Origin of the sequence: Agreia sp., assembly GCF_964263775.1 — a bacterium.
GTDB lineage: Bacteria > Actinomycetota > Actinomycetes > Actinomycetales > Microbacteriaceae > Agreia.
In genome coordinates, this window is sequence record NZ_CAXVWM010000012.1 from 1 (window position 1) to 41,980 (window position 41,980).

General features: G+C 66.0%; 50 protein-coding genes. 31 read left to right on the forward strand and 19 right to left on the reverse strand.

All coding sequences use genetic code 11. The features are described 5' to 3' along the window. Nucleotides 1-208: 208 nt before the first annotated feature. The gene (locus ACE5CZ_RS01145; RefSeq protein WP_374945520.1) at nucleotides 209-808 is read left to right on the forward strand and encodes a class I SAM-dependent methyltransferase; all 600 of its coding nucleotides are present in this window, start codon (nucleotides 209-211) and stop codon (nucleotides 806-808) included. Between the two features lie 54 nt (nucleotides 809-862). Here ACE5CZ_RS01145 and ACE5CZ_RS01150 read toward each other — a convergent pair whose 3' ends face one another. Further along, a complete protein-coding gene (locus ACE5CZ_RS01150) occupies nucleotides 863-1,723 on the reverse strand; it encodes an NAD(P)H-binding protein (protein ID WP_374945521.1) in 861 nt (286 codons plus the stop codon). A gap of 88 nt (nucleotides 1,724-1,811) precedes the next feature. On the opposite strand from ACE5CZ_RS01150, the gene ACE5CZ_RS01155 reads away from it, so the two are divergent. Then, a complete protein-coding gene (locus tag ACE5CZ_RS01155) occupies nucleotides 1,812-2,531 on the forward strand; it encodes a TetR/AcrR family transcriptional regulator (protein WP_374945522.1) in 720 nt (239 codons plus the stop codon). A 20-nt stretch (nucleotides 2,532-2,551) separates the two neighbouring features. On the opposite strand, the gene ACE5CZ_RS01160 is transcribed toward ACE5CZ_RS01155, so the two are convergent. Continuing rightward, nucleotides 2,552-2,797: a DUF2000 family protein gene (locus ACE5CZ_RS01160; protein WP_374945523.1), complete on the reverse strand. Its 246-nt coding sequence runs from the start codon at nucleotides 2,795-2,797 to the stop codon at nucleotides 2,552-2,554. A 40-nt stretch (nucleotides 2,798-2,837) separates the two neighbouring features. Here ACE5CZ_RS01160 and ACE5CZ_RS01165 point away from each other — a divergent pair, with 40 nt between their 5' ends. Continuing rightward, complete coding sequence (locus ACE5CZ_RS01165) at nucleotides 2,838-3,098, forward strand: hypothetical protein (RefSeq protein ID WP_374945524.1); 261 nt, start codon at nucleotides 2,838-2,840, stop codon at nucleotides 3,096-3,098. Between the two features lie 97 nt (nucleotides 3,099-3,195). Here the strand turns inward: ACE5CZ_RS01165 and ACE5CZ_RS01170 are convergent, their stop codons facing one another. Next, complete coding sequence (locus ACE5CZ_RS01170) at nucleotides 3,196-4,248, reverse strand: zinc-binding alcohol dehydrogenase family protein (RefSeq protein WP_374945525.1); 1,053 nt, start codon at nucleotides 4,246-4,248, stop codon at nucleotides 3,196-3,198. A gap of 21 nt (nucleotides 4,249-4,269) precedes the next feature. Then, nucleotides 4,270-5,349 (reverse strand): saccharopine dehydrogenase NADP-binding domain-containing protein, encoded by a 1,080-nt coding sequence (locus ACE5CZ_RS01175; protein WP_374945526.1) that lies wholly within the window; start codon nucleotides 5,347-5,349, stop codon nucleotides 4,270-4,272. Between the two features lie 79 nt (nucleotides 5,350-5,428). Between ACE5CZ_RS01175 and ACE5CZ_RS01180 the strand changes: the two genes are divergently transcribed. The 8 genes from ACE5CZ_RS01180 (at nucleotide 5,429) to ACE5CZ_RS01215 (ending at nucleotide 12,126) form a co-directional block, all read left to right on the forward strand. Beyond that, the gene (locus ACE5CZ_RS01180; RefSeq protein WP_374945527.1) at nucleotides 5,429-5,992 is read left to right on the forward strand and encodes a TetR family transcriptional regulator; all 564 of its coding nucleotides are present in this window, start codon (nucleotides 5,429-5,431) and stop codon (nucleotides 5,990-5,992) included. Nucleotides 5,993-6,102: 110 nt separating this feature from the next. After that, complete coding sequence (locus ACE5CZ_RS01185) at nucleotides 6,103-7,563, forward strand: amidohydrolase family protein (RefSeq protein ID WP_374945528.1); 1,461 nt, start codon at nucleotides 6,103-6,105, stop codon at nucleotides 7,561-7,563. Beyond that, a complete protein-coding gene (locus tag ACE5CZ_RS01190) occupies nucleotides 7,560-8,396 on the forward strand; it encodes an SDR family oxidoreductase (protein WP_374945529.1) in 837 nt (278 codons plus the stop codon). Before ACE5CZ_RS01185 ends, ACE5CZ_RS01190 begins: the two co-directional genes overlap by 4 nt. Before the next feature lie 325 nt (nucleotides 8,397-8,721). Beyond that, nucleotides 8,722-9,168 carry a TetR-like C-terminal domain-containing protein gene (locus ACE5CZ_RS01195; protein WP_374945530.1) on the forward strand — a complete coding sequence of 149 codons (447 nt, stop codon included), beginning with the start codon at nucleotides 8,722-8,724 and terminating at the stop codon, nucleotides 9,166-9,168. Then, nucleotides 9,165-9,545, forward strand: a complete 381-nt coding sequence (locus tag ACE5CZ_RS01200) for a DUF4260 family protein (RefSeq protein WP_374945531.1) — start codon at nucleotides 9,165-9,167, stop codon at nucleotides 9,543-9,545. Before ACE5CZ_RS01195 ends, ACE5CZ_RS01200 begins: the two co-directional genes overlap by 4 nt. 58 nt (nucleotides 9,546-9,603) lie before the next feature. Next, the gene (locus ACE5CZ_RS01205) at nucleotides 9,604-10,464 is read left to right on the forward strand and encodes an alpha/beta fold hydrolase (RefSeq protein WP_374945532.1); all 861 of its coding nucleotides are present in this window, start codon (nucleotides 9,604-9,606) and stop codon (nucleotides 10,462-10,464) included. A gap of 93 nt (nucleotides 10,465-10,557) precedes the next feature. Further along, nucleotides 10,558-11,250, forward strand: coding sequence for an NAD(P)-dependent oxidoreductase (locus tag ACE5CZ_RS01210; protein ID WP_374945533.1), 693 nt, complete (start codon nucleotides 10,558-10,560; stop codon nucleotides 11,248-11,250). A gap of 39 nt (nucleotides 11,251-11,289) precedes the next feature. Next, the gene (locus tag ACE5CZ_RS01215; protein ID WP_374945534.1) at nucleotides 11,290-12,126 is read left to right on the forward strand and encodes an NAD(P)H-binding protein; all 837 of its coding nucleotides are present in this window, start codon (nucleotides 11,290-11,292) and stop codon (nucleotides 12,124-12,126) included. A 269-nt stretch (nucleotides 12,127-12,395) separates the two neighbouring features. Here the strand turns inward: ACE5CZ_RS01215 and ACE5CZ_RS01220 are convergent, their stop codons facing one another. After that, complete coding sequence (locus ACE5CZ_RS01220) at nucleotides 12,396-12,980, reverse strand: TetR/AcrR family transcriptional regulator (RefSeq protein ID WP_374945535.1); 585 nt, start codon at nucleotides 12,978-12,980, stop codon at nucleotides 12,396-12,398. A gap of 113 nt (nucleotides 12,981-13,093) precedes the next feature. On the opposite strand from ACE5CZ_RS01220, the gene ACE5CZ_RS01225 reads away from it, so the two are divergent. The 4 genes from ACE5CZ_RS01225 to ACE5CZ_RS01240 all read left to right on the forward strand — a co-directional run bounded on the left by ACE5CZ_RS01225 (nucleotide 13,094) and on the right by ACE5CZ_RS01240 (nucleotide 21,283). Then, a complete protein-coding gene (locus ACE5CZ_RS01225) occupies nucleotides 13,094-13,381 on the forward strand; it encodes a hypothetical protein (RefSeq protein ID WP_374945536.1) in 288 nt (95 codons plus the stop codon). A 160-nt stretch (nucleotides 13,382-13,541) separates the two neighbouring features. Further along, nucleotides 13,542-14,150: a SigE family RNA polymerase sigma factor gene (locus ACE5CZ_RS01230; RefSeq protein WP_374945568.1), complete on the forward strand. Its 609-nt coding sequence runs from the start codon at nucleotides 13,542-13,544 to the stop codon at nucleotides 14,148-14,150. Beyond that, nucleotides 14,147-14,788, forward strand: coding sequence for a hypothetical protein (locus ACE5CZ_RS01235; RefSeq protein WP_374945537.1), 642 nt, complete (start codon nucleotides 14,147-14,149; stop codon nucleotides 14,786-14,788). Before ACE5CZ_RS01230 ends, ACE5CZ_RS01235 begins: the two co-directional genes overlap by 4 nt. A gap of 171 nt (nucleotides 14,789-14,959) precedes the next feature. Then, nucleotides 14,960-21,283, forward strand: a complete 6,324-nt coding sequence (locus ACE5CZ_RS01240) for a family 78 glycoside hydrolase catalytic domain (RefSeq protein WP_374945538.1) — start codon at nucleotides 14,960-14,962, stop codon at nucleotides 21,281-21,283. A 150-nt stretch (nucleotides 21,284-21,433) separates the two neighbouring features. Here ACE5CZ_RS01240 and ACE5CZ_RS01245 read toward each other — a convergent pair whose 3' ends face one another. After that, nucleotides 21,434-22,273, reverse strand: coding sequence for an HpcH/HpaI aldolase/citrate lyase family protein (locus ACE5CZ_RS01245; RefSeq protein ID WP_374945539.1), 840 nt, complete (start codon nucleotides 22,271-22,273; stop codon nucleotides 21,434-21,436). A 148-nt stretch (nucleotides 22,274-22,421) separates the two neighbouring features. Further along, nucleotides 22,422-22,868, reverse strand: coding sequence for a MarR family winged helix-turn-helix transcriptional regulator (locus ACE5CZ_RS01250; protein ID WP_374945540.1), 447 nt, complete (start codon nucleotides 22,866-22,868; stop codon nucleotides 22,422-22,424). A 57-nt stretch (nucleotides 22,869-22,925) separates the two neighbouring features. Between ACE5CZ_RS01250 and ACE5CZ_RS01255 the strand changes: the two genes are divergently transcribed. The 5 genes from ACE5CZ_RS01255 to ACE5CZ_RS01275 all read left to right on the forward strand — a co-directional run bounded on the left by ACE5CZ_RS01255 (nucleotide 22,926) and on the right by ACE5CZ_RS01275 (nucleotide 26,375). Further along, complete coding sequence (locus tag ACE5CZ_RS01255) at nucleotides 22,926-23,291, forward strand: VOC family protein (protein WP_374945541.1); 366 nt, start codon at nucleotides 22,926-22,928, stop codon at nucleotides 23,289-23,291. Between the two features lie 3 nt (nucleotides 23,292-23,294). Then, nucleotides 23,295-24,134, forward strand: a complete 840-nt coding sequence (locus tag ACE5CZ_RS01260; RefSeq protein ID WP_374945542.1) for a DNA-3-methyladenine glycosylase family protein — start codon at nucleotides 23,295-23,297, stop codon at nucleotides 24,132-24,134. A 175-nt stretch (nucleotides 24,135-24,309) separates the two neighbouring features. After that, nucleotides 24,310-25,074, forward strand: coding sequence for a DUF2382 domain-containing protein (locus ACE5CZ_RS01265; protein WP_374945543.1), 765 nt, complete (start codon nucleotides 24,310-24,312; stop codon nucleotides 25,072-25,074). 27 nt (nucleotides 25,075-25,101) lie between these two features. Next, nucleotides 25,102-25,755, forward strand: coding sequence for a hypothetical protein (locus ACE5CZ_RS01270; protein WP_374945544.1), 654 nt, complete (start codon nucleotides 25,102-25,104; stop codon nucleotides 25,753-25,755). A gap of 5 nt (nucleotides 25,756-25,760) precedes the next feature. Next, nucleotides 25,761-26,375, forward strand: a complete 615-nt coding sequence (locus ACE5CZ_RS01275) for a PRC-barrel domain-containing protein (protein ID WP_374945545.1) — start codon at nucleotides 25,761-25,763, stop codon at nucleotides 26,373-26,375. A gap of 102 nt (nucleotides 26,376-26,477) precedes the next feature. Here the strand turns inward: ACE5CZ_RS01275 and ACE5CZ_RS01280 are convergent, their stop codons facing one another. Beyond that, nucleotides 26,478-27,419: an aldo/keto reductase family oxidoreductase gene (locus tag ACE5CZ_RS01280; RefSeq protein WP_374945546.1), complete on the reverse strand. Its 942-nt coding sequence runs from the start codon at nucleotides 27,417-27,419 to the stop codon at nucleotides 26,478-26,480. Between the two features lie 46 nt (nucleotides 27,420-27,465). Beyond that, the gene (locus ACE5CZ_RS01285) at nucleotides 27,466-27,657 is read right to left on the reverse strand and encodes a hypothetical protein (protein WP_374945547.1); all 192 of its coding nucleotides are present in this window, start codon (nucleotides 27,655-27,657) and stop codon (nucleotides 27,466-27,468) included. Nucleotides 27,658-27,838: 181 nt separating this feature from the next. Between ACE5CZ_RS01285 and ACE5CZ_RS01290 the strand changes: the two genes are divergently transcribed. Beyond that, on the forward strand, nucleotides 27,839-28,630 hold the full coding sequence (locus tag ACE5CZ_RS01290; protein ID WP_374945548.1) for an alpha/beta fold hydrolase: 792 nt from the start codon (nucleotides 27,839-27,841) through the stop codon (nucleotides 28,628-28,630). Between the two features lie 10 nt (nucleotides 28,631-28,640). Then, a complete protein-coding gene (locus ACE5CZ_RS01295) occupies nucleotides 28,641-29,306 on the forward strand; it encodes an esterase/lipase family protein (RefSeq protein ID WP_374945549.1) in 666 nt (221 codons plus the stop codon). 13 nt (nucleotides 29,307-29,319) lie between these two features. On the opposite strand, the gene ACE5CZ_RS01300 is transcribed toward ACE5CZ_RS01295, so the two are convergent. Further along, complete coding sequence (locus tag ACE5CZ_RS01300) at nucleotides 29,320-29,868, reverse strand: PadR family transcriptional regulator (RefSeq protein WP_374945550.1); 549 nt, start codon at nucleotides 29,866-29,868, stop codon at nucleotides 29,320-29,322. 93 nt (nucleotides 29,869-29,961) lie between these two features. Between ACE5CZ_RS01300 and ACE5CZ_RS01305 the strand changes: the two genes are divergently transcribed. From ACE5CZ_RS01305 to ACE5CZ_RS01315, 3 genes are all read left to right on the forward strand, one after another. Further along, nucleotides 29,962-30,411 (forward strand): YybH family protein, encoded by a 450-nt coding sequence (locus ACE5CZ_RS01305; protein WP_374945551.1) that lies wholly within the window; start codon nucleotides 29,962-29,964, stop codon nucleotides 30,409-30,411. 61 nt (nucleotides 30,412-30,472) lie between these two features. Then, the gene (locus ACE5CZ_RS01310) at nucleotides 30,473-30,844 is read left to right on the forward strand and encodes a hypothetical protein (RefSeq protein ID WP_374945552.1); all 372 of its coding nucleotides are present in this window, start codon (nucleotides 30,473-30,475) and stop codon (nucleotides 30,842-30,844) included. 80 nt (nucleotides 30,845-30,924) lie between these two features. Then, nucleotides 30,925-31,239, forward strand: coding sequence for a hypothetical protein (locus ACE5CZ_RS01315; RefSeq protein WP_374945553.1), 315 nt, complete (start codon nucleotides 30,925-30,927; stop codon nucleotides 31,237-31,239). A gap of 102 nt (nucleotides 31,240-31,341) precedes the next feature. On the opposite strand, the gene ACE5CZ_RS01320 is transcribed toward ACE5CZ_RS01315, so the two are convergent. Beyond that, the gene (locus tag ACE5CZ_RS01320) at nucleotides 31,342-33,006 is read right to left on the reverse strand and encodes a cation:proton antiporter (protein ID WP_374945554.1); all 1,665 of its coding nucleotides are present in this window, start codon (nucleotides 33,004-33,006) and stop codon (nucleotides 31,342-31,344) included. A gap of 87 nt (nucleotides 33,007-33,093) precedes the next feature. Between ACE5CZ_RS01320 and ACE5CZ_RS01325 the strand changes: the two genes are divergently transcribed. From ACE5CZ_RS01325 to ACE5CZ_RS01335, 3 genes are read left to right on the forward strand one after another with little or no spacing between them, the layout of a single operon-like run. Then, nucleotides 33,094-33,951: an MBL fold metallo-hydrolase gene (locus ACE5CZ_RS01325; RefSeq protein ID WP_374945555.1), complete on the forward strand. Its 858-nt coding sequence runs from the start codon at nucleotides 33,094-33,096 to the stop codon at nucleotides 33,949-33,951. Between the two features lie 10 nt (nucleotides 33,952-33,961). Continuing rightward, entirely contained in the window at nucleotides 33,962-34,471 is a 510-nt protein-coding gene (locus tag ACE5CZ_RS01330) for a MarR family winged helix-turn-helix transcriptional regulator (protein ID WP_374945569.1), read from the forward strand. Continuing rightward, nucleotides 34,468-34,665, forward strand: a complete 198-nt coding sequence (locus ACE5CZ_RS01335) for a hypothetical protein (protein ID WP_374945556.1) — start codon at nucleotides 34,468-34,470, stop codon at nucleotides 34,663-34,665. The genes ACE5CZ_RS01330 and ACE5CZ_RS01335 overlap by 4 nt, the downstream gene beginning before the upstream one ends. A gap of 48 nt (nucleotides 34,666-34,713) precedes the next feature. Here ACE5CZ_RS01335 and ACE5CZ_RS01340 read toward each other — a convergent pair whose 3' ends face one another. From ACE5CZ_RS01340 to ACE5CZ_RS01365, 6 genes are all read right to left on the reverse strand, one after another. Next, the gene (locus ACE5CZ_RS01340) at nucleotides 34,714-35,760 is read right to left on the reverse strand and encodes a YihY/virulence factor BrkB family protein (RefSeq protein ID WP_374945557.1); all 1,047 of its coding nucleotides are present in this window, start codon (nucleotides 35,758-35,760) and stop codon (nucleotides 34,714-34,716) included. A gap of 102 nt (nucleotides 35,761-35,862) precedes the next feature. Further along, nucleotides 35,863-36,456: a DUF3618 domain-containing protein gene (locus ACE5CZ_RS01345; protein WP_374945558.1), complete on the reverse strand. Its 594-nt coding sequence runs from the start codon at nucleotides 36,454-36,456 to the stop codon at nucleotides 35,863-35,865. Next, nucleotides 36,453-36,869, reverse strand: a complete 417-nt coding sequence (locus ACE5CZ_RS01350) for a phage holin family protein (RefSeq protein ID WP_374945559.1) — start codon at nucleotides 36,867-36,869, stop codon at nucleotides 36,453-36,455. The genes ACE5CZ_RS01345 and ACE5CZ_RS01350 overlap by 4 nt, the downstream gene beginning before the upstream one ends. Continuing rightward, nucleotides 36,866-37,630 (reverse strand): hypothetical protein, encoded by a 765-nt coding sequence (locus tag ACE5CZ_RS01355; protein WP_374945560.1) that lies wholly within the window; start codon nucleotides 37,628-37,630, stop codon nucleotides 36,866-36,868. Before ACE5CZ_RS01355 ends, ACE5CZ_RS01350 begins: the two co-directional genes overlap by 4 nt. A 147-nt stretch (nucleotides 37,631-37,777) precedes the next feature. After that, the gene (locus tag ACE5CZ_RS01360) at nucleotides 37,778-38,335 is read right to left on the reverse strand and encodes a hypothetical protein (protein ID WP_374945561.1); all 558 of its coding nucleotides are present in this window, start codon (nucleotides 38,333-38,335) and stop codon (nucleotides 37,778-37,780) included. 79 nt (nucleotides 38,336-38,414) lie between these two features. Beyond that, complete coding sequence (locus ACE5CZ_RS01365) at nucleotides 38,415-38,765, reverse strand: VOC family protein (RefSeq protein WP_374945562.1); 351 nt, start codon at nucleotides 38,763-38,765, stop codon at nucleotides 38,415-38,417. A 395-nt stretch (nucleotides 38,766-39,160) separates the two neighbouring features. Between ACE5CZ_RS01365 and ACE5CZ_RS01370 the strand changes: the two genes are divergently transcribed. Then, nucleotides 39,161-39,547, forward strand: coding sequence for a type II toxin-antitoxin system VapC family toxin (locus ACE5CZ_RS01370; RefSeq protein WP_374945563.1), 387 nt, complete (start codon nucleotides 39,161-39,163; stop codon nucleotides 39,545-39,547). A gap of 8 nt (nucleotides 39,548-39,555) precedes the next feature. On the opposite strand, the gene ACE5CZ_RS01375 is transcribed toward ACE5CZ_RS01370, so the two are convergent. Further along, nucleotides 39,556-39,942, reverse strand: a complete 387-nt coding sequence (locus tag ACE5CZ_RS01375) for a hypothetical protein (protein WP_374945564.1) — start codon at nucleotides 39,940-39,942, stop codon at nucleotides 39,556-39,558. A gap of 32 nt (nucleotides 39,943-39,974) precedes the next feature. Continuing rightward, the gene (locus ACE5CZ_RS01380) at nucleotides 39,975-40,196 is read right to left on the reverse strand and encodes a hypothetical protein (protein ID WP_374945565.1); all 222 of its coding nucleotides are present in this window, start codon (nucleotides 40,194-40,196) and stop codon (nucleotides 39,975-39,977) included. A 74-nt stretch (nucleotides 40,197-40,270) separates the two neighbouring features. Between ACE5CZ_RS01380 and ACE5CZ_RS01385 the strand changes: the two genes are divergently transcribed. Both ACE5CZ_RS01385 and ACE5CZ_RS01390 read left to right on the forward strand, forming a co-directional pair. After that, entirely contained in the window at nucleotides 40,271-41,173 is a 903-nt protein-coding gene (locus ACE5CZ_RS01385; RefSeq protein ID WP_374945566.1) for an alpha/beta hydrolase fold domain-containing protein, read from the forward strand. 119 nt (nucleotides 41,174-41,292) lie between these two features. Beyond that, complete coding sequence (locus tag ACE5CZ_RS01390) at nucleotides 41,293-41,781, forward strand: pyridoxamine 5'-phosphate oxidase family protein (RefSeq protein WP_374945567.1); 489 nt, start codon at nucleotides 41,293-41,295, stop codon at nucleotides 41,779-41,781. Nucleotides 41,782-41,980 lie beyond the last annotated feature (199 nt).

The following is a 41,980-nucleotide window of genomic DNA, read 5'->3' on the forward strand; positions in this document are numbered from 1 at the left end:
CGAGGTCGAGTACCTGGAGTCGCTCGAGACCGCCATGCCCCGAACGGCGTCGACGCCGTCGTTCCACCACTGAAGCGCGAGACGGAGTCCATCCATTCGTCAGTTAATGCTCGTCTGCGGGTGAATGGCAGCGTTTCGGCAACAATGGATGCGCGCGCCACGGGCCGCGACAATCACGCACCGCAGTGCAGAGACGCGAGGTGACGACTTGAACGACATCGCCGGGGCGTACTCCGCCCGCGCCGCCGAGTACATCGAGCTGCTCGGCACGGTCGAGCTCATGCACCCGTCCGACCGCGAACTCATCGGCACGTGGGGCGATCGGGTCGTGGGCGAGGCGATCGATGCGGGATGCGGCCCCGGGCACTGGACGAACTTTCTCGCCGGTCGGGGCCTCGACATCCGCGGCGTCGACCTCACGCTCGCGTTCGTCGAGCACGCCCGTCGCGCCTATCCGCGCCTGCGTTTCGCGACGGGCAGCCTCGAGGCGCTCGGCGCATCCGATGGCTCTCTCGGCGGGGTGCTCGCCTGGTACTCGCTCATTCACCACGCTCCGGATGCGATCGGCCCGGCCCTCGACGAGATCGCGCGCGTGCTGCGGCCGGCCGGGCTCCTGCTCGTCGGGTTCTTCACTGGCGCCGCCGTCGAACCGTTCGATCATGCGGTTGTGACCGCCTACCGCTGGCCCGTCGCCGAGCTGACCGAGCGGCTTCGGGCATCCGGATTCGAGACCGTCGAGACGCACACTCGAACCGGCACTGGCTATCGCCCGCACGCGGCCATCATCGCCCGCCGGGTCAAGGTCTGAGAATCCGCCCTGACCGGCTCGATCGACGGGCGGAATCTCACACCTCGGGTCGCGCTACTGCGCCGCCGCCGGGCGATCGAGCAGCTGCCGCACCGTCTGAGGCTCGCGGCCGAGCAGCGTCGCGAGCAGCGGATCGGTTGCCGCGAAAAAGCCGCCGTCGGCTGCCTGGTACATTCCCAGCACGAAGCGTGCGAAGAACTCCGGCTGACCGGCCGCCACCTGCGCAGCGATCCATGCGTCGTCGCCGACGACGTCGAGCCGCACGTCGCGACCCGTCGCATCCGATGCCATCGCCGCAACGTCGGCGAACGTGGGCGCCTCACTCGCGGTGAGCGTGACGGGCCCGTCGTAGCCGCGGCCCGCTGCGAGGATCACGGCCGCCGCCTCGGCGGAATCCTCGCGCGCAGTCCACGATATCGGGCCGTCGACCGGAACGGTGATGAGGCCCGTCTCGCGCCAGTCGCCGATACTGCGAGCGAGGCTGTGCGCATAGTAGCCGTTGCGCAGCGAGGTCCAGGCGGTTCCGGATGCCGCGAGAAGCTTCTCGGTTGCGGCGTGGTTGCGGCAGGGCTCGAATGGGGAGTCGGATGAGGCGCCCTGATGGCTGGTATAGAGGATGCGCCCGACGCCGACCTGCGTGGCAGCGTCGATGGCGGCGTGGTGCAGACTCACCGCGTCGGCCTTCGGGTCGCTCGACGAGACGAGCAGCAGCTGGTCGGCGCCGTCGAAGGCTGCGGGCAGCGATGCCGCATCGGCATAGTCGGCTCGCCGAACCTCTATGCCGAGGTCGGCGAAGCGCTGTGCCTTGGCCATGTCGCGCGCGGCGACGACGATGTCGCTCGCCGAAACGTGCTCGAGCAGGTGGTCGACGGTTGCTCCGTTGAGGGCTCCCGTAGCGCCGGTGACAATGATCATGGGTACGCCTTTCGTGTTATCAATGAAATCAATTCGAGAGTATCACTGGAAACATAGTTCGATAACACGCCGGTGTTATCGTCGTTCCGTGGAAAAGACGATTCGAACGCGCGGCCGGGCCGATACCCGCACTCGGATCATCGCCGCCGCCGCACTGCTGCAGCACGACGGGCCAGCAGCGGTGACGACGCGAGCGGTCGCAGATGGCGCCGGCGTGCAGGCACCCGCGATCTACAGATTGTTCGGTGACAAAGACGGCCTGCTCGAAGCCGTAGCCGAGCACGCGATGAGCGAGTTCGTGGCGTCGAAGGCTGCGATCGTCGAGGCGGCGACCTCCGACAATGTCGACCCGCTCGACGATCTGCGCTCCGGCTGGCGGAACCAGATCGAATTCGGCCTCGGCAATCCCGTGCTGTTCAGTCTGCTGAGCGACCCCGGCCGCGCCGAAAGCTCTCCCGCCGCCCAGCGCGGCAGGCGCATTCTCGAGGCCCGCGTCCATCGCGTCGCCGCGGCCGGCAGGCTCCGAGTCAGCGAGAACCGCGCCGTCGGAATCATCCAGGCAGCAGGTACCGGCGCCATCCAAACCCTGCTGGCCACGCCACCCGACCTGCGCGATCACGGACTGCCCGACTCGATGTACGACGCCGTTCTCAATCAGATACTGACGGATGCGACGGGTCCGGTTTCAGACGACCGCCTCACGACGACCGTGGCGTTCCGCGCCGTCGTGCCGCAGCTCGACGCGCTGACCGCGGGCGAGCGGCAGGTTCTGCTGGAGTGGCTCGACAGGGCGATCGCCGACTCCTGATCGGCCGCGCACCTCGCCTGTCAGGCCATCAACGATAGGCGACCCACGATCTCGTCGATGCGGTTCTTGGGCCCGACCAGGCTGACGGCCAGGTACTCGATGTCGGCTGATTCGCCCGAGGTCACGGCACCGAGGTACTCGTCGTAGACCCGGGTGTTCTGCCCAGCCTCGGGCAGGCCGGCCACGACCACCCATTTCAGCCGCGCCGCCCGGGTGGGGGCCGCGATCTCGGGGCAGTCGCCGGATTTTCGCCACCACCCCGTCAAGGGGAGTCCGTCATGCAGCGCACCGTCGTACGATTCGGGTATGACCGCAGACAAGAACACCCAAGACGCCCCGATCATGGACGGCGCGAACGAAGCCAGCGAAGAAGAGAAAGAGGCCGGTCGTCAAGATCACGCACGGGCCGACATGGCGCGAGACGGAGGCCTCGACGACGATCTCCGCAGCATCCGGGCCGTCGACGAGGGCAAGACCCGTCCGCGCACCGAGGGAAACGGCAACGGTTCCGACGGCGCCGTCGACATCTCGGGCAACTCCGACACCTCGAACAACTCCGGCGAGTGAGTTGACGAAGTTGGCGGCTTCGCCTTCGGCGAAGTCGCCATCTGCGACACCTCAACGCGGATGCTCCCACGTAAGACCGGGCGGAAGGGTCCGCGCCCTACAGGGTGATCACGATCTTGGCCGATGACACGCCTCTGCGGAGGGTGTCGAATCCCGTCTGGATAGCAGGCACTCCCCCGCCGATGACCCTCGGCTCAGTCGGAGCACGGTGGGTTCCGTTGGCCAACGCCTGGGGCAGATAGTCGGCGTAGATCGCGGGCCCCACGAAGTTGTCCTTGAGAGTGGCGCCCCAGATCGTGGTGAGGGTCACGCCTCGTCGGTTGGCTCCGACCCGAGCAATCGCGGTTGCCGGACCGACTGAGGTGGTCGCCACCCGGCGGCTACCCTGGGCACTGCGGGCGATTGGCACGCTCGCCCTCGTGGATCCCTCGCCGATCGCGAGTACCCCGGCCAGTGGTCGACCTGCTACTGCCTCGATGACCTGACTGACGGCATCCGGCGAGTGGCGATCGAACGCGTGATGCGCGCCGAGCGACAGAATGCGCGGGCATGCGGCGGCGGATGCGATCGCGAACACCTCGTAACCGGCGTTCACGGCGAGCTGAACAGCATTCCCTCCCACGTTCGTCGCCGCAGCCCAGATCACGACTGCGCCCGAAGTCTTGTTCTGAGTGGGTATCGGTTTCGGAAGCCGCAGCCCGAGCTGATTCTTCTCGAAGAGGCCGCAGGCAGCGGTGGAGAGCGTCAAGGGAAGCGTCGCACCGTGTTCAAAGGACATGTGGGCGGGCAGGGTGCTGGCCATGTGCTCCTGCAGGATGGTGAAGCGCTGAAAGGCCCCCTCCGCCGCCCTGTTCTGGGAGCGCTCCACGCCGAGCGCATGTCCGAGTACCCGATCCCCGGCTCGGAATCGAGTGACCCGTGATCCGACCGCGACGACCTCACCGGCGACATCGGAACCGAGCACTGCGGGATAGCGCAGCCACGGAAAGATGACGGCGCGCGCAACCGCGGGAGCGATATCGACGGGATTGATCGACACGGCGAAATTTCGAACAACGATTTCGCGCTCTCCGGGTTCGGTCAGTTCGGCCTCGCCAGCGTGCAACGTGCCGAAACGTGATCGAATCCACGCAGCCTGATTCTCGGTCATCTGTTTGTCCTCCTGTGGTAGTCAGCGGTCGATGAATGTGCCGCCGGCAATGACGGCGATCTGTGCGCCGAACGCCGCCGCAGGAGTGAACGCGCCATTCGGCGCGGTGCCGCTGAGTATCGCGGTGGAGACGGCGGCCAGGGCGTCCGCCGTGAACTCCATGGCGTCCCCGGCACGAAGCCAGCCTTCGCGCACGGTTCCATCGGGCCAGGTCACGATCGCGTGGCCCCACGAGTGCACACGGGGGCGGGGTGCAGCGTGAGTTCTCGACGCCGCCAGCTGCTTGACCATGATTCGCCGCGCGGAGGGTAACTTCAGCACGCGTGTCATGAGTGGTAGCAGGGCGCGAACTGCGGGTGCCGTCGGGGCCAGGGCTGACGTGAAGTCCACGTTCGCCGCACCACTTGCCCGCTGGGCAGCAAGGAGCTCCCCGGAGGGCACGGCCGCCGACGTGACCGTGCTGCCATCGGGCAGGGTCAGATGCTGCACGTTCGAAGCCAGGCGCACCGGAACGAGCCGGCCATCGCGAAATTGTCGCCCGCCCGTGGTGATGACATCGACGGATGTCTGCGCGAACGCGTCCCCCATCACCCCGTTTTCAGAGGCGAACGAGCCGAGCGCGTCCACTCGCACGGAGTGGGGAACCGGCCTGTCGGCGCAAAGGCGGGCGACAACAGCCTCGGTGCCGAGTACGCCGAATCCGGCGCCCGTGATCAGCGTCGACCCGTTCTGCTCGGCCTCGTCGTGCAACGCGAGCAGAGCCTGCATGGAGTCGAGATCATTCGCGAGATCGATGTAGGCACCGTTGGGCATGCATGCGCGCGCAAGCTCGAGCGCTGTCTGCGAATAGGTGCCGACCAGGTTCACAACGACCCGAGGCCGTTCGTTCCGAACCGCGTCGATTATGGCACTCATTCCGTCGAGAGCCACCACCCGCACACCCGGGCCCAGAGCTGTGGCCGCCGCATGCAAGCCCGCGACCGACCGGCCGACGAGTACCACCTTCGCGTCAGCATGAGCCGCGAGGCGTGGTGCGAGAGCCCGCCCCGTTCGGCCCGTCGCTCCGACAATCCAGACCTCGTTCGATCGTGCGCTTCTCATCAAGCCCTCCAATGCATAACACAATGTGCCATCAGCATACATATCATGACACTGTGAGACGTCACTGTATTCTGGATTGATGGGCCGCTGGGAACCTGACGCAGCCGAACGCCTGCAACGCGCTGCGATCGGGCTCTTCGTCGAGCTCGGCTACGACGCTGTGACTATCTCGCAGATAGCAGAACGTGCCGGCCTCACCCGGCGGTCGTTCTTTCGCTATTTTCCCGATAAAAGGGAAGTTCTTTTTCTCGGCTCAGAGCGCCTGGCACCTGAAATCGAGCGACGCCTCCGCGCGGCGAGCGCGGACGAACCCGTGCCCGACGTCGTTATCCGTGTGCTGGGCGAGGTCGGCGGGTTATTGCTGATCGATAGACACGCCCAGCAGAGACGTCGAGCCGTCATCGCGGCGAGTCCCGAACTACGGGAGCGCGACCGATCGAAGTCGGCAGACACGGCAGCGTCGATCGCCCGCGCATTGATAGGGCGCGGAACACCCTCTGTTGAGGCTAATCTCCTCGGCGCCGTCTACAGCGAAGCCTTTCGTTCGGCGTACGATCAGGCCCTCGAAGACGACGAGCTGAGTCTCGAAGACCACCTTTCTGCGGCCATCAGGATGATCGAGACGTCGCTTCGTCCTCACTGAGAAGTGAGTATGCCGCCTATCTCCTAGACGAACGACGATCCCGCAATGTTTGCGTTTCACACATTAGCGGGCGTACTCTCAATGTAATAGACCATAACATTGGAGACAAAATGACCGCTCAGACGACTCTCATTGCCGGCGGCACGGTGCTACTGGGGCCGCCCCGCGACGCTCGATTCGAGCGCGTCGATCTACTGATCGTCGACGGAAAGATCGCGTCGATCGGCGCCGACCTCGACCGCGAGAACGCCGATGAGGTGGTCGATGCCACCGGAACCACGGTGATCCCTGGATTTGTGGACACCCACCACCACCTCTGGGAAACCAACCTGCGGGGCATGACCGCCGGCTGGGACATCATCGATTTCTCCTGGGGCATCCGCTTTCATCACTCGGCGATCGAGTCGGCCGAAGACATCTACGCCGGCACCTACGCCGGAGCGCTGGGGGCGGTAGACGCCGGAATCACCACGACCCTCGACTTCAGCCACGCGATCAACTCGCCCGAGCACGCTCGCCAGGGCATACGGGCAATTCAGGATGCCGGCATCCGCGCCATCTTCGCCTACGGACTCATTGCCGCTCCCTACGCACCGTCTGGTTTCGCAACCGATGACGATCGGCGAAACGACCTGCGGTCGCTGCGGTCCGAGCTGTTCTCCAGCAACGACAGAAGCGCGCTGGTGACTCTCGGCGTCGCGGTCAACGACATCGGCGGCGTTCCCTGGCAACAGACCAAGGCGGAGTACGAACTCGCCCGCGAACTCGACCTGCTCACCACCTCGCACACCAACTCGACCTGGTCGCCCCAGCGTGCGCCGGAGATCAGCTGGCTGCACCACGACGGGCTTTTGGGCACACATCAGGTGCATGCCCACATGAACACCTCGAGCGAGCACGAGTTGCAGCTCGTCGCCGACTCGGGTGCAGCGATCGCGAGCACGCCCGAGACCGAACTCCAGATGGGCATGGGATTCCCCGTCTTCGCTCGTGCCGCGCAGCTGGGCATCCCGGTGGGGCTCGGTACCGACATTCAGGCCAACAACGTGGCTGACGCTTTCACGCAGATGCGGCTCGGCATGCAGGCGCAAAACGCGAGGGCGAACCAGCCCCTTCTCGACAAGTGGGGCACCGGCGCGCTGCACGGCGTGGAGGTCGGTCCCGCCGAGATCCTGCACCACGCGACGCTCGGCGGCGCTCAGGCGCTCGGACTCGGCGACGTCACCGGGTCGATAGAGCTCGGCAAAGCGGCCGACCTGGTGCTCGTACGCGCCGATCAGCTGCATCACCGGCCTCTGCTCGATCGGATGGCCACCCTCGTGCAGCACTCCCGCGTGTCTGACGTAGACACCGTGCTCGTGGCAGGTGCCGTGCTCAAACGCGGCGGGGCACTCGACCAGACTGCTTCGTCGAGAGCGGGCGAGCTCGTGGATGCGGCGTGGGAGCGACTCGACCCGCAGATCGAGGCGCGGGGCGGTCGGCTGCCGGCTCGACCCGAGGGCCTCCTCGAACAGATCGCGCAGGCATCCGTCGCCAACGCGCCCGAGTGGGCGGCGCAGGTTACAGAATGACGCCCCACCCCGCCCCTGAGGCCACCTCAACGACCCGCACCGTTCTGATTACGGGAACCTCATCGGGCCTCGGGCTCGCTACAGCACTCGCCTTTCGGCGAGCGCACTGGAATGTTGCCGCTACCCTTCGCGTTCCCGATAATGCCGACCCGGCACTGGTGAACGACTCGCAGGTAGAAATTCTGGCACTCGACGTCACGGATCACCGGAGCATCGAGAAGGCCGTACAGGCGGCTCGAGCACGATTCGGTTCGATCGATGTGATCGTCAACTCGGCGGGCTACAGCCAGGTCGGGGCGCTGGAAGAGGTGTCGCTCGATCAGCTCCGCGAGCAGTTCGAGACGAACGTGCTGGGGGCGGCGGCCCTGATTCAGGCGGTTCTTCCTGAGATGCGGCAACGCCGCTCGGGTCACATCATCTCGATCTCCTCTCTCGCCGGAGTCGTGGCCGTTCCCGGGCTCGCGGCCTACAGCATGTCGAAGTTCGCGCTCGAAGGACTTTCCGAGGCGCTCAAGGGTGAAGTCGCACAGTTCGGAATCGCCGTCACCCTGGTCGAGCCGGGCCGCCTGCAGACGGGTATCGCAGGCAGCGCGCGTCCCCCGTCCACCCCGGTCTCCGACTATCACGACCCGGATGGCGACGCCTCTCTGCTCGACCAGCTCGCGATCAGCGACGCGGAAGGAACGGCGAACGCCATTGTGACGCTCGTCGACTCACCGAACCCTCCCGCACAGCTCATCGTCGGGGCAGGAACCGACCTGGTACACGAGAAGCTGGAGGCCAGAATCGTCTCGGATCACCGTTGGGAGGAGACCACCGCCGCAACACTGTGACCGGGCGATGCACCTTGGGGTGGTTGGCGATAAAGCTATTGACATTAGCTAAATAGCAAATTAGCGTAGCCATAGGATGTTCACTCTCGCATCGAGACATCCACCGAGGAGCCCTCCATGCCGCCCTACTCACGTCTCGCCCCTCCCGGGCGCCCGGCGGCGGTCCGAGCTGTCAGCGATGTCGAACGGTCGACCGACCATGCCTAGGGCCGGGCTCAGCCGAGACGCGGTCATCAGACGTGCCGCCCAGCTGATCGATGAACGGGGAATCGGCGAGCTGTCGCTGGCGGCGGTCGCCGACAGCTACGGGGTTCGGATCCCCTCGTTGTACAAGCACATCAGCGGGATGCCTGCTATCAAGCGCGGAATAATGCTGCTGGCCAAGAGAGATTTCTGCATCGTGCTGGGCCAAGCCGCCATCGGCAAATCACGTGACGATGCCATTGCTTCGGTGGCGATTGCCTACCGTGATTGGGCACGGAATCACCCGGCTCAGTACTCCATGACCATGAGAGCCCCGGTGCCGGGCGACGACGAAGACGCGGCCGCCTCGATGGCCATTCTCAACGTCATCGTCGTTATCCTCGCGGGCTATGGTCTCCTCTCCGACGACGCCATTGATGCCACGCGCTACCTGCGCTCGGTGCTGCACGGTTTCGTCGCTCTCGAGACAGAGGGAGCATTTCAGATGCCGTTCGATCTCGAACGCAGCTACTCGCGCCTGGTGGAATGCGTGATCGCCGCTCTCGCAACGTGGACTCGATCACTATGACCGCCGCGACAGACCGTAAGCCGGGACAGGCGCCATCGACTCCCGTTCCCGCGCTTTACCGGGTCGAAGGAGCAGCGGTGGCAGCGGGTGCCGTCGTGCTGTTTGTCTGCTTCGGGTTCGCCTGGTGGTGGCTGCTCGTGTTCTTTCTGGTCTTGGATTTCTCATTTCTCGGCTACATCGGCGGAATCCGCGCCGGCGGCATCGCCTACAACCTCGCTCACAACTACGTCGTGCCTTCGGTTCTGCTCGCGACCTACGGAGTGCTGCTGACAGCTGGTGTGACGGTCGAGTCGCTCGTGTTCATCGCCGGTCCCTGGTTCTTTCACGTCGGATTGGACCGCGCACTCGGATACGGTCCGCGGCCCTTGACCTGGTGACGCACGTCGCACAACGCCCCCATCGCACGCATGAACACACACAACGAGAAGGATTTTCATGAACGCCTCAGCAGGACAAACCCAGTACGCAGACATCGCAGGTGGCCGCATCGCCTATGACGTGATCGGAGAGGGACCGCTCGTGGTCCTCTCCCCCGGCATGGCCGACCTCCGCAACACCTACCGCTTCCTGGCGCCACTCCTCGCGGAGGCGGGCTATCGCGTCGCGAGCGTGGACCTCCGGGGCCACGGCGATTCCAGCGCAGGCTGGGACTCCTACGACGTCGCAGACACCGGCAGCGATCTGGTGGAAATCATTCGGCAACTCGGGGGGCCGGCTGTGCTCGTGGGCCAGTCGTTCTCGGCCGGGGCGGCCACGATCGCAGCCGCGAGCAATCCCGAACTGGTGACTGCGGTCGTCGAGATCGCCCCCTTCACGCGTCCGCCGAAATTCAGCTTGGGCGCGATGCTGCGAGACGGCACGTACCGGCGCGGCGCGCTGCTGCTGGCGCAGGTCGCGCTGGCCGGAAGCGTCGCCGCGTGGGGCAAGTACCTCGGCGTCGCGTACCCCGGGCAAAAGCCCCGTGATTGGGACTCCTACCTTGCCGCGGTGCTCAGCAACCTGAGTGAACCCGACCGCATGAAGGCCGCCCGCGGCATGATCAATGCGAGCAAAGCGGAGGCCGGCGCGCGTCTGGCCGATGTGAAGCGCCCTGTACTCGTGCTTATGGGGAGCAAGGACTCCGACTTCGCGAACCCCCAGGCCGAGGCAGCCGCGATCGTCGACCTGCTGCCCTCCGGCGTCGGCCGGTATCAGATGATCGAGGGCGCGGGCCACTATCCGCACGCGCAATACCCTCAAGCCGTCGCCGACGCGATTTTGCCGTTTCTCGCCGACCACGCCCCGGCCTCGAGGTAGGGCGATGCGCCTCGGGACGAGGGAGACTACACCCACGCTGGCCCGGGGCCTCCCGTTGTGGACGTCGAGACGGGCACGGGTAGCGTGGTAGACATGAAGGTTCTCGTATTTGGTGCCAACGGTCCGACCGGTCAACAGATCACGAAGCAGGCACTCGATGCCGGCCATGCGGTCACCGCGGTGACGCGACATCCTGAGGCGCTGACCCTGGCGCATCCTGAACTGACAGTGGTGAAGGGCGACGCAACCGACGCGGCGTCAGTCGGCGAGGCCGTGCGTGGTCACGATGCGGTTCTCTCCGCGCTCGGGGTTCCCTACAGCCGCCATGCGATCTCGCTGTATTCCTCCAGCGCTCACAACATCATCGCGGCCATGACCGAGCAGGGCGTGCGTCGCCTCATCGGTGTCACCTCGGCGAACGTCGATCCGTCAACTCGACAGCACGGTTCCCTCCCGGTTCGCTACCTGCTCGAGCCGCTTCTCACGCGCATCGGGCGCACGCTCTATGAAGACATGGGTCGCATGGAGAAGGTGATTCGTGCAAGCGAGCTCGACTGGACGGTCGTGCGACCGCCAGCTCTCTGCGACGCCGATCACGTGGGTAATTTTCAGGTGTCGGAGGAGCCTCTCCCCGGTACGTTCGCCACACGACCGGATGTCGCATCATTTCTCGTGAGTCAACTCGCCGACGATCGTTTTTCGCGCAAGATTGCGTCGATCGCCAGCCCGGATGCGCATCCCAACATCTTGAAAATCATCTGGAAAGACGGCATCACGAAGCGGTGACAGGCTGCCTGGATGCCGGGATTTTCGTAGACTTTTGCCATGGGTGACGACAGCATTCTTGTTCTCGGCGCGACCGGCAAGACCGGTCGCCGTGTTCTTGCGCGACTGCGAATGCTCGGTGCGCCCGTTCGCGCGGCGTCACGCTCGAGCGAGGCTGCGTTCGATTGGGCAGATTCTACCGGGTGGGACGCCGCTCTGGATGGTATCGCGACCGTCTACATAGTTCCTCCGGACGTGCCCGGTCCCGTGTACGACTTCGTCGCTCGCGCGGAGGCCGCGGGTGTCACGCACCTGGTCTTGCTCTCGGGGCGTGGTGCCGATCAATGGGGCGACACGGATTTTGGAGCGGGGATGCTCTCCGCCGAGGATGCGGTGCGCGGGTCTCAGCTCGGCTGGACGGTGGTCCGGTCGTCGAACTTCAGCCAGAATTTCGACGAAGAACTTTTTCACGAGCCCCTTGTCGCGGGCGAGTTGGCCCTGCCTGCCGGAGCGATGCCCGAACCCTTCATCGACCTCGAGGATGTGGCAGACGTGATGGCCGAAATCCTGACCGAGCCCAGCAGGCATTCCCGACAAACCTACGAATTGAGTGGACCGCGAGCGCTGACCTTCGCCGAAGCGACGGAGCTGATCTCCCGGGCGTCCGGGCTTTTCATGACGTACCGTCGCGTGTCCGCAGACGACTACGCCGTGGCGCTGGTGAATGCGGGTCTGAGCGAGGTCGATGCCCGTTCCAACGCTGCGATGTTCGTCATGATGGACCGCGGCATCATTGCAGATCCGACCGACGACGTCGCCGCGGTACTCGGGCGTGCCCCACGAACGTTCGAGGAGTACGTAGTGCGCACCGCGGCAGCGGGAGGATGGCGTCGCTGACGCACGAGTATGCATGCACTCTCGGTTGAGGGTTTGCGCTACTCCGAGCTCGCCGTTCGGTCGCGCTGTCGGCGTTTAGTGTTGGACGACGCCTGCACCTGCTGGCGGGCAGGTGTTCCGGTGCCGAAACGGGCACGTTTCCACTCTTGGTCGGAGCGCGACATCTTCTGATCGGGTCGGCCTGTGCCTCGTTCAGTGCGTGCGGGCATGATTTCTCTCTCTTTCGTCAGGCCGAAGATTTCGGCGCGATCTTGTTATGGGTCGGGTCCTCACGCCGCAGGTCGGCGGTTTTGGAGTCGGGTGTTTATCAGTGCAAAAATGGCGGCGCTTGCCTCGTCGAAGGCCGCCAGGTCGCCAGCGGCTCGACAGAGCACCTGGGTGCCTTCGAGGAATGTGATCAGCAGCACCGCGATCTGCCTCGCGACCGGCGGAGCTGCGCCTGCCGTACTGAGGCGCACGTCGAGCGCATCGATCCAGGACTGCAACGCCGTGTGGGCGTTCGCAGTGAGAGAGGCGTCGCGCTGCCCCGCTTGGAGTACAACGGCGGCGACCGCGCAAGAGGACCCCGTCGAGGCCTCACCGACGACCGGTCGGATTGCCTCGAGGAATGCGGTCACGACCTGTGACGCGTCATCACCGGGCAGCGCGTCGAGATTGGCTCGTACACGCTCACCCGTCCACGTCACGGCCGCGTGAATCATCTCGCTCTTGCCCTGAGGAAAGTGGTGGTAGATCGCACCCCGAGCCGCGCCACTGAGGTCGAGGACGTCGGAGAAATTGGCGGCCTCCATTCCTCCGTCGCGCAACAGCACGGCTGCCGCCTCCACCATCCGCTGCCTCGTACCCGCTGCCATCTTCGAACTCCTCGTTCATGCGGCCTCGTCAATACCGCTCTTGCTCTAGTACGACCATACTAGTACGTTCTTAGACAAGTGGGGCGCCGTCCCACAACCGAAAGGGGTGCGCCATGAGCGCAGCATCAGTGTTCGACTTTCCATTCACCGCCGAAAACGCCACCGAGGGCGGAGAACTCGCCACCGCCGTCGGCCACGACATGACCTTGACCGAGGGCTACGAGCGACACGACGTCATCCGCGACGTGTCCAACCCCGCCCACGTCGCCGTGATCACCTTCTGGCACACACAGGCGCAGGGTGAGGCCGTCCTCGACAAATACATGCACGACGACAAGATCGCCCGCGCCACGGCGCTCATCGGCGCCGCGCCAACCGGGTTCCTCGGTCTCGCCGACTAGCCAACACCAGCCGGGCGACGAGAGCCAGAGCAACACCCGCTCCGTCGCCCGGCACTGGGCGCCCGACAACGAGGAGGTTGCGGTTTGAGCGGGAATGCCGCGCATGCAACCTTTTGGTCCACTCGAGGCGTCTAATGAGTATGAAGATATGGAAACGAACATGAGGGCGGCTGACGAGCAATTTCGTCAGTGGGCCACCGAGAATCGGCCGAATCTCCTGCGCACCGCAACGCTCCTTTCCGCTGGAGATCGGCACATTGCCGAAGATGTCGTGCAGGTGACACTCACAAAAATCTACCTCTCGTGGGATAGGTTCCGACGCACCGAACAGCAACCCGCCTATGCACGTCGAGTGTTGGTGAATGCCTTCACCGACGAGATGCGCGCCACTCGGCGCAAGGTCGAAGACCTTCGCGCAGAGCTTCCCGAGCGCGCCGCCCCAGCTCCGGATCGCGACACTGCGGAGCTGCTCTATTCGGCGCTTCGCGAGCTCCCCGCCGGCATGCGGTCGATGGTCGTCTTGCGCTACTTCCACGACCTCTCGGTCGCGGAGACTGCGCGAGCGATGCGGTGCACGCAGGGCACCGTGAAGAGCCAGACTGCCCGCGCGATGACCAAACTCCGCGTCACTCTTGGCGCCACCCTGCGCGAGATCGACCCCGAAGGCCACGTCTCGGCCGCCGTTACCAGAATCAAGCTGGGTGCGCCTCCCGAGGCCGCACTCGCAGTCCCCTACACAACCGTGACCTTTAACAGGAGCATCCTATGACCGACCTCAGCACACTCATGAACCGGGCCACCGCGAACATCGGCGACTCCTCGCCCGCAGTGATCGACAACGACATGGTCAGGGCCCAGCAGGCTCAGCGCGCACGGCGCAGGCGGCTCGGCGCTGGCGGGTTCGGTGGCCTGGCAGTCGCGGCGGCGCTGGCCCTCAGCCTGCCCTTCGTCGGCAGCGGCACACCCGCCTCGGCCGTGGAACTCGTCGACTACGCCGGCGCCCAGCCAGCAGGTTTCACGCTCGACGAGGTACCCGAGGGCTGGCACCTGTTCGTCTCCGACAACAGCTCCCTTGTTCTCTCACCCGAGAGCGATCCGCGCACCTTCGATCCGAGCAGTGGCGTCGTGGGTCTCGAAGGACGGATCGATATCAGCGTCGTTGCCGAGGAGTTCCTTCCCACGCTCGACTCACGCGATCTGACCATCGGCGGCACCGCCGCGCGCGCCTACGACATGCTCGGCGAGGCGGACACCCCGTCGGGAGTCGTGGGGGTATTCGTTCCTCAGAGCGACGGCAGGTATCTTTCCGTGCAACTTCCTGCCGAGCTCAACTGGACCGACGCCGAAGCGAGCGAGTTCATCGCCGGAATCGACGTCGATGAAAACGCGACTCCGACCGCTGGCTGATTCCTCAACCTCTGCAGCCGAGGGGCCGTCAAATGACAGCCCCTCGGCTCTACGCCGTCGCAAGAAATCGAATCGACCGCCTGACCCATATGTTATGGTTGCCCAATTCGGCCGTCACTGAAACGATTCACAACGGCCACCTCAATGACGAGACGCAGGAGCCATCGAGCCATGACCCCACCCGAATCGCGCATCTTCACGCGTGAAACCGTCCGTGCCCGCCTAAGGCAGGCGGCGACATCCGCAGCTGCCCCGCTTCGCATCCGCCGCACAGGCGGCAGCATCGTGGCGGCAGTTCTCTCGCTCGGGCTCATCCTGACGGGCGCGGCTCTTCCCGCAGCCGCGATCCCGACCGCGGGCGACGCGCACGGTGCAACCGCACTCGCAGCGGGCGGCATTTCTGTCGGCACCCTCGAGGTCGAGAACCGCAGCGAGCCGCTCGGCATCGACGTTCCCGCTCCGCGCTTCTCGTGGATCACCAGTTCGGCCGCCCGCGACGTGACGCAGACGTCGTATCGAATCCGGGTATCCGCCTCGGCCGCCACCGATACCGGCACCATGTGGGATTCCGGCGTCGTTGTCTCGAATGCCTCCTCGGCGATCGAGTACGGGGGAAAGCCCCTCGACCCCGCAACCCAGTACTTCTGGCAGGTCGATGTCGTCACGAGCGCAGGCTCCTCCACCGCGATCTCGACGTTCGGCACGGGTCTCTTCGACGACGACGACTGGGCGGGCAGCGCCTGGATAGGCAATCCCCGTCCTTCCAGCGAGAACAAGCTCGACTTCTCGGACGCGAGCTGGATCTGGACCCCCGAGGCCGGGGCTCCCTACGCTCCCGCCGAACCTCGCGCCTTTCGCAAGACGCTGGAGAATGCCGCCGGCAAGACCGCCAGGTCGGCCGAAATCGTCATCACTGCCGACGACTCGTACACGCTCTGGGTCAACGGAACCCTCCTCGGCCAGACCGCCGGAGCCGAGAACGAGTGGCAGGGCGCGAAGTCCTTCACCGCGAGCCTGCAGGGCTCGGGCAACGTCATCGCCGTTCGCACCACCAATGGCCCCAACTCCCCCGCCGGCCTTCTGGTCAAGGCGCGCATCACGTACACCGACGGCAGCACATCGTTGATCACATCGGATGCGACGTGGAAGGCCGTGAAGACCATCCCGGCGGGCTTCGAGGCCCGCGCGTTCGACGATTCCGCCTGGCCAGGCGCCGCCGTTCAGGCGGTCTACGGCACCGGCCCCTGGGGCTCCGGCGTGCGACCGCCGACCGGCACGGTAGCGGCCGCTCCGCTTTTGCGCACAGAATTCTCGGTCGACGGCGCGAAGACGGTGGCCTCAGCCAAGATCTACGTCGCGGCCGGCGGCTACGCCAACGTGAGCCTCAACGGCTCGCCCATCAACGATGAGATCCTCTCCCCCGGGTTCACCGACTACGACGACCACGCGCAGTACACGGTCACCGACCTGACGACGCAGGTGAAGTCGGGCGACAACGCCCTCGGTCTCGAACTCGGGCGCGGCTTCTACGGCATGACCAATCCGAACGTGTGGAACTGGCAGAGCCCGCCATTCCACGACGAACCGGTCGCACGCGCGCTCCTGCGCATCCAATACACAGACGGCACATCCAAAGACGTCGTCACCAGCAACGACTGGAGCATTCACGACGGCCCCACCGTGCTCGACGACCTCTATGGCGGTGAGACGTATGACGCGGCCAAGACCCAGCCCGGCTTCGACACCGTCGGCTTCGACGCCGGCGACTGGGGTTCGGCCAGCGAGGCCGCGGGGCCGAAGGGCAAGCTGATCAACCAGCAGCAGCAGCCCATCCGAGTCACCGAAGAGCTGCCCGCGACCGAGGTGACCAAGGTCGCCGACGGGGTGTGGCGCGTGATGTTCTCGCGTGTGATCGCCGGAACGGTCAAGTTCACGGCGCAGGGATCAGCGGGCACCACGATCCGCGCGCAATATGGCGAGAAGCTCACGGCCGACGGCCGGGTCAACTTCTCCAACAACGGCGGATTTGCCAACGGCTTCCAGACCGACCGCTTCATTCTGGCCGGCACCGGATCGCCCGAGACCTGGGGCGGCAAATTCTCGTACAAGGGCTTTCAGTACATCGAGGTGACCGGATGGCCGGGCTCCGACGCGCCGCCCCTGACGGCGTTCACCGCCGAGGTGCTGCACACCGATGCTCCCGAGACCGGCTCGTTCGAGAGCTCCAACCGCATCATGAACGAGACCCACCGGGCGGTGGTCGACACCCTGCTCAACAACATCCACTCCATACCGACCGACACCCCGATGTTCGAGAAGAACGGGTGGACCGGCGACGCGGCCGTGGGCGCCGAGATGTTCCTGATGAACCTCGACACTCAAAACCTCTTCGAGAAGTGGATCGGCGACATCAACGATTCTCGCGACGCCAACGGCGCGCCGCTGGTCATCGCCCCGAGCTCCGGCCAGTGGGGCCAGTGGGGCCCCGCGCAGCCGTGGCACTCGGCCTTCGTCCTCATTCCCTGGTGGCTCTACCAGTACGGCGGAGACGAGCAGGTTCTCGCGAAGTACTACGACAGCATGGCGAGCTACGTCGATCTCGAGTTCAGCCGCTCGCCCGGCGGAGTCGTGGCCGAGAACAGGCTCGGCGACTGGGTAAGCCCCGAAGCGAGCCCCGCCGGCGGCAACGCCCCCGAAGACTCGCGAGTCAGCGGAACGGCTTACCTCTACACGATGCTCACCTCGATGTCGAAAACGGCGACGCTGCTCGGCAAGCCGGGCGACGCCGCCAAATTCGACGCCAATGCCGCGGTCGTGAAAGAGGGCTTCAACCGGGCGTTCCTCGACTCGGCTTCGGGCTACTACCGAGGCTCGGGTGACGCCGGATACCGGCAGACCCACAACGCGCTGGCCCTCGCATTCGGCCTTGCGCCCGACGACGCAATGGCTCAGCGCATCGCCGACAGCCTCGCGGCCGACGTGGTGGCGAAAGGCAACAAGCTCAACACCGGCTCACTCGGATCGAAGTACCTGCTGCCCATGCTGACGAAATACGGGCATGCCGACCTCGCCTACGCCGTTGCCGTGGGAACGGAGTACCCGAGCTGGGGCTACATGATCGAGAACGGTGCGACCACCATGTGGGAGCACTGGTCGCTGGATGCCCGCAGTCGCGGACACTACTTTCTCGGCACCGTCGACGACTGGTTCTACCACGACGTGGCGGGCATCAAGAGTTCTGAGACGACCGGCTACCGGAACATCACCATCGACCCAGCCGTCACCGATCAGCTCGAGTGGGCAAAGGGCACAACGCAGACCCCTTTCGGCCCGGTGAGCACCGACTGGAGACGTTCGGGCTCGCAGCTCACGCTCGCGACCCATGTACCCGTCGGCTCGAGTGCCGTCGTGCACCTGCCGACCGCCAGCCGCTGGGCTGCGACCGAGGGCGGGCTCGCGCTCGACGAGGTCGAGGGCGTGCACTCGGTCGCCGTCGCCAACGGCGAAGTTCTCGTCACCGTCGGCTCGGGCGACTACTCGTTCGTCGTCGACGATGAGGCAGAGGCGGTAGGCGCGATCCTCGACCGGGTCGACGAACTCGCCTCGGCCGTCGACGCTGCCCACACCGCGGGCGACCTCACCGACGAGCAGCACACGGCCGGCTCCTCCGCCATCGCCGCGTTGCGGGCGAAGGTCGTCTCGGCACTGGGCACGGTTCAGTCCGGTGATGCCACGGCCGGGGCGAAAGCCGTGGCCGCCGCACTTGCTGACCTCGGCACCGTCGACACCTGGATCGCATCGCTTTCCGCAGGTGACACGCAGACCGCGCTGGCAGCTTCAGCAGCAGCCGTGCGCGCGTCGATCGACTCGACCGTCTCCGCGCTCCTCGGCGTCTCGGCAACCGCCACCGGCGTGCGCCCCGCGTTCAAGCCGGGCGAGGTCGGCGCAATCGCAGCGACGGTGACGAACGCCGGATCCGCCGATCTGGGCGCCGTCACGGCCTCGCTCGGCGGGCTCGATGCCGCATGGGCGACGGCCTCGTCGCCGACGACCGTTGCCGGCGCTCTCCCCGCGGAGGCGACGGCATCCGGTGAACTTGCCTTCACCGTTCCGCTCGAGCAGGTGCCGGGCTCGGTTCCGGCCACCGTGCAACTCAGCTACGCGTTCGACGGCGCCACGATCGGGCTCCTGGTCGACACGAAAATCGTCGTCGATTCACCGGTTCAGTTCTCGAGTGCGACGGTCGATCCCACGACCGTGGCACCCGGTGAGACGGCGACGGTGGTCGCCGTCGTGCACAACTCGGGCGGGCAGGCCGCCGTCGGTCACCTCCAGGTCGGCGTCCCGGCCGGCTGGACCGCTCCGCTCGACACCGCCGACACGATCGTTCCGGCCGGGGGCGACGTGACCCTGCGTGTGCCCGTCTCGGTTCCGTTCGGGCTGCCCCAGGCATCCACGTCTGTGGCACTCGACGTGTCGTTCGTCGATGCCGGAACGGCGTTCGCGTCGGCATCCGTGCCTCTCACCGTCGCACTCGCCCCGTTGCCCGATGCGGCCGGCCAGCTCGACCATATCGACCTCGGCAACACGGCCGACGAGCAGGCGCACCGCCTCACGGCATCCAGCTCGTCGGGCGCGAACACCGAGGCCGGGGTGACCCGTCGCTACGCCGGGCACCTGACCGACTTCTCGTACTTCGAGTTCGATCTGAAGGTCACCAAGGGCCAGCCGTTCGTGCTGCGCTCGATCGAGACCTACGACAGGCCGCAGACGAAGAAGTACAAGATCTACGTCGACGGCACAGAGGTGACGACCAGGCTGTTCAGCCACACCGGCGGACTGGGCACGGAGACGTATGAGATTCTCGTCGACGCGTCGTTCGCAGCCGGTGACACGGTGCGCGTGAAGTTCGAGAATCTCAACGATCACACCTTCTACGACCCGTCTATCGCCGACGTGTGGAGCCTGCCCGTGGCGGCCGACACGACCGCCCCCGTGGTGGTCGGACACACGACTCCCTCGACGCCCAACCGGGCGACAGGCTGGTTCACCACGGCTCCCGTCACGGTTTCGTTGCAGGCGCAAGACGACCGCTCCCCCGCAACCGACGTCGAGATCTCGTACGGCGTCGACGGCGATGAACTCGCGCCGTACTCGGCGGAGGTCAGCATCGACGACGAGGGATCGCATACGGTGTCGTTCCAGGCACGAGACGTGGCCGGCAACGTCAGTGACGAACAATCGCTGCCTGTGAAGATCGACACGGTTGCTCCGACCACGACAGCGAAACTCGGCGACACCTTCGAGGATGCTCCGGCCGGCTCGCAGGGCGGGCCCGTCTCGACCGGGCCGGGCACAGTGAGCTTCGCGGCCACCGACAAGACCTCCGGGGTCGCGTCGACCGAGTTCCGAGTGAACGGCGGCGCCTGGGCATCCGGCGCGTCTGTCGTGCTCAGCACGGCCGGCACCTCGACGGTCGAGTACCGCTCGACCGACGTTGCCGGCAACGTCGAGAAGAGCACCTCGCTCACCGTGACGATCGAGGTTGCCGATGTGACCGCTCCGACGGTCGCCGCGACGATCTCGAACGCCGGGCTGAACGGTTGGAACCTGGAAGGCGCGGCGCTGTCACTCGCCGCCGAAGACGATCAAGACGGAAAGGTCCTGGTCGAATACCGTCTCGGCGACGACGCGTGGAGCACGTACACCTCGCCGGTCGAGCTGCCCGAGGGTGTGAACGTCGTGCAGTTCCGGGCGACGGATGTCTCGGGCAACGTGAGCGCGACGCAGTCGGTCACCGCGCAGGTCGACGCCACGGCGCCGGATGTGTGGGGTTGGCTCACGAAGACCGGCCGCGTGGCCGTCGTCGGTTCTGATCCGGCCGGGTCGGCTGCGGTCACCGCATCCGGAATAGCGCGAGTGCAGTATTCGCTCGACGGCACTACGTGGGTCGACGGCCTGCACGCACTGGTCGCCACGGAGCCACTGCCGACCTCGCTCAGCCTTCGGGCGGTCGATGTCGCCGGCAATGTGGGCTCGGTCGTGAAGCTCACACGGGCGGCGGCGCCCTCTGCGCTGACCGTAGAACCCGGATCGCGTCTGCTCATCGAGGCGAGCGGCTTCCGGGCAGGCCAGTCGGTGCGCATCGAGCTGCACTCGGCGGTGGCTGTGCTCGGCACCGTCGCGGCAGACGAGCTCGGCGTCATCGCGGCGCTGGCAACGGTTCCCGCGGACTTCGCCGCCGGCGAGCACGAGCTCGTACTCGTGGCCGATGAGGCAACCGGCGGGCCGGGCGGCTCAGGGTCTGGCGGCTCAGGGACTGGCGGCTCAGGTTCGGCCGGCTCGGGAACCTCCGGGTCGAACAGCCTGACGCTGCCGACGAACGTCCTGGCGACGACAGGGTTCCCGGCCTGGGGCGGCCTGCTCGCAGGCGGAGTTCTCGCCGCATTGGGAGCCGCGCTTCTGGTACTGCGGAGTCGTCGCCGAGCACACTGACCTCGGGTCCCCCCCGCGGATAGACGCACACTCCGACAACTGACATGACGCAGCTGGCGACCTGGAATTCCTCCAGGTCGCCAGCTGCGTCATCTCACCGAGACACCGCACGTTTCGGCACGAATGGATGCGCGCGGCGCCCTGCCAGGGTCAGCCCCGGTGAATGGGCAGGATGCCGAACGCCTTCGCCAGGCGGTCGATCTTCTCGGCACGGCCGAGCCTCGGCAGGTCGCTGCCGTCGCGGATGACTCGGCCACGCGCCTCGAAGTCGTCGAGAAAGTCGCGCGCCCACGTGGCATCCGAGACTGTGGGGCTGATCGTCTCGTTGATCACCGCGAGCTGGTCGATATCGAGGCACAGCTTGCCCGTGAGGCCCAGGGCCACGGCGTGCTCCGACTTCTGGCGCAGCACCGGGTGGTTGCTGCCGACCGTCGGCCCGTCGATGGGGCCGGGCAGGTCGCCGATACGGCTGGCCACGACGAGACGCGAGCGCGGATACGCCATGGCGAGGTCGTCGGCGCTCGTGCCCGTGTCGCGGCGGTAGTCGCCGCTGCCGAAGCCGAGTCGGAACGCTCCACGGGCACGCGCGATCGACGGCGACTCCTCGATGCCGAGGGCCGACTCGACGAGGGCGAGAATCGGCACGGTGCCGCCGAGGCGGTCGAACGTCTCGGTCACCTGCTCCGCCGATTCCGTCTTCGCGAGCATCACGCCCGAGAGCCCGGGAACACCTTTGAGGCCGTCGACGTCGTCAGACCAGAACTCGGTGGTGCGGTCGTTGATGCGCACCCAGCCCGCGCCGCCGCCGGTGAGCCAGTCGATGACCGAACCGCGCGCATCCGCCTTCAGTTTCGGGTCGACAGCGTCTTCGATGTCGAGGATGATCTGGTCGGCGCGCGACCGGGCGGCCGGGTCGAAATCTTCAGAGCGGATGCCCGAGACGAGCAGCCAGGAGCGCGCGATTCGAGGGTCGATGGTCGATGCGGTCATGTGCTGTCAATTTCTTTATCGGCGTGAGAGGCGCAGGCGCCGACCGTGTCGATCGGCGCTGGCCACGCTATCGCGCTCCGCTGCGCGTGCCTCAGCATCGTATCGAACGTTGCCTGACCGTGCGGCCTGTCCGTAGTCAGCGGACGCCTCAGTGCGCGCGAAGCGACGCCGCGCACGTCGACAGCATCGCGCGCAACGCATCCTGCTCGGCCGGATCGAGGCCCGACTTCATGCGGTCTTCGACCGCCTTGACGGCGGCGGTTGCCGTGGCGAGCTGGGCGCGTCCCGCGGCAGTCAGCTTCGTCGGCAGTGCGCGCCCCGAGGCGGGCTGCTCCGAACGCGTCACGAGCCCGTCTGCCTCGAGCGCCTGCAGCAGCACGTTCATCGCCTGCCGGGTCACGAAGGTTCCGCGGGCGAGCTCGGAGTTCGACAGCCCGGGCCGCTGAGCGAGCAGCTCGAGGCAGGAGTAGTGCGTGACGCTCATGCCCAGCGGGCGCAGCACCGACTCCATCGCCGTGCGCAGCGCGCTGGAGACTTCTTTCATCAGGTACCCCAACGACGTCTCCAATTCGATTCCCGCATTGCCTTGACTCATGTCAATATTCTGACATACTTGAGTTGTCAACAAACTGACATCGACAAGGAGAACATCATGACCGCATCCGGCCCCGGCTTCATCTCACTTCAGGTTCGCGACCTCGACGCATCCGCTGCGTTCTACGAAAAGTACCTCGGCATCACCCGCCAGCCCGGCCCGCCCCACGCCATCGTCTTCGGCACGACGCCCGCCGCCTTCGCCGTTCGCGACGCCGCGCCCGGCGTCGACCTGAACTCGGGCGCCCAGCTCGGCCTCGGCATCGGCGTGTGGATGCACGCACCAGACGCGCAGGAGATTCACGACACCCTGGTGGCCGACGGATTCACGATCACGTCTGCGCCCGTCGACGGCCCGTTCGGTCGCACCTTCACCTTCGCCGACCCCGACGGCTACGCCATCACCCTGCACGACAAGGCCTGATCCATGAGCCGACTCGAGACGATGCACGAGGTCATCGGGCCCTGGTCGCTTGAGACCAGCAAGCGATTCTGGGAGGGCTTCACACCCGGCGAACTCGCTCCTCAGACGCAGACAGAGGGCATCCGAACTCTCTTTGTCTGCGACACCGATTGGCAGCGAGTGGATGCTGTGGTCACCCAGGAGGGCACGTCGGCCCGCATCGTGGTCGACGGCCCGGGCGACCTCGAGGCAGCCACCGAGCAGGTGCGGCGGCTGCTCTCGATCGATATCGACGGGCGCGAATGGCCGGATGTGGCGGCTCGCGACGCGGTGATCGCGGATGCGCAACGACGGCTTCCCGGGTTTCGGCCGTGCGGGTTCTTCTCACCCTACGAGGCGGCCGCGTGGTCGGTGCTGTCGCAGCGGGTGCAGATGCGGCAGGCCGCGGCCACCAAGACGAGGCTCACGCAGCAGCTCGGCGACGACGGCGCGTTCCCGTCGCCCGAGGCTCTGCTCGGTGCGTCGCTCGACCTGCCGGGGCGCAAGGCCGAGTACCTGCGCGCGGTCGCCGAGGCGGCCCTCGATGGGCACCTCTCGGGGTCATACCTGCGCTCATTGCAGCCGGCCGACGCGCTCGACCGGGTGCAGAGCATCCTGGGGCTCGGGCCGTTCGCGGCCGAGCTCGTGGTGATCCGCGGGGCGAACTTCGCCGATGTGCTGCCCCGCAACGAACGTCGGTTGAACGATGAGATTGTGAAGCGCTACGGCCCCAATCGTCCGGTCGATGAGATCACCGAAGCGTGGAAGCCGTTCCGTTCATGGGCCTCGGTGCACCTGCGCGCGCTGCGCGGGCTCGCGGCGTAGCGAGTCTGCAGTGACCCGCCTTGTCCTTTTCCACACTTGACCCCCGAAGGGGGCACGGAGGGTTATAGCCCAGGCGGGCGATGTTGTCGACCCACATGTGAGGTCGCCGCGATTGGCGTACTCATGAATAGTGCTCGTTATTGACGCGCATCTCGACAAGATGAGGGAGATTGTAATGATCGACAGCAGCAGGCTCGACACTCTGACGGGTGCCACCGTGCTCGACAACGACGGCGACAAGATCGGATCCGTCGGCCAGGTGTACATCGACCCGTCGACCGGCGCCGCCGCGTGGCTGACCGTGAAGACCGGACTCTTCGGAACGGGCGAGTCGTTCGTTCCCGCCACCGACGCATCCTACGAGGGAGACGACGTGCGCGTCGGCTATGCCAAGGCTTTCGTCAAGGACGCACCCCGCGTCGACGCCGGCGGAGCCCTCGACGATCACGACACCGATGCGCTCTACAACTACTACGGCTTCGGCTCGACCGAGAACGCCGGCGGCAGCACGGCGACCGACGGCACCGTCGGGTACGACACGTCTGGTCCCACGACCGACGATGCGATGACTCGGTCTGAGGAGCACCTCGAGGTCGGCACAGAGCGTGTGGAGACCGGACGTGCACGCCTGCACAAGTACGTCGTCACCGAGCAGGAGACCGTCACGGTTCCTGTCAGCCACGAAGAGGTTCGCGTCGTTTCAGAGCCCATTACAGAGCGCAACGCCGGCGACGCGTTCGATGGTCCCGACATCAGCGAAGAAGACCACGAGGTCGTGCTGACCGGCGACCGAGTCGTGACCGAGACCGAGGCCGTGCCCGTCGAACGAGTGCACCTCGACACGACGACGGTGACCGAGCAGGAGACCGTCTCGGGTGACGTGCGCAAGGAGCGCATCGAACTCGATGGCGATCAGACCGGCACCACGCCCCGGGTCTGAGAACACAACTGAGACAGGAGTACGACGATGACTGATTTCGAAGGCGACCGCCGCGACAGGCGTGAGGCCCACGAGCAGGGGTCGGGCCCTCAGGGTTCGGTTCCGCTCGAAGAACGAAGCACGCTCCGAGAAGAAGTGATCGGCCGCGAGCGAGAAGAGTTCGGCGGCATCAAATTCGGATCAGCGTTCTTCGGCTGGCTGACCGCCACGGGTACCGCCGTCATCCTCACGGCCCTCGTCGCCGCCACGGGCGCGGCGATCGGCCTAGGGGCCACCGACGGCGGGCAGGCCTCGGTGAACGAGGGCGACGCGACGACGATCGGCATCGTCGGCGCCATCGCCCTGGTCGTCGTGCTCCTGGTCTCATACTTCGCCGGCGGCTACGTCGCGGGCAGGATGGCCAGGTTCGACGGCCTGAAGCAGGGGCTCGCCGTGTGGCTGTGGGCGATCGTGATCGCCGTCGTCGTGGCCATCATCGGCGCGATAGCAGGCAGCCAGTTCAACGTGCTCGCGAACCTCAACAGCTTTCCTCGCGTTCCGATCAACGAGGGAGCCCTGACCACCGGTGGCATCATCACCGCCGTGGTTCTCGCGCTGGCCAGCTTGGCCGGCGCCCTTCTCGGCGGCGTTGCAGGCATGCGCTTTCACCGCAAGGTCGACCGCGTCGGCCTGGGGCGGTGACCGCGGTGCTTCCATCGAAGAACATTCAAAGCATCATCGGCGCCACACTCTTCGGCGTCGATGAGGAGAAAATCGGTCGCGTAGCTCAGGTATTCGTCGACGCCCAAGACGGTCACCCCACGTGGGCCGAGGTTCACGTCGGGGCCCTGGGTCGACACTCGACGTTCGTTCCGCTCGACGATGCCACGTGGGAGCACGACGACGTCACGGTGCCGTTCACGAAAGAACTCGTGAAGAATGCTCCGAGGCCGGATGCGGACGGCGGTCTGGATCCAGCGCAGGAAGACGAGTTGCGGCGGCACTACAGGCTCGGCGACGATACGTCGTCAGACCGGGTGTCGGATCGGAGATCGGATCGGAGATCGGATCGGGATGGCGAGACATCGTCAGACCGGGGCTCGGATCATGACTCCGAGTTCAGGTCGGCCCCGGCCGAACCCGGGCTCGACGAGGATGGCGTGCTCTGGGAGGAACGCGTCGTCGTGCAGAAGGAGCGCGTGCCGGTCGCGAAGGTTCACCTCGAGAAAGAGACCGTCACCGAGCAGCGCGAGGTGTCGGCCGACGTTCAGAAGGAGCGCGTCGCGGTCGAGGAGACCGTCACGAAGAACGACTCCGTCTGAGCGGCGAACGTATCCGCGCCCGCTGGGGCTATGGGCGCCGAGTCGTCCGGCAGCGGATGAACCGAGTGGGCGCGGATGCCGCGGCCGCAGCGGGCCGCGCCCTCAGGGCACCAGTCCGCCGCCCGCGACCAGCAGGCTGTACCACTCCGGCCTCGTCAACTCGATCTCGGAGCCGGCCGCCGCCTCACGCACGCGCGAGCCCTTCGTCGTGCCGAGCACGAGCTGGATGCGGGCCGGATGCCGGGTGACCCAGGCTGCAGCGATCGCAGTGGGCGTCACGCCGTAGGCGGCCGCAAGCTCGTCGAGCACGTCGTTTAGCTCGGGATAGTTCTCGCGGTCGCCGATAAAGACGCCACCCGTTGCCCCCGCCTGAAACGGCGACCAGGCCTGCACCGTGATGTCGTTGAGTCGGCAATAGTCGAGCACCCCGTTGTGCCGATCGACGGACTGCTCGGCGTGCGCCATGTTCATGGCGAGCCCTGAGGTGATCGACGGTGCGTGCGTAATGCTCAGCTGCACCTGGTTCACGACGAGCGGCTGCGCGACCGACTTCTTGAGCAGCTCGATCTGACCGGGCGTGTGGTTCGAGACCCCGAAGTGCCGCACCTTGCCCTCGGCGTGCAACTGCTCGAACGCGGCGGCCACCTCATCGGGTTCGACGAGCGCGTCGGGGCGGTGCAGCAGCAGCAGGTCGAGGTAGTCGGTCTTCAGCGCCTTCAGCGAACCGTGAACCGAGTCGAGGATGTGTTCGGCCGAGAAGTCGAAGAAGCCAGGGCGGATTCCGCACTTCGTCTGCAGCACCATCTGTTCGCGCTCGGCCGCCGTGTAGTTCAGCGCGTCGGCGAACAGCGTCTCGCACACGTGATCGGGGCTGCCGGGCGTGCCGCCGTAGATGTCGGCGTGATCGAAGAAGGTGATGCCCTCGGCCTGGGCATCGCCCACGAGGGTTCGAATTTCGGATGCCGACAGCTCGGGAATGCGCATCAGCCCCAGAATGTGCTGGGAGACGGTCAGGTCGGTCGTTCCGAGGGTGACGTGTTTCATGCTTCGCAGGTTACCGCGCTGCGCCGACAGTCGGATCGGGCTTGGATCAGATGTTGTCGGTCTCAGCGGGGGTCTGCGTGGGCGTCGGCGTCACGGTGGGGGACGGAGTCGGCGTGGGCGTCTCCGAGACCGAGGGCGACGGCGTGGCAGTGCCGATGAAGTGCGTGTCTTGGGCCTCGCCCGTGCATCCCGCAAGCAGGAGCACCGCGGCCGTTGCGACAATGGAGGTTGCGATCATTTTCTTCATCCTGCAAATCTACGTAGCCGCGGGCATTCGGTGCCGCCCCATAGATTTACGCGCGGGCCGGTGATAGCCGACCCCGCGCATCCGGTCGTTGTGTCGGCCCGCGGGGCTTACGGCCAACCACCCGTCGTCAACGACACCGGGTTCTTGATGCTCGACCGTCTAACGTGAAGGGATGCGACCCTTCCGAACGCTGACCACAGGCATCCGTGTGTTCGGCGGCGCGGCCCGGCTTAAGGCATCCGACTCGTCTCGGCAATTCGTGCTCGTGCACGGCATCGGAACCTCGCATCGCTACATGTCGCGACTACGTACAGAGCTCGAGCTCGACTCGACCGTCTACTCGCTCGACCTGCCCGGCTTCGGCGGCGCAGCCAAGCCGGGGTTCTCGCCGAGCGTGCGTGAGATGGCTCTCATCATGGCCGCGTCACTCGACGAACTCGCGGTGCGCGACGCCGTGCTGGTCGGGCACTCGATGGGAGCGCAGTGGGCGGTCGAACTCGCCCTGCTGAGGCCCGATCTCGTGTCTCGAGTCGTGGCCATCGGCCCGGTCACCGATGTCGCGCACCGCACGCTGTTGGCCCAAGCCCGGGCCCTGACCGTCGACATTCTGGGCGAGCCGCCGCTGACCAACGCCGTCGTCTTTATCGACTACCTGCGCTGCGGCTCGCGCTACTACCTCGCTCAGTCGAAGCCCATGCTGAGCTACCCCATCGACGAGCGCGTCGCCTCGCTCGCCCAGCCGCTGCTCGTCATGCGCGGCGGCAACGACCCCATTGCGGGCGACGACTGGTGCCGGGTGCTCGTGTCGCGGGCGCCGAACGGATGCCTCGTCACAGTTCCCCGCAACAGGCACGTCGTTCAGTTCACGGCCCCGAAAGCCGTCGCCGGGGCGATCCGAAGCTTCGTGGCGGAAGAACTCGGGCGACCTGCGGCTCGCCCCGCACGCGCGAGGGCATCGGCGTGAGGGGGTCGCCGTGAGGGCGTTCCGCATCGCGGGATGGTGGGCACGCGACTACGCCTACGCCCTCTACTGGCAGGCCCGGGCGATCATCGCGCGAACCGATGCGGCCTCGTTCCGGTCGGGCGCGGCCACGTCGATCGTCGTCATTCCCGGCGTGTATGAGACGTGGCGCTTCATGCAGCCGCTGATCCGGGCCCTGCACGGCCGCGGGCATCCGGTGTTCGTCGTCGACGCGCTCAGCTGGAACAACCGGCCCGTCGTCGAGGCCGCCGAGCTCGTGTCGGCGTTTCTCGCCGAGCATGAGCTGAGCGACGTGGTGCTCGTGTCGCACAGCAAGGGCGGACTCATCGGCAAGTACGTCATGAGCGTGGGCAGCGAGGCGGCCCGGGTCAGGTCGATGCTGGCCGTCGCCGCCCCCTTCGGGGGCTCGGTGTACGCGCGATTCATGGTGCTGCCGAGCCTGCGCATCTTCTCGCCGAAAGACGCCACGATCCTCGCACTCGCGCACGACGAGTCGGTCAACGCCCGCGTCGTGTCGGTCTACGGGGAATTCGATCCGCATGTTCCCGCGGGCAGCGAACTCGTCGGCGCCAAGAACGTGCGGCTCGACACGGGCGGGCACTTTCGCGTGCTCGCGCATCCCCGCGTGCTGGCCGAGCTGGCCGTGCTGGCGGAGTAGCGGTCAGACGGGTTCAGTCCATGACCTCGAGGCGCTCGCGCAGGCCCGCCACGATGCGGGCCTCGCTGTCGTAGTAGGCGAGACCCCAGTCGGCCACCATGGCGGCGTAGCGAACGTCGTGCTCGTCTCCGAGCATGTTGCGCACACCCTGCAGGTCGGCCCGGCGCGCCGACAGGTCATGCAGATGCCCATCGAGCATCGCACCCAATGCATCGGGCGTCGACAGTCGCCCCATGAGCAGGCGCAGGGCCACCGGGTGCTTGAGAATCGGAAAGCCGACCTCGCCGTGGAAGAGCCACGTCTGCAGCTGCTCTTCGCCGAGTTCGGTCACGCGATAGCGGGCGGGGCCGTCGGATGGGGCCGTCTCGACGAACTCGGCCTCGGAGAGTTTGCGCAGCTCGGTGTAGATCTGACTCATTGCCGGGCTGACCCAGTAATAGCGCAGCGTGAAGTCGGCGCGCTGCTTGAGTTCGTAGCCGGTCATGCCGTCGGGGTTCTCGCGGTCGAATACGAGCAGGCCCAGCAGCGCGTATGCCGTCGTCGACAGAGTGGATTCGCCCATGGACATCACTCTAGGTTCCTGATAGGTATATTCCTACTAGGAACACACTCGAGCGCGAACCGCACAGGCGCTACAGAACGGCAGGATAGGCACATGCCTCTTGAATCGAATCCCATCACGACCCTGTTCGAGAACTACACGTCGGCCGTACTCGCCAAAGACGTCGATCGGTTCCTCGAGCTCTACTCCGACGACACCCTCGTCTTCGACTCGTGGGGCATGTGGGAGTTCGCGGGCGTCGATGCGTGGCGCCCGATGGTGACGATGTGGTTCGAGAGCCTGGGCGACAAGCTGTGCGAAGCACGCTTCACCGAGGTCGTGGCCACGGTGCGCGACGACGTGGCGTTCGCGCACGCCGCCGTGCGCTACGCCGAGGTCACGGAAGACGGCGAACAGGTGGACTCGATGATGAACCGCATCACCGTGACGCTCGAGAAGAGCGACGGCGAGTGGAAGATCACTCACGAGCACACCTCGATGCCGCTCGACATGGAGAGCGCGAAAGGCATCTTCGACGCCTACGAGAAGCGCGACGCGCGCTGATCTCCGCCGCCTTCCGAAGACGGCCATTGGGGCCTATACCAAGACGAAGACCGCGACCGAGGTGTTCGCCTTCGAGCTCGATCGACGACTCAAGGCCGCCGGTCTGCCGGTTGCATCCGTGGCGACTCGTCCCGGCGTCGGGGTCGACGCGAAGACGCCGCAGCGTGCCGGCATCCGGGATGCGACGACGCCGTACCAGAGAAATCCCTACACGCCGTGGGCACAGGGCAAAGACCCGGCGGCGTGGTCGAGCGTGCGGGCGTTGACCGACCCGGCGGTTCGCGGAGGAGAGTACTTCGCGCCGCGTGGCCGCGTGCGAGGCGAGCCGGTTCAGATCGAGACGCCCGCTCGAACGGCCGCCCCCGGCGCGGCTGTCGCCGAACGGGTCTGGCGTCAGGTCGAAGAACTTGCAGGCGTGGACATCACCATCTGACCGTCCCAGCACAGTCAAGGGCTGGAGATGCCGGCGGCGACGTGGTTAGCCTGAGGCTTCGTTCGACGCTTAGGAGCACAATGAACACGTCCTCACTCATCAATCAGGTCAATGAGTCTCTCGCCACCCTCGGCGAAGGTCCTTTCGTGACCGTCACGTCTTCAGACGTCGGCGACGGCGCCGTCGTGTCGGGAAAACTGGACGGCCGCATCCTGCGCGTCGAGTTCTTCGAGGAGGGCAGCGGCGACGAACCCGAAAAGGGTCACACCGTCGAGATCATCGACGACGCCACGGGCGAAAGCCTCGGCAAGGGTCGCGGTGATTCCACGTTCGCCGATGCCATCTCGTCGCACAGCTGGGCCGGCACGATCGAAGCGCTCAAGAAGCTCGGCTAGTCACTCGAGCCGTTCACCAGGACGGACTGCGTCGAGGCCGGCGTTTCGCGCTGACGCACGCGGCGCGTCTCGATTCCGTCCTGTTGAGCGATCGGCGCCCGGTCAGCCCTTCGGGCCTCCGCGCATCTCGATCGCGATCTGCGACGCGTCGACGATCTGCAGGGCGTAGGCCAGCACATCCGCGTCGAAGGTGCCGTGGTCTCGGGCCTCGAGCAGCGCCGCGCGCTGCGCCTCGAGTACAGCCAGCTCGTGCTCTTTCGCCGAGAGAAAGCCCTGCGTGGACTGCTCGGCGGGCTGCCCCGGGGGAACCGCGTCGCCGCTCGTTTTCATCAGCTGCATCAGCCGCGCCCGCTCGGCATTCGTCTTCTCGTCGACCGCGGCCTGATCGACCTTCGGAGCGATCGCCCGCAGCAACGCGGCGATCGTTCCACCCTGCACGAGCAGCGACATCACCGCCACGGCGAACGCGATGAGTACCAGCACCGACCGCTGCGGCGTGTCGTCGGGCAGGGTCTGCGCGGCGGCCACCGTGACGGCCCCGCGCATGCCGGCCCAGACGACGGCGGTGCCATCCCGCCAGCCGAGCGGCGCGTTGCGGAAGTACGTTATGTCGGCGAGGGACTGCACGATGCGACGACCGAATCGCTCGATCTGGCCCTGTGACGGCATGCGCCGACGCCCACTGCCGGGCCCGAACATCTGCTCGGCACCCTCGGGCGTGCTCATCTTCTCGCGTATGTCGAGCATCCTGTCCTGCAGCTTCACGTTGCGGGCGCGCAGGCGCGACAGCACCCAGAGCAGCGGTGCCACATACGCCGCGCGCACCAGAATCGTGAGCACGAGCGCACCCGCCGCGATGAGCACGGCGACGCCGGTCCCCTCGTGGTCCCGCTCGACGTTTGCCACGATCGATGAGATCTGCACCCCCATCGTGAGAAAGACGGCGCCCTCGAGCACGAGTTCGACCGTGCGCCAGTTCTGCGAATCCGAGAGCCGGTTCTGCGCCGACAGATAGCGCGGTGCCCGGATGCCCGTGATCAGCCCGGCGACGACGGCACCGACGAGACCGGATGCGCCCAACAACTCGGTGGGCACGGCAGCGGCGAACGGCACCACGAACGAGATGACGGTGTTCACGGTGGGATCCGTGACGCGCTTGCGGATGACGAGGTTGCCCCAGCCGACGAGCAGTCCGATGATGATGGCGATCATGACGGAGTAGGCGAACGTTCCGGCCGCTCCCCAGAACGAGAACGATGCGGCCGTGGCCACAATCGCGGTGCGCAGCAGCACCAGCGCGGTCGCGTCGTTCAGCAGGCTCTCGCCCTCGAGTATCGCCACGACCCGTTTCGATACCGAGGTCTGCTTGACGATGGAGGTGGCCACGGCATCCGTCGGACTGATGATCGCGCCGAGGGCGACTCCCCAGGCGAAGCCGAGATCAGGGATCACGAGCATGAAGAAGAGGCCGAGCACGAGCGAGCTGGCGATGACCAGGGCGACCGACAGGCCGCTGATTGTCAAGAATTCCCGACGAAAGTTCATGGCCGGCATCGACACGGCCGACGAGTAGAGCAGTGGAGGAAGCACGCCGGCGAGGATCCACTCCGGTTCGATCTCGATCGTGTCGAACAGGGGCAGAAAGCTGGCCGCCACGCCGATCGCGACGAGTATGAGCGGCGACGCGATGCCCAACCGCCTTCCGAGCACGGTCGATGCGGCGATCACGGCGAAGGCGATCACGAAGACGACGAGGAGTTCTGTCACGACACCAGAGTGGCATGGCGACCGCGCTCACAGGGCACGTCACAATTAGTCCGACCTCATATCATCCCATCTGATATTATTTTGAACATGACCTCGACACCTTCTCCCTTCTGGTCCGCGCCATTACCTGCCGCAAAGCCGCCAGCCGAGACGGCTCTCTACCGTCTCCCGACGGGCGTCTACACCACTCGCGCCGCGTTGGCCGTGTCAGGCGGCTCGATTCTGGACAAACGGTCTTTCGCCGCCACGGCCGTGCTGATCAGTCACCCGCACGGTGATCTCTTGATCGACGCCGGGTTCGGTATCCATGTGAAAGAGCACCTGAAGATGCTGGCGCGAGTGGAACGCGCGCCATACAAGCTCGGCAAGACCGTAGCCGAGCAGCTGAACGCCGCAGGTTACGACTGGTCCCGAATGCTGGGAGTGCTCGTGACACACACGCACTGGGACCACGTCAGCGGTCTGGATTCGCTGAAGGTGCCGGTGTGGATCAACTCCGAGGAACTCCGCTACGGAGCCAGCGATGCCCACGGCGCGGTATTCAGAGAAGTGTCACAGAACCTGGACATTCACGAGTACAAGCTCACCGGCCCCGCGTACCTGGGATTTCCCGCCAGCTTCGACGTCTACGGTGACGGGTCCGTCGTCGTGGCTTTAGCAGGCGGCCACACATTCGGCTCCGTCGTCGTCTTCGTCACGCTTCCCAGTGGCGAACGATACGGCTTCATCGGTGACCTGACCTGGCAGATGGACGGCATCACCCGTGGTGCTGAACGGCCGTGGATGCTTCGACGCATGGCCGACGTCGATGCCGAGACCGTTCGCCTAGGCCTTCAACGCAGCATCGCGCTCAGCAAACTGATGCGGATCGTCCCTGCTCACGACGTCGGCGCTTACGATTCCATCCCCCAGCTACCCGTCCCCTACCCCCATGCTGATGCGTGAGAATACGACCATGCCCACTTCGAGAATCGCCGAATCCGATGACGATAAGACAGACGAGACTCAGGCTTATTTCTTACTCGGGCCGGGGCCAGACTCGGAACTGACCTGGTTGCTGCATCGAGCGGCTCAGCGCCTACATACCGCCGTCGGAGCTGAGGCGGAACGACACGGCTTGACCCTCCGCGACCACATTCTTCTGAGTGCGCTCGACAAGACGCACGGACTCACCCAGATCGAACTGGGTCGAGCTCTCGGAATGGACAAGACAACCCTCGTAGCCGAGCTCGATCGTCTGGAAAAGGTCGGACTTATCGAGCGACATGCCGACCCGCGTGATCGCCGTGCACGTAGTCCCGCTCTTACTGCCGACGGAGACCGCCTCAGGGCGGCCATTGCAGGGAAGGCGGCGCACGCAGAACAGTTGGCCGTGCAGTCTGTTGACCCGGCACTCCTCGGGCACCTCCGTGACGCGCTCTACTCCATCATCAACACCACGGAAGACCCAGGATCTTGCATATGAGCACCGCCGATCGTGTCGAGGCAGGCCGTGCCACCTATGCGAAGAACTTCGGAGTCACCCCCGACGAGGCCGAGACGATGCTCGCCGATCTGATGATTCTCCTCACCGCCTACGTTGGCCAGCCCGCACCTTCGGTCGCGATGAGCAGCGTCCTCTCCTCCGCTCCGCAGGCCAACGAGTCCAGCACCGGCTGACGTCGACATCGTCCGGGCCGAAGCCGGCAACGCCGGATCAGCTCTTCGTCAGGAGTTCTCCTGTCTGATCCGTCGACCCTCTTCGATGTCCTTCTTCTCGGCCGCCTCGGTCTTGTCGCTCTTGCGGGTGTCGCGGGGCGGCAACTGGATGTCCTCTTCCGCGGCTATTCCGGCCTGCAACTGTCGACCTCGTTCGAGTTCGGCGTCGAATTCCGCGCCGAAGAGCAGGGCGAGGTTCGCGATCCAGAGCCAGAGCAAGAAGATCACGACGCCGGCCAGCGGGCCGTAGTTCTTGTCGTAGTTCGCGAAGTTCGCCACGTAGATTCCGAAGAGCAGCGACGCGATCACCAGCACGACGAGCGCGACGAACGCGCCCATGCTCATCCAGCGGAATTTGGGCTGCTTCGCATTGGGCGTCGCGTAGTAGAGGATCGCGATGATGAGCACCACGACGAGCGCCAGCACGGGCCACTTCGCGATCGACCAGACCACCTTCGCCGCCGCGCCCACCCCGAGAGCGTCGCCGATCGCATCCGTCACCGGGCCCGATACCACGAGCAGCAACGCGATGACCAGAATCAAGACGATGGCGATCACGGTGACGAGCAACTGCACCGGCTTCAGCTTCCAGAAAGGGCGCCCCTCGTCGATCTCGTAGATGCGGTTCATCGCACGGCTGAAAGCTCCGACATAGCCCGACGCCGACCAGATGGCCAGGACGATGCCCGAGACGAGGGCGAAGCCGGCCGCGGGCGACGACGAGAACTGCTCGAGCGGCCCTCGGATCGTGTCTACCGTGTCGCCGGGGGCGACCTCTTGCACGATCTCCAACAGCGCATTGATCGCCTGTTTGCCCTGCCCGATCACGCCGAGCAGAGAGACCAGCGCGATGAGTGCGGGAAAGAGCGCGAGCACGCCGTAGTAAGTCAGCGATGCGGCGATGTCCTGACACTGGTCCGACATGAACTCGCGCATCGTCTTGCGCAGAACGTACTTCCACGACCGCTTGTGGAGGTCGTCGGGGCCGTCGGGTTTGCGGGGATCGTCGGGCGATGGCGCGGCTTTACGACGGTCGTCTGTTCCGGTGTCGGTCATCTCTGGTTCCGTTGCTCTCGGTGATCGTAGGGTGTTTGGGCGCACGACGCCCGGGCGGCAACGGCGTGACGCCGCTGCCGCCCGGGCATTTTTACAGGCTGGTTACGAGATGTCGTTCTGCACGGCGTGCTTGGCGTCGGCCGCGCTGCCCTTGACATCGTCGACGGCGCCGGTGGCTTCGCTCTTGACCGTGTCCGCGCCATCCATCGCCTGGGAACGCACGGCCTCGGCTGCGTCCTGAGCCGGACCGCGCAGATTGTCGGCGACCTCTTTGGCGACATCGCTGACTTCGCTGACGAGGGGCTGGGCGGCCTCCTTGACCTGCGATGCGAGTTCTTTCTCCTTGGTGCTGGTCGGCAGCAGCGAGGCCACGAGCGCACCGACACCGAAGGCGATGAGGCCCACGGCGAGGGGGGCGCCCTGCGCCTTGGCAACCGCGGTGTGGGCTGCGCCCGAGACCGATTCGCCCGCGTCATTCAAGTGAGACGAGGCCGAGCCCTTCGCGTCGTCGGCAGCGCCGAACACGCGGTCCTTGACAGAGCTGAACTGCTCGCGGATCTTCGCCTTCTCTCGCTCGACGACCTTCGAGGGCGTGACCTTATCGGCCAGCGCATCGACGTCGCTGCCCAGGTTTCCCCGGGTGCGCTCGATGTCGGCGCGAATCTTGTCTGGGTCGCTTTCGGTGTAGTCAGTCATCGGTTTTCCTCATTCTTCTTCAGTGTTTCGGGGATCTTCTTGAGGGATTCGACGGTGCGGGGTGCCCCGTCGACTTCCTTGAGGGATTTGCGGCCGATCAGGAACAACACGAGCGCGATGATCGCCCACACGACCGCGACGACGACGGCAGACCAGCCGTTGTCGATCAGGTGTCCGAGGCCCCACCAGGCAGCGATCGACAGAAAGAGAACAGCCATGGCGCCGGCGTATCCGGCACCGCCGAGGAGACCGGCTCCCTTGCCTGCACGGCCGGCGGACTGCTTGATCTCGGCCTTCGCAAGCTCGACCTCCTGACGCATGAGCGTGGAGATGTCGCGCGAGACTTCGCCCAGCAGGTCGCCGAGCGACGTCGTGGCGGCTTTCTGCTCAGACGGCGTAGGTGCGTCTGTCATGGTCGACCCGCTTCGGGGTACGTCGTTCCGAGGGCGCCGAGCGTGCCATCGGCGCCGAGGGTGCCGTCAGCCCCGAGCGTACCGGCACTCGAGTACGGGTCAGAGACGGAGGGCGCGGCGTAGCCGGGCACGTCGGTCACGGGAGGAACCGGCGGCAGCGACGGGGCCGCGGATGCGCCCGTCGACGCGGAGCCAGCGCCGAGAGCGCTGTCGGCGTCGTGCTCGTCTTTGGCCTCGGAGGCGAGGTTGCGCACCAGGCGACCTGCGACGACGCCGACGGCGGCAGCGACCGCAATGAAGGTTCCCGGGCGGCGGCGAGCGAAGCGCTTGACCTCGTCGAGCACCGAAGAGGGGTCACGCCCGTCGAGCCAGGAGGCGACGGATCCGGCGCGCGATGCGACGGTCGACACGAGCTCGGATGCGACGCCCTGCTGCTCGGAGTTGTTCGCCATGCTCGACAGTTCGTCGCTCACGGAGCGCAGTCCCGAGGCGACGCGCGCCTGCTGCACACCGGCCTGCTCGGTCAGCTGCGACCGGGATTCGTTGAACAGCTGCTTGGCCTGCTGCTTGGCCTCGGATGCGACCTTGGTCGCCTCTTCCTTGGCGGTGCCGGCGACCTGCTTGGCGTTCTGCGCGGCCTGGTGACCGACTTCGCTCGCCTGCTCCTTGGCTGTGCCTGCGGCCTGTTTCGCGGTGTCGACCGCTCCGGAGGTGCCGGAATCGGTTCCCGGCGTTTCTGCCGTAGAGAACGTGTCTGTCATGAGATGTGCCTTTCGATCGGGTCACTGAACTCGCTGCGGGGCAGCGTGAGCCCTGCAGGTGTCCAAAAGTCTTGTGCACGAATGCTGTTCATGAGCCGGGGTAGCGCCTCACCCCCGAACGGGGTTATATTCCAGCCCTCCGCCCGTTCACCAGGCTCTCCCTTTCAGCGCCGGCGCGCCGGGGCGAATGCCCACAGCCCAAGCGCGAGAAGCACGAATCCGCTCACGACCCCGCTGACCACGGCGATCGGGTCGACGAGGGCGACGAGGCCTCAGCAGAAAACCGGCGACGCCGCAAGCGGTGAGGACAGCACCGAGCACGTGGAATCGCGCGAGGCCGAAGATGCGCGCGAGTGCGGAGAGATGCGTGCCGACCACCACAGCCACCCACGCGACGCCCAGCTCCGGAAAACCCAGACCGGTGAGAATCCGGCTGCAGCCGAAGAGAGCGACGGCCTCGATCGCCACCACCAGCCAATACTTCCACCCGAATGGAGAACGGTCGCCTTGGTGCCCGGCAACGGTCGATGACTCGTCATCGGGCTGCGCCCGACCGCGATGGCCCCGCACACTGAGGATCATGATCGTGACCAGTGCGGCTACAGCGATGGCGATCAGAGCGATGCGCGCGACTGCCGGAAGCGCGGCCGAATTGACCGAAACGAACACCACGCCGAATACACCGGCTATCTGGGAACCCAGCACCTGACCCGCACGTGGCTGGCCGACATCTGTGTCATCGTCATCACTCGCTTCTCAAACGATTATCCCTGCTGCGTGAGAGCTATGCACCAGAGGCGCCGCTTTCTACGAACACGATCTTGTTGCCGTCGGGGTCGACCACCGGCAGAATGCGGAACGAACTCGCGGGCCCGATGCCCCCGTTCTCGATGCCGGCGTCGTCGAGAAGCTGCACCCGGGCATCCAGATCGTCGTCGTCGAGCACCATGCTCGATGTGCCCGCCCGCTCAGGCTCGACCCACACCTGCACGCCGAACGTGTCGGCGAGGTACCACTCGACGAGGCCGTCCATCGGATGCGCGTCGGGCCCTCTCCCGAACAGCAGCGAGTACCAGGGAATGGACCGGGCGGAATCGCTCACCGTCATCTGGGCGAGCATGCGAGATATCGTCACGACGGCCTCCTTGTCTCGTGCAGTCAAGGGTACGTCCGCTCTCGCCGGCGTTCCAAACTCGAGTCCATGAACAACGTGGATTCCGCGGCCTGACCTGGCTCTTCGGCATGGACCCGAACGACTCATCCGAGTCTGAACTGCACACCCGGATACTCGCGGAAATGCACGAGGAGCGCCGCGACCGCACCTGACGCCGCTGTGCGTCATTGAAGTGCGGAGAACGGTCGCTTCGACGCGTGTTGAGGCGACCGTTTCCCGCACCTCAGTGAGCACATCAGGCGGTAGCGCGGATGTCTGCCGCGAAGGTTGCGGCGCGGTGCTGCAGCGACGCGATGCGGTCGAGGCGGGCGCCCTCGACGTCGAAGCCGATGTACGCCATGCTTTTCCTCCGACGAATGAGGTTGCTCCTCGATACACATGTCGTTCTCTGGGCAGCGACAGGCAGCTCCCGCCTGACACCACGTATTCGGACGCTGCTCGAGACGACCGACAACACACTCGTCGTCAGCGCCGCGACGCACTGGGAGATTTCGATGAAGAATTCCCCGGCCCGACCTGATTTCGATGTGGATCTGGCGGCCCTGCGGGCGGGCCTGCTCACGAACGGATACATGGAGCTGCCGGGAGCAGCCGCGCACGCAGTGGTGCTTGCAGGCTTGCCCGATCTGCATCGTGACCCGTTCGATCGCATGCTCGTCGCGCAGGCCCTCTCGGAGGGACTCACTCTGGTCACCGGAGACGCAAAGATCTTGCAGTACCCCGTCGCCACCATCCACGTCTGACGTCGCGCCTACCGCCCGGGGCTCAGCTCGCTGACGAACGACTCGGGAAGGCGCACGTTCAGTGGAACTCGGGGGAAGAGCGGCGCCACGTCGGCCGGCATGTAGCCCGCGATTCCGCAGCCGATCTCGGTGACCAGAAAGGTGAGGTCGGGGCGCGTCTCTGCGAAATCGACGAACGCACCGATCTCGCGCTCGAGAATGCCGAGCCCGCTCATCGTGTCTATCGCGTACGACTGACCATGGAGCCCGTGGCCCTCGCCCCATACGGCGCCGAAGTCGCGCTGCGCCTGCGCCGCGGCCCCCGCACCGTGATGCCCGCTCGCGTTCGAGCCGAACACGAAGATCTCGCCGGGCTCGAGCGCCGCAATTCTCTTGACCAAAGACTGCCTTCTCATGGCGGAAGACTACGTCGCGCGCGCCCGCATCTCTAGCTCAGAAGGGCCCCGACAATCGCTCCCCCGAGACCGAGAACGACGACGGGCTGGCCGCGGCCATGGCGACCGAGCTGCGCTCGACGGCGACGTTCGACATCGAGGAGGCCGGCGCGCAGTCCAAGGTCACGGTGACGCACACCGGATTCGAGACGGGCAGCGCGATCCTCGCGGTCGGCGACGACGACGGGCTGGCCGATGGTGACTCCCGCGCTCAAGTCGCTGCTCGAAACGGGCGACGCACTCGACTTCGCATGACACCCTCGCAGCAGCGCACTCCACAATAGAAGCCATGGTCACCATTCCGAGCGCCATCGTCGCTCCCGCCCTGCGGCTCACGCGCGCGAATCGCATCTTCGTCGACGCCGACGAGGCGCAGAGGCATGTGCGCGCACGCGAGCTCAGGCCGTCGTCGTACGCCCCGCCCGGCCGACTGCATCCGGATGTTCGCGTCGACGTCGAGCATCGGGGCGGTTGGCCCGTGTACACGGTCGTGCCGCGCGTCGGAACGCCCGTCGGGAGCTTCGTCTACCTGCACGGAGGCGGCTGGGTCAACGAGATCGTGAGCCAGCACTGGAACCTGGCCGCGCAGATCGCCGTCGAGGCGAACACCACCGTGACCATCCCGATCTACCCGCTCGTTCCGTTCGGCACGGCCGCTGAGACCGCGGCCTTCGTCGGCGACCTCGTTCGCGACAACCTCGAGCGCTATGGCAGAACCGGCATCGGTGGCGACTCCGCCGGCGGCCAGATCTCACTGTCGGTCGCGCTAGCGCTGCGCGATGAGCATGACATCGCGCTGCCGCAGACGGTTCTCATCTCGCCGGCGCTCGATCTCAGTTGGAGCAACCCGCACATTCCCCGGGTTCAGCCGAGCGACCCATGGCTCGCGACGCCGGGTGGCAAGGTCTTCGCCGAGTACTGGCGCGGCGACCGCGAGGTGCTCGACCCGGTCGTGAGTCCACTGTTCGGCGAACTCGCTGGCCTCGGGCCGATCACGATGTTCTCGGGAACGCGCGACGTGCTCAACCCCGACGCTCGTCTTCTCGTCGAGAAGGCGGCGGCCTCCGGAGTCGCGCTCGACTATCACGAGGGAGTCGGGCAGGTGCACGTGTTCCCGCTTTTGCCGACCGTGCTCGGCCGCGACATGCGCGCGCTCATCGTGGCGCGCATCCGAGATTCACTGCGCGACTAGAGTCGGCCGTCTTTTTCGTCTGCCGTCGCGGGAATACTCCCCTTGCACGAACAAGTCCATCCCCTGGTGATCAGAGGAACGCTGCCGCAGGGTGGACGGTACCGACAAAAGGAGAAAACATGTCTGATGCCTCAGCCGACGTGGCCAAGGTGGCCGAACTCATCCGCGATTTTCGATTCGCCATGGTGACGACCATCAGCACCCTCGGCGAACTCGTCGCCCGCCCCCTGACCGTGCAGGAGGCCGAGTTCGACGGAGACCTCTGGTTTATCGTCGCCCGCGACTCCAACGAGGTCGCAGAGCTCGAAATCAACCCGTCCGCCGGGGTCTCGTTCGCCTCGAACGACACGTGGGTTTCGCTCACGGGCACGGCCGAACAGCTGGATGACCCGGCCCGGGTCGCGGAGTACTGGAACCCGTTCGTCGAGGCGTGGTTTCCCGACGGCCCCGACGACCCGAACGTGACGCTCATCAAGTTCTCCGCGTCGGGCGCCGAGTACTGGGACAGCCCCGGCGGGCGCGTCGCCTCTGTCGTGAGCTTCGTCAAGTCGAAGATCACCGGCTCGGTCGGCGACGTCGGCGAGAATGCAAAGGTCGACCTCGACTAGCTGAACGCACACGAATGGCCCGCCACTGTCGTGGCGGGCCCTTGGTGTGTTCGAGCCAGGGTGACTCGGGGTGGTGCTACTTGGTGTTGACGGTGATCTTGGCGATTCCGACGAGGAGGCCGGCCTTGACGGCGTCGGTCTTGAACGTGTCGTTGAGCAGGCCGGCAGCGTCAGCGGAGATGTGCACCGTGGTGCCCTC

What these genes read in the sequence shown, in the direction of transcription:
- ACE5CZ_RS01150 (WP_374945521.1), bottom strand. Translation starts at nt 1,723, where the DNA reads ATGATCATTGTCACCGGCGCTACGGGAGCCCTCAACGGAGCAACCGTC.
- ACE5CZ_RS01165 (WP_374945524.1), top strand. Translation starts at nt 2,838, where the DNA reads ATGACCGCAGACAAGAACACCCAAGACGCCCCGATCATGGACGGCGCG.
- ACE5CZ_RS01170 (WP_374945525.1), bottom strand. Translation starts at nt 4,248, where the DNA reads ATGACCGAGAATCAGGCTGCGTGGATTCGATCACGTTTCGGCACGTTG.
- ACE5CZ_RS01175 (WP_374945526.1), bottom strand. Translation starts at nt 5,349, where the DNA reads ATGAGAAGCGCACGATCGAACGAGGTCTGGATTGTCGGAGCGACGGGC.
- ACE5CZ_RS01180 (WP_374945527.1), top strand. Translation starts at nt 5,429, where the DNA reads ATGGGCCGCTGGGAACCTGACGCAGCCGAACGCCTGCAACGCGCTGCG.
- ACE5CZ_RS01185 (WP_374945528.1), top strand. Translation starts at nt 6,103, where the DNA reads ATGACCGCTCAGACGACTCTCATTGCCGGCGGCACGGTGCTACTGGGG.
- ACE5CZ_RS01190 (WP_374945529.1), top strand. Translation starts at nt 7,560, where the DNA reads ATGACGCCCCACCCCGCCCCTGAGGCCACCTCAACGACCCGCACCGTT.
- ACE5CZ_RS01200 (WP_374945531.1), top strand. Translation starts at nt 9,165, where the DNA reads ATGACCGCCGCGACAGACCGTAAGCCGGGACAGGCGCCATCGACTCCC.
- ACE5CZ_RS01205 (WP_374945532.1), top strand. Translation starts at nt 9,604, where the DNA reads ATGAACGCCTCAGCAGGACAAACCCAGTACGCAGACATCGCAGGTGGC.
- ACE5CZ_RS01210 (WP_374945533.1), top strand. Translation starts at nt 10,558, where the DNA reads ATGAAGGTTCTCGTATTTGGTGCCAACGGTCCGACCGGTCAACAGATC.
- ACE5CZ_RS01215 (WP_374945534.1), top strand. Translation starts at nt 11,290, where the DNA reads ATGGGTGACGACAGCATTCTTGTTCTCGGCGCGACCGGCAAGACCGGT.
- ACE5CZ_RS01220 (WP_374945535.1), bottom strand. Translation starts at nt 12,980, where the DNA reads ATGGCAGCGGGTACGAGGCAGCGGATGGTGGAGGCGGCAGCCGTGCTG.
- ACE5CZ_RS01225 (WP_374945536.1), top strand. Translation starts at nt 13,094, where the DNA reads ATGAGCGCAGCATCAGTGTTCGACTTTCCATTCACCGCCGAAAACGCC.
- ACE5CZ_RS01230 (WP_374945568.1), top strand. Translation starts at nt 13,542, where the DNA reads ATGAGGGCGGCTGACGAGCAATTTCGTCAGTGGGCCACCGAGAATCGG.
- ACE5CZ_RS01235 (WP_374945537.1), top strand. Translation starts at nt 14,147, where the DNA reads ATGACCGACCTCAGCACACTCATGAACCGGGCCACCGCGAACATCGGC.
- ACE5CZ_RS01240 (WP_374945538.1), top strand. Translation starts at nt 14,960, where the DNA reads ATGACCCCACCCGAATCGCGCATCTTCACGCGTGAAACCGTCCGTGCC.
- ACE5CZ_RS01245 (WP_374945539.1), bottom strand. Translation starts at nt 22,273, where the DNA reads ATGACCGCATCGACCATCGACCCTCGAATCGCGCGCTCCTGGCTGCTC.
- ACE5CZ_RS01250 (WP_374945540.1), bottom strand. Translation starts at nt 22,868, where the DNA reads ATGAGTCAAGGCAATGCGGGAATCGAATTGGAGACGTCGTTGGGGTAC.
- ACE5CZ_RS01255 (WP_374945541.1), top strand. Translation starts at nt 22,926, where the DNA reads ATGACCGCATCCGGCCCCGGCTTCATCTCACTTCAGGTTCGCGACCTC.
- ACE5CZ_RS01260 (WP_374945542.1), top strand. Translation starts at nt 23,295, where the DNA reads ATGAGCCGACTCGAGACGATGCACGAGGTCATCGGGCCCTGGTCGCTT.
- ACE5CZ_RS01265 (WP_374945543.1), top strand. Translation starts at nt 24,310, where the DNA reads ATGATCGACAGCAGCAGGCTCGACACTCTGACGGGTGCCACCGTGCTC.
- ACE5CZ_RS01270 (WP_374945544.1), top strand. Translation starts at nt 25,102, where the DNA reads ATGACTGATTTCGAAGGCGACCGCCGCGACAGGCGTGAGGCCCACGAG.
- ACE5CZ_RS01280 (WP_374945546.1), bottom strand. Translation starts at nt 27,419, where the DNA reads ATGAAACACGTCACCCTCGGAACGACCGACCTGACCGTCTCCCAGCAC.
- ACE5CZ_RS01285 (WP_374945547.1), bottom strand. Translation starts at nt 27,657, where the DNA reads ATGATCGCAACCTCCATTGTCGCAACGGCCGCGGTGCTCCTGCTTGCG.
- ACE5CZ_RS01290 (WP_374945548.1), top strand. Translation starts at nt 27,839, where the DNA reads ATGCGACCCTTCCGAACGCTGACCACAGGCATCCGTGTGTTCGGCGGC.
- ACE5CZ_RS01300 (WP_374945550.1), bottom strand. Translation starts at nt 29,868, where the DNA reads ATGGGCGAATCCACTCTGTCGACGACGGCATACGCGCTGCTGGGCCTG.
- ACE5CZ_RS01305 (WP_374945551.1), top strand. Translation starts at nt 29,962, where the DNA reads ATGCCTCTTGAATCGAATCCCATCACGACCCTGTTCGAGAACTACACG.
- ACE5CZ_RS01315 (WP_374945553.1), top strand. Translation starts at nt 30,925, where the DNA reads ATGAACACGTCCTCACTCATCAATCAGGTCAATGAGTCTCTCGCCACC.
- ACE5CZ_RS01325 (WP_374945555.1), top strand. Translation starts at nt 33,094, where the DNA reads ATGACCTCGACACCTTCTCCCTTCTGGTCCGCGCCATTACCTGCCGCA.
- ACE5CZ_RS01330 (WP_374945569.1), top strand. Translation starts at nt 33,962, where the DNA reads ATGCCCACTTCGAGAATCGCCGAATCCGATGACGATAAGACAGACGAG.
- ACE5CZ_RS01335 (WP_374945556.1), top strand. Translation starts at nt 34,468, where the DNA reads ATGAGCACCGCCGATCGTGTCGAGGCAGGCCGTGCCACCTATGCGAAG.
- ACE5CZ_RS01340 (WP_374945557.1), bottom strand. Translation starts at nt 35,760, where the DNA reads ATGACCGACACCGGAACAGACGACCGTCGTAAAGCCGCGCCATCGCCC.
- ACE5CZ_RS01345 (WP_374945558.1), bottom strand. Translation starts at nt 36,456, where the DNA reads ATGACTGACTACACCGAAAGCGACCCAGACAAGATTCGCGCCGACATC.
- ACE5CZ_RS01350 (WP_374945559.1), bottom strand. Translation starts at nt 36,869, where the DNA reads ATGACAGACGCACCTACGCCGTCTGAGCAGAAAGCCGCCACGACGTCG.
- ACE5CZ_RS01355 (WP_374945560.1), bottom strand. Translation starts at nt 37,630, where the DNA reads ATGACAGACACGTTCTCTACGGCAGAAACGCCGGGAACCGATTCCGGC.
- ACE5CZ_RS01370 (WP_374945563.1), top strand. Translation starts at nt 39,161, where the DNA reads ATGAGGTTGCTCCTCGATACACATGTCGTTCTCTGGGCAGCGACAGGC.
- ACE5CZ_RS01375 (WP_374945564.1), bottom strand. Translation starts at nt 39,942, where the DNA reads ATGAGAAGGCAGTCTTTGGTCAAGAGAATTGCGGCGCTCGAGCCCGGC.
- ACE5CZ_RS01385 (WP_374945566.1), top strand. Translation starts at nt 40,271, where the DNA reads ATGGTCACCATTCCGAGCGCCATCGTCGCTCCCGCCCTGCGGCTCACG.
- ACE5CZ_RS01390 (WP_374945567.1), top strand. Translation starts at nt 41,293, where the DNA reads ATGTCTGATGCCTCAGCCGACGTGGCCAAGGTGGCCGAACTCATCCGC.